Raw genomic sequence first — 57671 nt, forward strand, 5'->3', positions numbered from 1 at the left:
GCAGCTTGAACCGCTGGATCTTGCCCGTCGCCGTCTTCGGCAAGGACTCCACCACGTCGATCCAGCGCGGATATTTCCAGGGGCCGATCTTCTGCTTGACGTGCTCCTTGAGCATCTCCTGCAGCTCTGCCGTCGGCGCGCCGGGGCGCAGCACGACGAAGGCTTTCGGCTTCAACAGGCCTTCCGGATCGGCTTCCGGCACCACAGCCGCTTCCAGCACGGCGGGATGGGTGATCAGCGCGCTCTCGACCTCGAACGGCGAGACCCAGATGCCGGAGACCTTGAACATGTCGTCGGCACGGCCACAGAAGGTGTAGCGGCCGTCGGCGTCGCGGACATATTTGTCGCCGGTGCGGGTCCAGGGTCCCTCGAACGTGTGGCGGCTCTTGTGGCGCTGATTCCAGTAGCCCTCACCAGCGGAGGGCGCATCGACCAGGAGCTCGCCGACCTCGCCGTCGGCGACGTTCTGCCCGGCTTCATTGACCAGCCGCACCGCATAGCCCGGCACCGGCTTGCCGGAGGAGCCGTATTTGATGTCGCCGGGCGCGTTCGAGAGAAAGATGTGCAAGAGCTCGGTCGAGCCGACGCCGTCGAGAATATCGACGCCGAAGCGCTTCTTCCAGCTATGGCCGACCGATTCCGGCAGCGCCTCGCCGGCGGAAGTGCAGATGCGCAGCGCCTTGCCGCCGCGCTCGCTCTTCATGGTCTCGTCGTTGAGCATCGCCGCGAACAAGGTCGGCACGCCGTAGAAGATCGAGGGGTTGTAGCGGTTCATCAGATCGAACATGCGCGCCGGCGTCGGCCGCTCGCTGTTGAGGATCACGCTGGCGCCGACCGACATCGGGAAGGTCAGCGCATTGCCGAGCCCATAGGCGAAGAACAGCTTTGCCGCGGAGAGACACACGTCGCTCTCGCGGATGCCGAGCACCTGTTTTGCGTAGGTGTCGGCGGTCGCCTGCAGATTGGAATGGATGTGGCGCACGCCCTTGGGCATGCCGGTCGAGCCCGACGAGTAGAGCCAGAATGCCGGCTCGTCCGGATGCGTCGCGGCTGTGGTGAACTGATCGCTCTCGCCCGCGATCTCTTCCGCGAGCTGCTTATGGCCGTTCTGCTTGGCGCCGGAGACCACGACATGCTCGAGATCGGGCATGCGGCCGACCACGTCCTTGATGACGGGGTAGAGCGCCTCGGAGACGAACAGCACGCGGGCGCGGCAGTCGGCGAGGATGTAGGCGTATTGGTCCGCCGTCAGCAGCGTGTTCAGCGGCACCGGCACGATGCCGGCGCGGATCGCACCCAGGAACACGACCGGAAAGTCGACCGTATCCAGCATGATCATCGCCACGCGCTCCTCGCGGCGGACGCCGAGTCGGCGCAGCATGTTGGCGGCGCGGCAGGTCTGCTGCTGGAGCTCGCCATAGGTGAGCCGCGAGACGGTGTCGTCGAAGGCTAGCTTGTCGCCCCGGCCCTCGGCGACGTTACGGTCGAGCAGCCAGGTCACCGCGTTGTAGGATCCCTCGCTCACGGACTTCTCCCCCGAATTTAGAATTATAATTCATAGAAAGACACCGCAGCGGCTTGCTGTCAATGCTAGCAGGCATTATGTTTCATTAAATTGCGCCGCAGGACAACCTTCAAGAAGACACCTTTTAAAGAAGGCTCATGACCGACAGTCCCGACGCCGAATCCCGCTTCCTCGAACAACTCGGCCAGCGCGTGCGCACCATGCGCGCGTTGCGCGGCATGTCGCGCAAGGTGCTCGCCAAGGTATCAGGAATCTCGGAGCGCTACATCGCGCAGCTCGAAAGCGGCAAGGGCAATGTCTCGATCGTGCTGCTGCGCCGCGTCTCCGACGCGATGGGCGCGCATCTCGAAGACCTGCTACCCAGCGCCGATCCGACGCCGGACTGGCAGATGTTTCGCGATCTCCTGCGCAAGGCGACGCCGGCGCAGATCGCGCAGGCGAAAGATTTGCTCGCAGGCGGCAGCGCAACCGCGCCGCGCCGCGCGCCGTTCTGCGGCATCGCGCTGATCGGCCTGCGCGGCGCCGGCAAGTCGACGCTCGGACGGATGCTGGCGAAGAAGGTGGGCTGGAGCTTTGTGGAGCTCAACAAGGAGGTCGAGCAGCAGAACGGCCTCTCGGTCGCCGAGATCATCGCGCTGTACGGCCAGGAAGGCTTTCGCCGCATGGAGCAGGCGGCGCTGCAGCAGCTGCTGGCGCGCAACGAGTTGATGGTGCTGGCAACCGGTGGCGGCATCGTCTCCGAGCCGCTGACCTTCGACCAGATCCTGACCTCGTTCTACACGATCTGGCTAAAGGCCGAGCCCGAAGAGCACATGGCCCGCGTCCGCCGCCAGGGCGATCTGCGTCCGATGGCGGATGATCGCTCCGCCATGGCCGAGCTGCGCAACATCTTGCTCAGCCGCGAGCCGCTGTATTCGCGCGCGACGGCGGTGGTGGATACGGCGGGGCTTTCCGTCGATGCGGCCGCAGCACGGCTGATCGATGCGGTGCGGCCGGTGCTGCAAAACGAAGCCCGCAGCTTCGGCCTGCGGAGCGTGGCGCTGTAGAAATGACCTCCACCGACGTCACCACCTCCATGTTCGAGCGGATCGGCGGCAGCGCCACCATCGACCTTCTTGTCGACCGCTTCTACGAGCGCATGGACACGCTGCCGGAGGCGGCAATCATCCGCGCCATGCATGCGGACGATCTCGGCCTGATCAGGGACGTCTTGAAGCGTTATCTCACCGAATGGACCGGCGGGCCGCGCCTCTACACCCCCGAGAAGGGGCACCCGCGGTTGCGTCAGCGCCACATCGGCTTTGCCATCGGCGATGCCGAGCGCGATGCGTGGATGCTCTGCATGCGCGGCGCGATGGAGGAGACGGTGACCGACGCCGCCGCGCGGCAGGACCTCGACAAGGCGCTGTCCGGCCTCGCCGACTGGATGCGCAACCGGTAGTGAGACGGAAGGTCAGCGCCTCGACGCAAGTCGAGAACACGCAACGTCCTCGCGCAAAGTCCGTGTATCGCGTGATTTGAGTTCCGTGCAAATCGCCTGCTAAGCTGGCGCCATGACCGACATGCTCCCCGATACGATCCGCCGCCTCTACACCGATCCCGGCGAGTACATCGACAGCGATCATCCTGCCGTGCAGCGATTTGCCGAAGGCGCCGTGCGCGCGGATGCGAGCGCGCGCGACAAGGCGAGCGTGCTCTACAAGGCGGTGCGCGACGGCATCCGCTATAATCCTTACGTCAGCATGCGCGTCGCCGAGACCTTTCGCGCCTCAAGCGTGCTCGCCGCGGGCCAGGGCTATTGCGTTGGAAAGGCCGCGCTCTATGCCGCTGCCTGCCGCGTCCATGGCATTCCCGCACGGGTCGGCTTCGCGGACGTCAAGAACCATCTCACCACCGAGAAGCTGCGGGCGAGCATGGGCACGGACATCTTCACCTGGCATGGCTTTACGGAGGTGCATGTCGACGGCGCCTGGCGCAAGGCGACGCCCACGTTCAACGATACGCTCTGCGCCAAGGTCGGCGTGGCGCCGCTCGATTTCGACGGTCACACCGATGCGCTGCTGCATCCCTTCGACGGCGAGGGCCGCGCCTACATGCAATATGTCAACGATCGCGGCACCTACCACGACGTGCCGGCGAAATTCCTGATGCGCGAGATGGCGCGGGACTACGCCAACATGCAGGGCGAGGACCTCTCGGGCCGCGACATGGAGCGCGAGGCGGAAGGACGGTAGCACACGATGGACGCGCCTCCTGATGTCATCCGTCGACCGGCCACCCGACGCCTTGCGCACCTGGTCTCCAGCATCTCGTTCTACCGCGAGCGCGGCCTCGGCCTAACCGCCTTCCGGCACGCCGCGCCGCTTGCGCTGCCTCTGCTGGTGAATTTGGGAACACCCTTCCACATTGCGCTCGGACAGCAACCGGATCGTGCCGATGCCCGGCCGAGTTTCGCGGCGGGTCTCTTTCCCGGACCGGTCGTGATCGAATCCGACGGCCGCGCCGAATGCGTCCAGATCGATTTCACGCCGCTCGGGGCGTATCGCTTCTTTGGCGGAGCCGTGCCTGACCTGACCGCACGCGTGGTCGGCCTCGACGATATTCTCGGACGGGACGGCGAGGATCTCCGGGCCAGGGTGGCCGAGGCCGCCGGCTGGCAGCGACGATTCGCGATTGTGGAAGAATTCGTATTTCGCCGCGCCGTACATGAACCCTCGCCGGCTGTCGCTTTCGCCCTGGAGACGCTCTGGCGAGACGCAGGGGCGGTCAGGATCGCCGATATCGCCTCCGACATCGGCTGGAGCCGCAAGCATCTCACGCGCCGCTTCCACAATGAGATCGGCGTTCCGCCGAAGACGCTGGCCCAGATGCTGCGCTTTCATCGGGCCTGCGCGCTGGCCCGGACAGATGGCACAGGCGGCTGGGCCGCGATTGCAGCAGACGCCGGCTATGCGGACCAGGCGCATCTTGCACGCGATTTCCGGATATTCAGCGGCGAGACGCCGACCGGGTGGGCGGCGCGGCTCGATGTCGTCGATCCACGCCTGATGCGCGACGGCGGGGGCTAGCGCCGGGCGCGCGAGACGCGAACAAGTCCCATTTGTTCAAGCCGGCCGCCGTGATCCGAACTAGGGTCGGCTTCGCGGGTTGTCGGGACCTGCTCCGCTTCCCGCACCGAACGTCTTGCACCGAATTTGGAGAGTTTCATGAATCAGCCGAACGGCTACGAAGCGCCGCGTCTCTATCACACCATGCGCTGCAAGGATGCGGAGGCGATGATCGGATGGATGAAGGACGTTCTCGGCTTCGCCGAACGCGTGGTGTACCGCAAGGATGGCACGGTCGTTCACGCCGAACTGGCGTTCGGATCGTCGATCCTCATGCTGGGCGCCCATCGCGACGACGCCTATGCGAAACAGGTCGGTGACATCGGCGGCCGGCGGACGGACGCCGTCTATCTGGCCGTCGATGATCCCGACGCGCTTTATGCGAAGATGAAAGCCGCAGGCGCGCAGATCGAGATGGAGCCCTACACGACCGATTACGGCAGCCGCGATTTCGCGGCGCGCGATCCGGAGGGCGGCCTCTGGAGCTTTGGCACCTATTGGCCCAAGGTCGGCGAACAACCGCTGCCGGCATAGCGGAAACGCAGCTACAGCAGTCGCGACTGCACCGCCTCCGCGCCGTTCCGCAACAACGGCAGAAAACGATCGATCAATTCCTGCGCCGGCACGCGATCGACATGGGCGCCCATGTTGATGGCGGCGACGATCACGCCGTCATAGCGGCGGACGGGGACCGAGATCGAGCGGAAATGCGGCTCGGCCTCGCGGTCGACCAGGGAATAGCCTTGCGCGCGGTCGGCGGCGATGCGCGCGAGCAGCGCCTTCGCATCCGTCATCGTCTGCGGCGTCAGTGCCTCCCGCGTCATCGCCGTCAGGCGCGCGGCAAGCTCAGCATCGTCGAGCTGGCCGAGCATGGCGCGGCCGACCGAGGTGCAGAAGGACGGCAGGCGGTAGCCGATCTCCAGCCCGCCCGAGAACACCCGCGCCGGGCTGCCACGGGCAATGAAAACGACGTCATCGCCGTCGAGCACCGCTAGCGAAGAGATTTCGTTCGCTGCGGTCGCAACGCCATCGAGCACGGGCTGCAGCACCGCGACGAGCTGGTTGGAGCGCAGGTAAGACGCCGCCAGCGTCAGCACGTGCGGCGTCAGCGAGAACAACTTGCCGTCGCCGCTGACAAAACCGCCGCGCTGGAGCGTGAACAGCATGCGCCGCGCGGTGGCGCGCGGCAGATCGGCGGCGCGGGCGAGATCGCTCAGTGTCATCGGACCGGCGTTCGTGCCGAAACATTGCAGCAGGCGCAGGCCGCGATCGAGGGCTTCGACGAAATCCGTCACGCGCTCGTCCGTGTCACTTCGCTTCAGCTTGGGCATGGGTGAGGGATAATCCTGCAAAATAGTGCTTGCCGCTGATCCAAGGCATGTCATAATTCGCCCATTCGTTCAATAGGCGAACAATCGCCACTCCACAAGGATGCACACGCCATGATGAGCCAGGAGCAGAACGACCTGATCACCCGCACCGGGCCGAAGGATCCGTGCGGAAAGCTGATGCGGAGCTATTGGCAGCCGGCGGCGCTGGTGGATGAGCTCGAAGGCTCGCGGCCGATCCGTGCCGTCAGACTGCTCGGCGAGAACCTCGTTCTGTTTCGCGACGAGACGGGACGCTACGGCCTGATGGATCGCCACTGCGCCCATCGCGGCGCCGACCTCGCCTTCGGGCGGCTGGAACATGGCGGCCTGCGCTGCGCCTTCCATGGCTGGCTGTTCGACGCCACCGGCCAGTGCATCGAGACGCCTGCCGAGCCGAAGGATTCAAAGCTCTGCCAGAACATCCGGCAGCGTTCGTATCCGGTGGTGGAGAAGAGCGGCATCCTCTGGGCGTATCTTGGCGAAGGCGAACCGCCGGCCTTCCCCGAGCTCGACTGCTTCGTCGCACCTGATACCCACACGTTCGCGTTCAAGGGCCACATGGCCTGCAACTGGCTGCAGGCGCTCGAGGTCGGCATCGATCCCGCGCACGCTTCCTATCTGCACCGCTTCTTCGAAGACGAGGACACCTCCACCGCCTATGGCAAGCAATTCCGCGGCGCTTCAGCCGGCTCCGATCTGCCGATGACGAAGATCCTGCGCGAATACGACCGGCCGATCATCAATGTCGAGCACACCGAATACGGCCTGCGGCTGATCGCGCTGCGCGAGATCGACGAGGAGCGCACCCATGTGCGCGTTACCAACCAGCTGTTTCCGCATGGCTTCATCATCCCCATGAGCACGGAGATGACGATCACGCAGTGGCACGTCCCGGTCGACGACGAGAACTGCTACTGGTACGCGATCTTCACCAGCTATGCGAACCCGGTCGACAAGAAGAAGATGCGCGAACAGCGGCTCGAGCTCTACGAATTGCCCGACTACAAGTCGCGCAAGAACAGAGCCAACGATTACGGCTTCGATCCGCACGAGCAGCAGACCGCGACCTATACCGGCATGGGCACCGACATCAACGTCCACGACCAATGGGCGGTGGAATCGATGGGCGCGATCCAGGACCGCACCAAGGAGCATCTCGGCTCGAGCGACAAGGCGATTGTGCAGTACCGCCGCCTGCTGCGGCAGGAGATTGAGAAGGTCGGCGGCGGCGAGAAGCCGATGTTGTTTTTGGACGAGGCCAATGCGCGCAGCATCCAGGGACCGGCGACCATGGACGGCATCGGGCCGACGCGGGGCTGGGAGACCTACTGGATGGAAGTCGACGTCAAGCGCCGCCGCGGCGCGCCCTGGACCGCGCCCGTGCCGAAGGAGATCGCCGACAACGTGCACAAGCTGACGGCGGCGGAGTAGTCTGTAGCACCGTCATTCCGGGGCGATGCGCCAGCATCGAACTATCGTGCGCAATTGCGCACCTGAGAGTCTCGAGTTTCCGGTTCTCGCTTCGCGAGCCCCGGAAATGACAGGTAGCAAGGGAGCAACCAAAGTGACTTTCGTCGCGCGTCATGCGCTGTGGTCGGATGAGCAGAAGGACGCCGCGGCGCGCATGCGCCGTCTCGTCGAGGACAAGAACCTCGAAGTCATCCGCCTCGCCTTCCCCGACCAGCACGGCATCCTGCGCGGCAAGACCATCATCGCCTCGGAGGCGATCGCGTCGCTGGAAAGCGGCTGTTCGATCACCACCACCATGCTCGCCAAGGACACCTCGCACCGCACGGTGTTTCCGGTGTTCACCGCGGGCGGCGGCTTCGGCATGAGGGAGATGGAGGGCGCGGCCGACGTGCTGATGGTCGCAGATCCCACGACGTTTCGCATCCTGCCGTGGGCGCCGGCGACGGGCTGGGTGCTGTGCGATCTCTATTTTGGCGACGGCCGCCCGGTGCCGTTCGCGACGCGCTCGCTCTATCGCAAGGTGCTCGACGAGCTCGCCAGTCGCGGCCACGATTTCGTCGCGGGGCTCGAGGTCGAATTCCACATCTTCAAGCTCGACGACGCGCATATGCGGCCCGAGGACGCCGGCCAGCCCGGCACGCCGCCGCCGGTCAGCCTGCTCAGCCACGGCTATCAATATCTGACCGAGCAACGCTTCGATCAGATGGAGCCGGTGCTGGAGATTCTGCGCCGCGACATCGTCGCGCTCGGGCTGCCGCTGCGTTCGGTCGAGGTCGAGTTCGGGCCGAGCCAGTGCGAATTCACCTTCGCGCCGCGGAAGGGGCTGGAGCCCGCCGACAACATGGTGCTGTTCCGGAGCGCCGTGAAGCAGATCGCGCGCCGCCATGGCTATCACGCCACCTTCATGTGCCGCCCGAAGCTGCCGAACGTGTTCGCGAGCGGCTGGCACCTGCATCAGTCGATCGTGTCGCGCGCTACGGCTGAGAACCAGTTCATGGTCAAGGACGGCACCGAGCCGCTCAGCGCGTTCGGCAGGGCCTGGCTCGCCGGCCTGCTCGACCATGCCCGCGCCTCGACATTGTTCACCACGCCGACCATCAACGGCTACAAACGCTACCGCTCCTATTCGCTGGCGCCGGACCGCGCGATCTGGGGCCGCGACAATCGCGGCGTGATGATCCGCGTGCTCGGCGGCGCCAACGATGCCGCCACGCGCCTGGAGAACCGCATCGGCGAGCCCGCCGCCAATCCCTATCTCTACATGGCCTCGCAGATTCTCTCCGGGCTCGACGGCGTCGATCGCAAGCTCGATCCCGGCCCGTCCGCCGACACGCCCTACGAAACCAAGGCGCCGCTGCTGCCGAAATCGCTGAGGGATGCGGTCAGTGCGCTCAAGGACGATCCCTTCTTCCGCGAGAAGCTCGGGGCCGAATTCGTCGATTATTACACCCACATCAAGAACGCCGAGATCGACCGCTTCCTGTCTGAAGTGACCGACTGGGAGCACCGCGAATATTTCGAGGTGTTTTGATACCCGACGCTTCCCGAGGGCATAGAGAGCGCTGCCCCCTCACGCCCCTGTGAAGCGACTTCGTCGCCCCCTGTTCCGACGACATCCTGGCACATCCGACGAAGCCGTTTTCCGGCGCCTCGAAAAACGCCCGAAAGACGCAGGGTCTACGATCATGGCCGTGATCAACAGTGGAGTTCGATCATGTTTGCTCAATTGTTCAGCCTGATTTATCGCTTGTCTTGCCGGGCGACGCTGATCGAAATCGGCACACACCGGCTCGCGCGCTAGCGCTCCCCGGCGGGAATTTAGGGTGAGCTGGATTGGCCAGTTAGCGGTGATGACGATGCCCCTCTGTCGCGACCCGCGTGGTCCGCGAGTTGCAGCGCCACCGGTTTATTGGGCCACGGACCTTGGTTCAGGCAACCCACCCCTCGCGAAGAGACTCACCAGCGGTAGCCGAGCGTAGCGATGACGGTCAGCGGGGCTCCGCGGTAGCAATATCCGACCTGGCACGTCGTGTAGTGCAGATTGAACAGGTTCTTGGCGTTGACCTGGAATGTGAGCCCCTTCAGCTCCCTTGCCGCCTGGCCGAAATCATATTTCAGCGCCGCGTCGACCAGGGTCACCGAGCTGTTCTTGAACGTGTTGAGATCGTCGCCATAGTTCGAGGACATGTAACGCGCGCCGGCGCCGAGGCTCAGTCCTGCGAACGGGCCTGCCAGCGGCATGGCATAGTTCGCCCACAGCGTCGCGGTGTGCGGCGGATTGCCCGACGGAAACTTGCCGATCAACGCGCTGTCTCCGGCCTGCTTGGTGACCATGTCGAGATAGGTATAGGACGCGGTGATGTCGAAACCGCCGCCGAGGCTCGCGAGCCCCTGCAATTCGAAGCCGCGGCTTTGGATTTCGCCGCGCTGGACCGTGATGCCCGTTCCCGTCGTCACGAGGCCGCCGGTCTGGATCAGGTCGAACAATGCAGCGGTGATGAAGCTCCGCGTCCCCGGCGGCTGATACTTGATGCCGATCTCGGTCTGCTCGCCGGTGGTCGGCTTGAAAAAGGCACCTGAGGGATCGACGCCGAGATTGGGAAAGAACGAGGTCGAATAGGCGACGTAGGGCGCAACGCCGGAATCGAACACATAGGTCAGTCCGGCGCGCCCGCTATAGGCCTGGTCGGACTGCGTCTGCCTTGTCACCGCGAACAGATCCTCGCCGGTGGTGCTGACCCAGTCGCTGCGGCCGCTCAGCGTCAGGATCCAATGGTCGAGCCTGGCCTGATCCTGGATGTACACGCCGGACTGGGTCTGCCGCTGCCGCGTCGAGGTCGAGATCGCGGGATCGGGAATCGATTCCGGCACATAGGCCGGCGCGGCCAGATTGAGGTCGGAGACGCCGAAGCCGAAGCCCTGCTTGTCGTTGAATTTCGACGCGGTGTAGTCGGTGCCGACCAACAGCGTGTGCTGCACGGGACCGGTCGAGAGTTTTGCTTCGACCTGGTTGTCCATGATGGCCGATTGCAGGGTGTCGTGGACATAGCCGGTATAGCGCGAGACGACGTTGTTCACGGGAGCGCCGAGAAAGCCGACATAGCGAGTGACCGCGTCGACGTCGACATAGCGGAATTTCTGACGGACGGTCACGGCATTGTTGAACGCATGCTCGAACAAATAGCCGACGCGTCCCTGCTCCTGATCGAGCGAGTTGTAGGAGGGGCTGCCCGTGAAGATGTCCGTCGCGGTCCCTGTGCCCGAAGAATAGGTGAACATGGACCCCGGCGTCTTCGATTTCTGGTAAGCGCCGAGAATCGTCAGGGTCGTCGACTGATCCGGTTTCCAGGTGACGGCCGGAGCGACATAGGTGCGATTGTCCTTGCCGCCGGGCACGAACACGTCGGCGTCGCGCACCACGCCGGTCAGCCGATACGAGAACTGGCCGTTGGGATCGATCGGCCCCGAAAAATCGAAATTGCCCTGCGCACGCTCGCGGTCGCCGAACAGCGTCTGCACCTCGTGGAACGGCTGGCTGGTCGGCAGCTTGCTCTGCAGGTCGATCAGTCCGCCGGGCGAGCCGAGGCCGTAGAGGGCCGAGCTCGGCCCGCGCACCACGGTGATGCTGTCGGCGCCATAGGGTTCGGTCTTGAACACGCTGAGACCGGCGCCGACGAGACGCAAGCCGTCGAGATAAATGCCGTTGTACGTGATGTCGAAGCCGCGGATCGAGATGGCGTCGAAGCGCGGATCGTAGCCGGACGCATCGATGCGGACGCCCGGTTGATAGCCGACCGCCTCCGTCAGCGTCTGCACGGCGCGGTCGTTGAGCTCCTTGCGGGTCACGACGGAAATCGACTGCGGCGTCTCCAGCAACGGGGTGTTCGTCTTCGTGCCGGCCGAGCTGCCGCTTGCGACATAGCTGCGCTCGCTCGACGCGTTGCCGCTGCTGTCACCAGCCTCGCGCGTGTTTCCGGCTTGCGCGCCCTCGGAACTGCGCCGCGACGCGACGCGGCCACGCTGCGATTGTGAGGCGCGCTGGGCAGACTGGGCGCGCGGACGCGCCTGGTTCGGTGCCTCCACCGTGACGGGAGGCAATGTCGCCGCCGTCGACGTCGAATTGGTCCCGGAGGTCTGTGCCGCCGAGGGCGTCGCGTGAAGGACTATTCCCAAACCGGCCGCGCCGAGACCAGTTCTCACCATTCGTTCCCAGCCGGGCGTTTGCCCGTCATTCCGCGTCATCATCGTCCCCGAGTTCCGTGTTCGAACCCGGGTGTAACCAGATCGGGACGTGCGCCGCCTTTGCGCGCGCGCAAATCACCTTTGATCGCGCTTGGAGGCTTTCAAGTTCGGTGCAGTTCAGTGCAAAATTACTGGCAGCCACTCGGCGAGTGGCCGAAGCGCCTGCGGAACGCGGTGGCGAAATTCGCGGGATGCGCGTAGCCGACGCGATAGGCCGCCTCGGTGACCGACAACCGCTGATGAATCAGCAGCTCGCGTGCGGCATCAAGCCGCTGGCGCCGCAAATAGTCGATCGCGCTCTCGCCATACGCCATCTGGAATTTCTGGTTGAAGGAGCGGCGGCTCAGCCCCGCGTTCCGCGCCAGCTCGTCGATGCTCCAGGGATGGGCGAGATCGGCATCCATCCGCTGCTTGACCGATTGCAGGCGTGTGCGCTGGAGATCGGCGGCGGGATCAACCGCGATCCGGCCGCGCTCGCCGAACAAGGCGTGGACCACGATCTCGGCGGCGTGCGCCGACAGCAACAACTGCGCGGCGCTTCCGCCGACCGGCGGCGAGAACATTTCCGCCGCAACGGCCTGCACGCGCGCCGACACCGTCAGCGATACCGTGGCCGCGCCCGCGGCGTCATCCCTGAACAGCGCGCGAAACGCGTCGCCAAGTCCGAGCTCGTCGATGGAGGCCTGCGGGAGCGCCAGGCCGATCGCAGGACGCTCGTCACACCGAACCGAATGTCCCGCAGCGACGGCTTCGCGCACGGCAATGGCCGTCATCTGCCTTTCCCCGGCTGCGCGCGTCAGAATGCCGCGGCTTGCGCTCTCGTCGAACGCGACGGAAATGAACAGGCCCGGCGCGACAATCGCGGGCCCGTCGAGACCGGCGCGAAACTCACCTCTGACGAACACGCAGCCCGGGAAATCCAGCCATTGAGCGGAAGACCCTCGCTGTGCGGCACCGATGACGTCGTCTTGAGGCCGTCCGACAATGTGATCGTAAAAGTCCCGCATCGCATCCGCTTACGCGGCGACATTGACGGCCCGCGGCGGCGTACTCAAGACCTCTGCGCTCAGTTTGGAGAGCTTCGAAACTGGCGCGCTCAGATGCCCAGATATTTGTGCTGGAGATCCGGCTCGGCCATCAGCTCGTCGGATGTGCCGCTCCACACCGTCTTGCCGCGCTCGATGATGAAGTGACGATCGCAGATGCGAGCGAGATGGTCGACGTTCTTGTCGACGACCAGGATCGACTGTCCGCGGCTCTTGAGCAGCGACAGGCAGTGCCAGATTTCCTCGCGGATCAGCGGCGCGAGGCCCTCGGTCGCTTCGTCCAGAATCAGAAGCTTCGGATTGGTCATCAGCGCGCGGCCGATCGCGAGCATCTGCTGCTCGCCGCCGGAGAGTTGGTTGCCCATGTTGGCGGCACGCTCGGCGAGGCGCGGGAACAGCACGTAGATCGCCGCCAGCGTCCAGGGATTGGAGCTGCCGAAGCGATCGGCCGCGGCCGCCACGAGATTTTCGCGCACGGTGAGGTTCGGGAAGATCTGGCGTCCCTCGGGAACGAGACCGACGCCGAGTTTTGCAATCCTGTAGGACGGCAGCTGCCGTACTTCAGTGCCCGCAAACCGGATCGCGCCGGCGCGCGCCGGCGTCAGGCCCATGATGGAACGGATCGTGGTGGTCTTGCCCATGCCGTTGCGGCCCATCAGCGAGACCATCTCGCCCGGCTTGATCGACAGCGACAGGCCGAACAGCACCTGGGAGAGGCCGTAGCAGGTCTCGATGCCGTCGACGTCGAGCAGCGTGTCAGCCATGATGCGTCACCACATGCTGGTCGCCGAGATAGGCGCGCTTGACGTCTTCATTGGCCCGGATCGCGGCGGGATCGCCGGAGGCGATGACGCGGCCATAGACCAGCACCGAGATGCGGTCGGCCAGCGCGAACACCGCCGGCATGTCGTGCTCGACCAGCACGATCGAGACCTCTTTCCGCAGCTCCTGCAGCAGCTTCACCATGCCCTGGGATTCCGTGACGCCGAGGCCGGCCATCGGCTCGTCGAGCAGCAGCAGTTTCGGCTTGCTGGCGAGCGCGACCGCAAGCTCGATCTGGCGTCGCTCGCCATGGCTGAGCTTGGAGACCAGGACATCGGCGCGATGAGCGAGACCGACGCGATCGAGCGCGGCATGGGCGGCATCGCGCAGACCCTTCTCCTTGCGCGCATCGGCGAAAAAGCGGAACGAGGTGCCGGCATGCGCCTGCGCCGCCAGCGCGACATTGTCGGCAGCGGTGAAATCGAGCAGCAGCGAGGTGATCTGGAATGAACGGGCAAGGCCCAGCGCACAGCGGCGATAGGCCGGCAAGTAGGTGATGTCGCGCCCCGCCAGCGAGACGCTGCCGGAATGCGGCTCCAGATGCCCGGTGAGCTGGCTGATCAGCGTGGTCTTGCCGGCACCGTTCGGGCCGATGATGGCGTGCAGCTCGCCCGCCGCGACATCGAGCGAGACGTTGTCGGTGGCGATGATGCCGCCGAAGCGGCGCACAAGCTTCTCGACGCGGAGCAGGGGTTCAGCCACGGCCAGCCCTCCCGAGCAGGCCCATGATGCCGCCGCGGCCGAACAGCACGATCAGCAGTAGCAGCGGGCCCATGATCAGCGCCCAATATTCGGTGATCTGCGACAGGAACTCTTCGAGCAGCAGGAACACCACCGCGCCCATGATCGGGCCGAACAGCGTGCCCATGCCGCCCAGGATCACCATCACCATGAGGTCACCGGAGCGGGTCCAGTACATCACGGCCGGGCTGACGAAATCGGTGTTGTTGGCGAGCAGCGCGCCGGCGAGCCCGCACATGGTCCCTGAGATGACGAAGCAGACGAGCTTGTAGCGCTTGGCGGGAAAGCCGATCGCCTGCATGCGCTGCTCGTTGGAGCGCAGGCCCTGGACGACGAGGCCGAAGCGCGAATTGACGATGCGCCAGATCAGGAAGACGACGCCGAGCAGGCAGGCGAGGCAGAGATAGTAGAACTGCGTGCGGTTCGAGAGGTTGATCAACCCGGAGAAGTCGCTGCGCTTGTAGACGGTGAGGCCGTCATCGCCGCCGTAACGCGCAAGGCCTGAGGCGACGTAATAGGCCATTTGCGCGAAGGCCAGCGTGATCATGATGAAATAGACGCCGCGGGTGCGCAAAGAGAGCGCGCCGATCACCAGCGCATAGATGGCGGAGGCCGCCAGCGCGACCGGAAACTGGATGAAGCCGGACCCTACGCCTTCCTGCGCGAGCATGCCGACCGCGTAGCCGCCGATGCCGAGATAGGCGGCGTGGCCGAAGCTCATCATGCCGCCAAAACCCATGATGAGGTTGAGGCTCGCGGCCGCCAGCGCCAGGATGATGATGCGGGTGAACAGCGTCAGGATGAAGATGTTGCCGCTAAGCTGCGAATACAGCGGCAGCAGCACGAGGCCCGCCAGCATCAGGGCCGTGACGGCCTTGCTCGCAGTCAAACTCTTCATCGGCGATTGGCCGGAAACAGCCCCTCCGGCCGCACCACCAGCACGATCGCCATCAGGAGATAGATCAGCATGGAGGACAGCGCGGGCGCGGCGGTGGAGGCGGCGGCGCCGCTCAAGATCTGCCGGAGCAGATTGGGCAGGAAGGCGCGGCCGAGCGTGTCGATCATGCCGACGAAGATCGCGGCGAGGAACGCGCCGCGGATCGAGCCGATGCCGCCGATCACGATGATGACGAAGGCGAGGATCAGGATGTTCTCGCCCATGCCGATCTGCACGGTGAGGATCGGCGCCTGCATCAGCCCGGCCAATCCGGCGAGCGCCGCACCAAGGCCGAACACCAGGGTGTAGAGCAGCTTGATGTTGATGCCGAGCGCACCGATCATCTCGCGGTTGGAGGCCCCTGCCCGGATCAGCATGCCGATGCGGGTGCGCATCACGCCGAGATAGAGCAAGAGCGCCACCAGCAGTGCCACGACGATGATGGCGAGGCGATAGGCGGGATAGTGAATGCCGGGCAGGATCGGCACCGGCACCGTGAGCCAGGCCGGCAGCGGCAGCGCGAGGCCCGCCGGGCCCCAGATCAGCCGCACGGCTTCGTTGAAGAACAGGATCAGGCCGAAGGTTGCGAGCACATGGTCGAGATGGTCGCGGCCATAGAGATGCCGCAGCGCGCTCATCTCGAGCACGATGCCGAGCACCAGCGTCGCGCCCAGCGCCAGCAGCGCGCCGAGCAGGAAGCTGCCGGTCCACGCCGCGAAGGTCGCGGCGAAATAGGCGCCCATCATGTAGAGCGAGCCGTGCGCGAGGTTGACGAGATCCATGATCCCGAACACCAGCGTCAGGCCGGCGGCGAGCAGGAACAGCAGCAGGCCGAACTGCAATCCGTTCAGGAACTGTTCGACGACGAGCAGCATCAGGACTCTTTCAGGCGCATACGGACGCGCGCCGATGTTCGAACACAGTCGCCATCAGTGAAAGAGCTCCCCCCGCCTCATCAAGGCGGAAAAATGGGTAATGGCAGTATCGTTCCGAGGCAAGAGCGATTCGACACCAAACATGCACTTTGTTGCATGCCGATGCATGCGATCAGAATGACCTTGCAAAATGACCTTGCAAGAAGGCTGCCGCGCCGGGCTGGGGCAACCTGCCGCACGTCGTCATGCCCAGGCTTGTCCCGGCCATGACGACCTCTGTCGCATGAATGCGATCACCCTCCCCCGTTGCCGGAGGAGGGTGCCGCAATCTGTCGGATCCCTGGATGCGTCTAGTGCGACGTCATCTGCTGGGGGAGGTCATCCGGTTCGGCGAGCACGCTGTTGGCCGTCGAGGCCTCCAGCGCCGCCATCCGGAACAGATAGGCGAGCGTCGCCAATCCGGTGTCTTCCGCCATTTGCGCCAGTTCCAGCGCAATGTCGGACATGTAGCCGAGAGTCTCGTCCCTGGTCTGCGCCATGATCTGGCTGTCCCGCATCATGTTCGACATCTCAGGCACTCTTTCGTTGCGCGGCTGCAGCGCCGCAAAGGTTGGCACGGGCGACGGCGTCCAGATGCGGGCCGTCCTGGCGCACGACCGAAGCCATGCCGATACGATCGTGCAGGGCGTCGACCGTCTCGCGACGAATATCGATGGTGGCCGCCATGGTCCATGCGTTCTCCACCAGCGCCGGCAGGCCAAGCGGGGTCACCACGAAGCCGGCCTCGTGGAAGCGCGGCAGCCACCAGGTTTCCATGATCGCGCTGACCTGCGCGATTCCTTGCGCGAGGCAGAACTCCTGCACCGCGGCCATCAGTTGCAGATTGAGCGCGCCATCGCGGCGATCGCGCACGACGAAATAACGCGACCATTCCCAGATCAGCGGATCCGCAGGGCAGCCGCGAACCGACGCCAGATGCGGGAACACTTCGCTCATCATCGAGGGCTTGGTGGTGGGATAGAGCCGGTGACCACCGATGACCCGCCGTCCCTCCAGCGCGAGCAGATAGACGGTATCCTCGTCGTCGTAGGAATCGATCTCGCGGCAATCCGGCCTGCGCAGCGTCTCCCAGCGCCGCTCCTCGACGAAGACCTCATGACGCAGCCGGAAATGCTGCTCAATCACGTCTTCATAGAGGTGGCGATTTACCGCAGAAATTGCGTGAATCATAAAAACCCCCATTCAGCCTCAATGGGAGCAGAGTCTGCGAAAACAGCCGGGTTCGGTATTGGGAAATTTCCCAGTACGGCGCTCAGGGAGCGATGATCTTGCTCCGAATCGCAAGCGCGACCGCATGCGTGCGATTGACGGCACCAAGCTTGCGCGCGGCGGTTGCAAGATGCTCTTCGGCAGTGCGTTGCGTGATGTGCAGGATCTCGCCGATTTCCCAGGCCGACTTGCCCTGCGAGGCCCAGGAGATCACCTCGCGTTCGCGCGGGGTGAGGCGCGTCGACGGATAAGGCGCCGGCTCGAGCAGTCGGCGAATGTGGTCGAAGCCGTACATCGCCATCAGGTGCAGTGCCGGCTTGCTGCGCGGATTGAGGTCGAGATGAACGCCGCCAAGCGACACCGCGGCTTCATAGCCGGTGAGGCCGTGGATCGGCACGATGAAGCCCCGCGACATCCGAAAGTCGGTGGCGCGGTTCATCACCTCGGCCGCATTCGGCTCGAGGTCGGCATCGTAGGGCGCTTCCGACCATTCGAACGGATTGACCGACCGCCGGCACAGCCGCACCACGGGATCGAAGCGGTCGTAATTGTTCTGTGTGTAGAGGCTGAACCAGCCCGCCGGCCAGCGCTTGGCGAGCACCATCTGTGCAAACCGCTGGTCGGGATTCGGCAATCCCGTCACGATGATGGTTTCGAAACCGAAGCGGCCGAAAGCCGTCTCAAGCGCATTCATCGCGTCCGGAACCTTGGTATAGGCTCCGAGCCCTTCGATGAAGTCGAGCGCCTCGCGGCCATAATCAACGGCATCAACGGCGGACATCGGTACGTTTCCTGACCTTGGCCCTCGCCATATAGCACGTATTTGGGCGCGGCCTCAAATCTGCTGCGACCGTAGTTTCCCGGAGCGCATCCGGCCTGAAGATTTAAACTACTTGTGGCAGAATTGACCTCACGATACACCTCAACGCGTCCGAAGCGGGAAAACCACGATGGAAGACGAGGACATCGCCCTCAACAGCGTGCTCGGCCTGGAATTGAATCGCGTGTTTTTCGCCGTCCGCGAAACGGCAAACAAGCAGAAGATCATCGAGTTCGCGCGCAAGGTGCTGCAAAGCGAGTGTGCGGAGTTGGCCGACAGCGTCTCGCCCGAGGGCCCGGCGAGCTAGAGCGCAGTTGCGGTAAGCGACCCTGCGACAGATCGCGCGCCGCCGCCCTTCCATTTGAGCGCGCTGTCGAAACAATCTGGCCGCGAAGTTACTCTCCTCCCATTTGAGAAGGCGACGAGCCCACGTGCCCCCGGACGCAGCGCCGCGTCTCTTCGACGACGCGCTGCAGAGCCGGGGCCCACCCGTCCGCAACCTCCTCTCTGGCCTTTTGGGTCCTGACTCCGCGCCGGGAACGCGAGAGCGGCTCGCTCTCCACAGCGACGCACTTGCCGCTGGATGACACCGATGCTCTCGTGAGATGATCGCCGCCACGATCCTCTTTCGGATGCCAAGAGCATGATGACGCTGCGCCAGGTTGAAGTGATCCGTGCCGTGATGGTGACGGGTACGATCGGCGGCGCGGCAAAGCTGCTCAACGTCTCCGCGCCGGGGATCAGCCGCCTCGTCAAATACACCGAGCGCTCGCTCGGCATCCGCTTCTTCCAGCGCCAGAACGGACGCTACTTCCCGACGCCGGAAGCCGAGAACATCTTCGAGCAGATCAACGGCGTCTACAAGAAGGTCGACGACCTCTCCGAGATCATCTCCAAGATCGGTCGTGGCGGCCTCTCCGAATTGCGGATCGGCTCGGTGCCCAGCATCTCGCAGGTGATGGTGCCCCGAGCGATCGAGCGCGTCCGGCGCCGCTATCCCGACCTCGGCATCGACATCAACATCCTCAAGCTCGAGGAGGCCATCGACTATCTCATGCTCGGCCGCGGCGAGTGCGTCGCGATGAGCTACCGGCTCGAGCATTCCGCGCTCGACTTCATGCCGCTCGCCTCGGGCGAGCTGTATTGTATCGTGCCGCCGGGCCATGAGCTCGCCGGCCGCAAGCAGGTCTCGGCCGCCGAGATCACCCGCTATCCGCTGATCGGCATCGATCCCAACGACCCTTACGGCCGGATCATGGCCGAGATCTTCGCGCGCCACCGGCTCGACTACAACATCACCATCCGCGCACGCTTCGGCACCACGGTCTGCGCGCTGGTGAAGGCGGGGCTCGGCATCGCCATCATCGACCAGTTCACCGTAGCTCATGGCGGCTATCCCGGGATCGAGCTCCTGAAGATCACCGAGCCGACGCGCTTCGACACCTACATCGCGGTCAAGCGCGGCGCGCCGCTGTCGCTCCATGCCGAGTCTTTCATCGAGGCGCTGCGCGCCGAGATGCGTGCGGTCGAGCCGTCGCGCGGCAACGGCAAGGCCGTGCCGGGCGGTCCCGGCAAGGCCGCACCGGCGCGCGGGCGGAAGAAATAACATGATGTTAGGTTTATCGGATAAAAGGGTAATTGTGTTAGGCAGGGGAAAGGCTATCGTCAGACCGGAAGCCCCTTTGACGCCCCTTGGAATTGCGCGGGGTTCTCCGCTAATGACCGGGACCGAAAGCTCTCAACGAGACGATAGCGAACCATGTCGACGCGCGGATCCGCCGCCAGCAAGAAGCTCCTCACCGGCCTGATCGGCGCGCCGATCGCGTCTTCCGCGTCGCCCGCCATGCATGAACGTGCCGCCGAGGCGCTCGGCCTGCGCGGGCACTATCAGCTCATCGAGGTCGCCGGCGCCGATGCGGCCGGCCTTCGCATGATGCTGGAAGGCGTGCGGCGGCTCGGCTTTGCCGGGGTCAACGTCACCTTTCCCTACAAGGAAGCGGTGGCCCCGCTGCTCGACGAGCTGGCGCCAACTGCGGCGACCATGGCCGCGGTCAACACCGTCGTCGTCAGGGATAACAGGCTGATCGGCCACAACACTGACACGACCGGCTTTGCGCGTGCCGTCGCACCGCTGCTGGCGCGCACTGGAAACGCGGTGGCCGTGATCGGCACCGGCGGCGTCGGCAAGGCGATCGCCTTTGCGCTGGCGAACCTGAAAGTGGCTGACCTCCGCATCTTCGACAGCGAGCCGGCGCGAGCGGAAAAACTTGCGACGCTGCTGGCCCCGCACGGTGGTGCGCGGGTGGCCCGAAGCGTGGAGGACGCACTTGCCGGCGCAACCGGCCTCGTCAACGGCACGCCGGTCGGCATGCTGCCGAACCGGGACACCCCGGTGCCGGCTTCGCTCCTGCGCGAAAACCTGTGGGTCGCCGACGCCGTCTATTCGCCGCTGATCACACCGCTGCTTGCCGCAGCGAGAGAGAAAGGCGCTCGGATCATGACCGGTCGCGAGCTCGCGATCTACCAGGCCGCCGACGCCTTCGAACTGTTCACCGGCCTTGCCCCATCGACCGAAGTCATGGGAGAGGCTTTCGACGCCGTGATGGCTGCGCGCAACGCCGCCTATCAGGCAGCTTGAGGCAAAGCGGCCGGCACAAGGCCGCTTGCAAGATTTGAAACGGGAGGAGAGGACGATGAAATCAACGCTACTGGTGGGCGCGCTGCTGACAGCCCTGACTGCAACGAGCGCCCTTGCCCAGGCGATCAAGCTCGCCGACGTCGCCGAGCTCTCGGGTGGCGGCGCCACCGTCGGCACCAATTGGAAGAACGGCATCGACCTTGCGATCGAGGAGATCAACGCCAAGGGCGGCGTGCTCGGCCGCAAGCTGGAGGTGACCCACGCCGACTCGCAGTCTAACCCGGGCGTGGCGCGCGCCCAGGTGCAGAAGGCCCTCGATGCCGAGCCCTATGTGCTGCTCGGGCCCGGCTATTCCGGCTCGGTGAAGGTGACGGCGCCGCTGGCGGCCGAAGCCGGCATCGCGCAGATCATGGGCGGCGAGGCCGCCGAGCTGACGCAGGCAGGCAACAAGTTTCTGTTCCGCACTTCCTTCGGCCAGCAATCCTCGATGCCGAAGGTCGCAAAATACATCCACGACGACATGAAGGCGAAGACCGTCGCGGTGGTCTGGGTCAACAACGATTTCGGCCGCGGCGGCCGCGACGTCGTCATCAAGGAGCTCGAGCGGCTCGGCTCCAAGGTGGTCGCCGACCTCTCCACTGAAGCCGGGCAGGCCGATTTCGCCGCCGACGTCGGCAAGATCAAGGCCGCCAATCCCGATGCCGTGTTCGTCTATCTCAACGAAGAAGAGAGCGCGCGCATCCTGAAGGAGCTGAAGCGCCAGGGCGTCACCGCGCCGCTGATGGGCGAGACCACGCTGATCGGCCAGAAGGTGATCGAACTCGCGGGCGATGCCGCCAACGGCGCCCGCGGCCATGTCGGCCTCACCACCGATGCGCCAGTCGACCTCGTCAAGCAATTCCGCGAGAAGTTCTCCAAGAAGTACAATTACGTCCCCGATCACAACGGCCTGAAGGGCTATCTCGCCGTCTACATGGTGAAGGCCACCACCGAGAAGATGGGCAAGGTCGACCCGAAGAAGTTCGCCGATACGCTGCACGGTCTCACCATCAAGGCCGCGGACGAGCCGGGCATCCTGATGGACGTCACCTTCAGCGACACCGGCGACATCGATCGCCAGAGCTTTCTGGTCGAGGTGGTCGAAGGCAAGCAGGTCGTGAAGCAGGTGCTGCCGAAGGTGAAGTGATCTTTGCCTCTCCCCGCGAGCGGGGAGATCTTTCTTCTCCCTCTCCCCGTTCTTACGGGGAGAGGGAGCGATAGACCAGAATTCGCGTCGAGTTCACTCGGGCTCAAAGAGAACCCATGTCCAACCTATTCGATCTTCTAGTCGCAGGGCTCGCCACCGGCGCGATCTATGCGCTGGTCGCGGTCGGCTTCACGCTGCTGTGGCAGACCTCGCAGACCATCAACTTCGCGCAAGGCGAGTTCGTGATGCTGCCGGCGTTCCTGATGCTGGCGGCGATGCACGCCGGCGCCCCGTTCTGGCTCGCGATCATCCTCGGCATCCTGCTCTCGATGATCCTGCTCGGGCTCGCCTTCAAGATGCTGCTGGTCGACCCGATGATGCGCCACGGCGTGCTGCCGCTGGCGATTGCGACCATGGCGCTCGCCATCGGCCTCAAGGAAGCCGTCAAGCAGTTCTTCAGCGCGGAGGCCTCGCCCTTCCCCTCGATCGTGCCGACCGGTGACGTCTCCATCTTCGGCCACGCGGTGTCGCTGCAGAGCATCGGCGTGCTCGTCGTCGCCATCCTCACCGTCCTCGGATTGACCACGCTGCTCAACCGCACCTCGCTCGGTCACCAGATGCAGGCGGCAGCACAGAATCCGACCGTGGCGCGCATCATCGGCGTGCCCGTCGAGCGCATGATCCTGCTGACGTTCCTGATCAATGCCTTCCTGGTGGCGCTGGCCTCGCTGCTGATCACGCCGATCTACCTCGCAAAATTCTCCTCCGGCGAGGTGCTGGGCCAGGCTGCCTTCATCGCCGCCATCGTCGGCGGCTTCAACCAGGTGCGCGGCGCGATCGCCGGCGGCCTCCTGATCGGCGTGCTCGACAATCTCGCGGCCGCCTATGTCTCGACGCAGTACCGCGCCGCCGTGCCGATGATCTTCCTGATCGCGGTCATCCTGTTCCGGCCGCAGGGCCTGCTCGGCCGCGCCGAGGAGCGCACGGTATGACCGGCTTCGCCAAGCCCTTGAAGATCGCGCTCGGCCTTGCCGTCATCGCCGGCCTGATCATCATCCCCATGAACTTCAACCGCTACGGCCTGTTCATCCTCAGCCAATGGGCGGTGATGAGCATCGCCGCGATGGGGCTGAACCTCACGCTCGGCTATGCCGGCCAGGTCTCGCTGGCGCAGGGCGCCTTCGTCGGCATCGGCGCTTATGCCGCGGCGATCATGACGACGCATGGCTGGCCGCTGCCCGCCGCGATCCTGGTCGCGATCGTCTTGAGCTTCGCGGTCGGCTGGGTGCTCGGCTATCCCGCGCTGCGCGTGCAGCACCACTATCTCGCCTTCGTCACGCTGGCCTTCTCCACCCTCGCCTTCCTGGTGTTCCGCAACGAGAGCTGGCTCACCGGCGGCATCTACGGCATCTCCAACATCCCGCGTCCCCATATTTTCGGCTTCGCGACCAACAAGCCCCTCCCCTTCTACTATGTCTGCCTCGGCGCGCTCGCGATCGTGTCACTCGCGGTGTGGTGGCTGATCCGCTCGCCCTGGGGCCGCGCCTTCATGGCGCTGCGCGAAAATCCGCTGCGCGCGCAATCGCTCGGCATCGACACGCGGCGCTACACGCTGATGGCATTCGCGATCGGCTCGGCGCTCGGCGGCATCGCCGGCGCGCTCTATGCGCCGCTGACGCAATATATCGACCCCGTTCCCTTCAACCTGTCGCTGTCGCTCGACTTGCTGATGATGGTGATCGTCGGCGGCGCGGGCTTCTATTTCGGCCCGTTCCTCGGCGCGATGATCGCGGTGCTGCTGCCGGAATGGCTGCGCTTCACCGAAGGCTACTATCTGATGCTCTATGCGGTGGCGGTGATGCTGCTGCTGATCTGGTCGCCCACCGGCATCCTGGGCATCCTCGATCGCTATCTCGCCGAACGCCGCACCAAGGCGGCGTCCGCATTGCGCGCCGTCGCAAAATCCCGCCTGGAGACGGCGCAATGAGTGCGGTCCTCGAAGTCACCGACATCAAGAAGAACTTTGGCGGCATCAGCGCCGTCGACGGCGTTTCCTTCGAGGTGCGGGAAGGTGAGATCCTCGGCCTGATCGGGCCGAATGGCTGCGGCAAGTCGACCCTGTTCAACTGCATCCTCGGCCAGCTCACGCCGTCGGGCGGTGAGGTCAAGCTCGACGGCAAGCTCGTCACCGGCCTGCGTCCTGCCGAGCTCAACAAGCTCGGCGTCAGCCGCACCTTCCAGCTGTTGCAGGTGTTTCCGAAGCTCTCGGTGCGCGAGAACCTGATCCTCGCGGGCCAGGAGCACCAGGGCAGCATGGCCTCGCGCCTGGTCGGCCGCTCCGACGCCGGATTGACCGACGCCGCCAACCAGATGATCGGCTTCTTCAAGCTCGACCATCTCGCCGACGAGCCGGCGGGCGGACTCTCCTACGGCCAGCAGAAACTGCTCGATGCCGCCATGGCCTTCATGGGCGGCCCGCGCCTGGTGCTGCTCGACGAGCCCGCCGGCGGCGTCAACCCGTCGATGCTGGCGGACCTCAAGGAAAGACTGGTTGCGATCAACCGCGAGAAGAACGCGACCTTCGTCGTGATCGAGCACAACATGGAGTTCGTGATGTCGCTGTGCTCGCGCGTGATGGTGATGGCGGAAGGCAAGGTGCTGGCGATGGGACGCCCCGGCGAGGTGCGCAAGAACCCCGCCGTGATCGAAGCCTATTTGGGACATTGACCATGAGCGACCCGATCCTCTCGGTTCACAATCTCGTCGGCGGCTACGGCAAGATGACCATCCTGAACGGCACCACATTCGGCGTGCCGCGGGCGACCATCACCACCATCATCGGCCCGAACGGCGCCGGAAAATCCACCGTGTTCAAGGCGATCTTCGGCCTGCTCAAGCTGCGCGAGGGCAAGATCAGCTTCGCCGGCCGCGACGTCACCAATCTGAACCAACGTGCGCTGCTCAATGCCGGCATCTGCTACGTGCCGCAGGGCCGCAACATCTTCCCCGAGCTGTCGGTGCGCCACAACATCGAGCTCGGCGGCGTCGCCGCCGGCAAGGGCCTCGACCTGCCGAAGCGGATCGAGGCAGCGCTCGATCTGTTTCCGGCGCTGCGGCGGAAGTCGACACAGCAGGCCTCGACGCTGTCGGGCGGCGAGCAGAAGCAGCTCGAGATCGCCCGCTCGCTGCTGCTCGAACCCAAGCTGGTCCTGATCGACGAACCCTCGATCGGCCTGTCGCCGCTGATGGTGCAGCAGACCTTCGACATCCTCAAAAGCCTGCGCGACCGCGGCGTCACCATCCTGATGATCGAGCAGAACGCACGCTCGGCGCTGGAGATCTCCGACATCGGCATCGTGCTCGAGCTCGGCCAGACCCGCATGGTCGACGACGCCAGGCGCATCCTGAACGATCCGCGCATCGGCCAGCTCTTCCTGGGCGGCGCCATGGAGGAGAGCGCGGCATGAGCGCGCGAATGCGCATTGCGGTCGCGGGCGCCGGCCTGATCGGCCGCCGCCACATCGAGTTGATCGAGGCGTCGCCGGATTGCGCGCTGGCCGGCATCGCCGATCCCTCGCCCGCCGCGAAGGACTTTGCCTTGGCGCACAATTTGCCCTGCTATCCCGACCATCGCGCGTTGCTGGCACAGGAGAAGCCGGACGGCCTCGTCATCGCCTCGCCCAACAATCTGCATTTGCCGATGGCGCTCGACTGCGCGCAAGCCGGCGTGCCGGCCTTGATCGAGAAGCCGGTGACCGAGACGGTCGCCTCCGCGCAGCGCCTCTGCGCCGCGGTGAGGCGCACCGGCGTTCCGATGCTGGTCGGCCACCACCGGCGGCACAATGCGATCATCAAGTCGGCCCGCGAAACGGTGGCCAGCGGCAGGCTCGGCCAGCTCACCGCCGTGGTCGGGCTGTGGCTGCTGAAGAAGCCCGACGACTATTTCGAAATGGCCTGGCGGCGTGAGGCGGGCGGCGGGCCTCTGCTGATCAACCTTATCCACGATATCGACAATCTCCGCTTCATCTGCGGCGAGATCGTCGAGGTGCAGGCGCTGACGTCGAACAAGGCGCGCGGCTTCGCGGTCGAGGACACCGCCGCCCTGCTCTTGCGCTTTGCCAATGGTGCACTCGGAACCGTGACGGTGTCGGACGCGACGCCGGCGCCGTGGAGCTGGGAGCTGACCGCGGGCGAGAATGCGGCCTATCCCAAGCAGGACCAGCCCTGTTACGTCTTCGCCGGCACCAACGGTTCGCTGTCGGTGCCGACCATGGAGCTGTGGTCGTATCGACAAGATCCCGGCTGGCACGCGCCGCTGGTTCGCGAGCCCGTCGCACTCTCGGCTTACGATCCGCTCGTCGAGCAGCTCCGGCATTTCCAGGCCGTGATCGCCGGCCGCGAGCAGCCGCTGATCTCGGTCGAGGACGCCATGGGCACGCTCGCCGTCGTCGAGGCCGTCAGCGAAGCGGCGCGCACCGGACAAAAGATCTCGCCAAGCCGGATCATGGAGCAGGCAGCATGAACAAACGCTCGATCGCCACCGTCTCCCTCTCCGGCGCTCTCGACGAGAAGCTCCGCGCCATCGCGGCCGCGGGCTTCGACGCGGTCGAGATTTTCGAGAACGACCTGCTGTCGTTCGGCGCCGGCCCGCGCGACATCGCAAAACTCTGCAAGGATCTCAATCTCGAGATCTGCGCGTTCCAGCCGTTCCGCGATTTCGAGGGCATGCCCGAACCGCAGCGGGCGCGCAATTTTGCCCGTGCGGAGCGCAAGTTCGATCTGATGCAGGAGCTCGGCACGGATCTGCTGCTGATCTGCTCCAACGTCTCGCCCGCCTCGCTTGGCGGCATCGACCGCGCCGCCGACGATTTTCGCGAGCTCGGCGAGCGCGCGGCCAAGCGGTCCTTGCGCGTCGGCTACGAGGCCTTGGCCTGGGGCCGCCACGTCAACGACTACCGCGATGCCTGGGAGATCGTGCGGCGCGCCGATCACCCCGCGATCGGGATCATCCTCGACAGCTTCCACGCGCTCGCGCCGGGCTTTCCGGTCCGTGCGATGGCTTCGATTCCCGGCGACAAGATCTTCCTGGTGCAGCTCGCGGACGCGCCGAAGCTCGAACTCGACATTTTGTCCTGGAGTCGGCACTTCCGCTCCTTCCCCGGCCAGGGCGATCTGCCGGTCGGTGAATTCATGGCGGCGGTCGCGGCAACCGGTTATGCCGGACCGCTGTCGCTGGAGATCTTCAACGACCAATTCCGCGCCGGCTCGGCTGCGCAGACCGCGCTCGACGGCCTGCGCTCGCTGATCCTGCTGGAGGACCAGCTTGCGCCGGATTGGCCGAAATTCGCCGCCGAGCCGCTGGCGCCAAAGGCTAGGAGCCGCGGCACCGGCTTCGTGGAGTTTGCCGTCAACGAGACCAAGGCCGGCGAGCTCGCCCGGCTGTTCTCGCAACTCGGCTTCCGCAAGACCGGTCAGCATCGCAGCAAGGCGGTGGAACGCTGGTCGCAGGGCAAGGTCGAGCTCGTCATCAACAGCGAGACCGACGGCTTTGCGCATTCCCACTACGTCACCCACGGCCCCGGGGTCTGCGCCATCGCACTCGACGTCGACAATGCGGGCCTTGCCATGCAGCGCGCCGAGATGCTGAAGACGCGCACCTTCTACCAGCCCGTCGGACCGGGCGAGCTGGAGATTCCCGCGATCCACGGCGTCGGCGGCAGCCTGCTGTATTTCCTGGATCAGGCCGGCAAGAACTGGGACACCGATTTCGAGCCGGTGCCGAGCGAGGCGAGTGCGGACGCCCTGCTCGCGGTCGATCACATCGCGCAGTCGATGCCCTATGACGAGATGCTGTCGTGGTTGTTGTTCTACACGGGCATCCTCGACCTGAAGCGGCTGCCGCAGATGGAGATCGCCGATCCCAGGGGCCTCGTGCAGAGCCAGGCCATCGTCAACGCCGACCAGAGCCTGCGCTTCGTGCTCAACGGCTCCTCCGCCAACCGCACGCTGCCGGCGCGCTTCATCTCGGAGTTCTTCGGATCAGGCGTGCAGCACGTCGCGTTCTCGTGCCGGGACATCTTTGCGACGGTCGCGGAGATGCGGGCGCGGGGAGCGGATTTTCTCGACATCCCCGCCAATTACTACGACGACATCGAAGCCAAATACGATCTCGCCCCGGAGCTGATGGCGCAGCTGCGCGCCAACCACATTCTCTACGACCGCGAGGGCGACGGCGAGTTCTTCCAGGTTTACACCCACATTTTCGACGAGCGGTTCTTTTTCGAGATCGTCGAGCGCAGGAATTATCAGGGATTTGGCGCGGCGAACGCCGGCATCAGGCTCGCAGCGCAGGCCCGCGAAGTGCGACCCGCGAGCATGCCGAGGGTGTAGGCTCTTGTTTCCCTCGCCCCTTGTGGGAGAGGGCGGCTCGCGGCGCTAGCGGCGAGACGGGCGAGGGGTTCTCTCCTCACTCGCAATTGCAAGAGTGGAGAGAACCCCTCCGGCGCTTCGCGCCACTTCACTTGGAGCTACGACCTCACTTCATCTTGCACTTGTCGTGGAAACGGTCCTGGTCGTTCTCCACGATGGTCGCCACCGTCTTCAGCGCGAGCTGGCCTTCGGCGTCCTTGACCACGTCCTGCAGATAGAAGCTCTGCACCGGGATGTGATTGTTGCCGTATTTGAACGCGCCGCGCAGCGACTTGAAGTTGGCCTTCTCCATCTCGGCCTTCATCGCGTCCTTCTTGCTGGTGTCGCCCTTCACAGCGACCACCGCGCTGTTGATGAGCTGGGCGGCGTCATAGGATTGTGCGCCGTAATAGGTCGGGCGCAGGCCGGGATATTTCTTGCGGTAGTCGGCGACGAAACGCTTGTTCTGCTCGTTGGGCAGGTCGTTGACCCATTCCTGCGCGCCGGGCACGCCGAGCGCGTTCTCCTTCTGCAGCGGCAGCGAGAGCTCGTCGACGGTGAACGCCGTGTAGAGCGGCATCGTGCTCTTCAGGCCAGCCTGCGCATATTGATTGAGGAACTGCACGCCGGCCGCGCCGGGATAGAACACGAAGATCGACTCGGCGCCCGAGGCGCGCGCCTTGGAGAGTTCGGCGGAGAAATCGAGCTGGCTCGGCCAGACCGTGTATTCCTCGCCCTTGATCTCGCCCTTGAAGGTGTTCTTCAGGCCCGCGAGCATGTCCTTGCCGGCGGCATAGTTCGGGCCGATCAGGAACACGCTCTTGACGCCCTTCTGGTTCATGTAGAGGCCCATCGCCTGCGGCGTCTGGTCGTTCTGCCAGGAGGTCGAGAACACGTAAGGCGAGCAGAGCTCGCCGGCGAGCTGCGACGGACCGGCATTGGCCGAGATCAGGAAGGTCTGCGAATCCACGGCCGTCTTCAGCGAGGCCAGGAGCACGTTCGACCAGATATAGCCGACGATGAAATCGACCTTGTCCGACTGCACCAGCTTCTCGGTCTTCTGCTTGCCGACATCGGGCTTCTGGCCGTCATCCTCGTAGATGACCTCGACCGGCTTGCCGTCCATCTTGCGGCCCATGTGATCCAGCGCGAGTTCGAAGGAGTTGCGCATGTCGTTGCCGATCACGGCGGTCGGGCCGCTGAAGGTCGAGACGAAACCGATCTTGATGGTGTCGCCGGCGAAAGCCGGGCTCGCCAGCACCAGCGCCGCTGCGCCCGCCAGCCAGAATGCCGTCCTCATAATCACTCCCCTCCTTATGATTGAGCCCGCAAGCGGGGTGATCGCCGCCCCGGGCCTTCTCTATTGAACGCAAAATCCGTCGCGCCGCCAATGGCTCAGCGCCCACTCCTGCACCATATTTCGCCCCCAACGCGGATGGCAAGAAATATAATTCTACTCACTTCGACCGAGGCCGGCCTGAGGCCGGTCCGGAGCCGCGGCGTTTTCCCGCGCCGGAACGATACACCCCGCCTATGTCGCGATTGATGACCTCTATTGGACCGCGGCCCCCGATCCGCACTTAAATGAGGAAGAGGCAGCAGCGAGATTCGAGGACGTATCATGGCCGCACATCCCCATCGCGTCGTCATTGTCGGCGCCGGCTTCGGCGGGCTGGAGGCGACCTACCGGCTTGCAGGCGCGGGCGTCGAGATCACGCTGATCGACCGCCGCAACCATCATCTGTTCCAGCCGCTGCTCTACCAGGTCGCTACCGCCTCGCTCGCGACCAGCGAGATCGCCTGGCCGATCCGCCATCTCATGCGCGACCGGCCCGACGTGACGACGCTGTTCGCGACGGTCAGCGGCGTCGATGCGGCACGGCGCTGCGTGCTGATCGACGACGGCAGCGAGGTACCCTACGACACGCTGGTGCTGGCGACCGGCGCGCGTCACGCCTATTTCGGCCACGACGAATGGGAGCAATGGGCGCCGGGCCTGAAGACGCTCGAGGACGGCACCACCTTGCGCCGTCACATCCTGGTGGCGTTCGAGCGCGCCGAGCGCGAGACCGATCCGCAGAAGCGCGCCGCGCGGTTGACCTTCGTCATCGTCGGCGCCGGCCCCACCGGCGTCGAGCTCGCCGGCACCATCGCCGAAATGGCGCGCCACACCTTGCCCGGCGATTTCCGCAACATCGACACGACCAAAGCGCGCGTCGTGTTGATCGAAGCGGGGCCGCGCGTGCTCGCGGGCTTCGCCGACGACCTCTCGGTCTATGCGCAGGCGTCGTTGGAGAAGATCGGCGTCGAGGTCGTGCTGGGACAGGCCGTCACCGAGATCAACCGCGAGGGCGTCGTGTTCGGCGGCAAGCTGCTCGAAGCCAAGACCAGGATCTGGGCCGCCGGCGTCCGCGCCTCGCCCGCCGCCGAATGGCTGGGCGCACCCGCCGACCGCGCCGGACGCGTGCAGGTCGAGGCAGATTTGACGATTCCCGGCCATCCCGAGATCTTTGCGATCGGCGACACCGTCAGCATCAACGCCTGGGAGGGCAAGCCGGTGCCGGGCATCGCGCCGGCCGCGAAGCAGCAGGGCCGTCACGTCGCAGAGACCATCAAGGCCCGCCTGCGTGGAGCCGCGACCGGCCCGTTCCGCTACAAGCACGCCGGCAGTCTCGCCCAGATCGGCAAGCGGCTCGCCGTCATCGATTTCGGCCGTTTCAAGCTGCGCGGCGCGATCGCATGGTGGATCTGGGGCATCGCCCACATCTACTTCCTGATCGGCCTGCGCCACCGCCTCAGCGTCGCGTTGAGCTGGCTCTGGATCTACGCGCGAGATCAGCGCGCGGCGCGGTTGATCACGCAGGGGAGTAGCAAGGTGGTGTAACCTTCTTCCTTCTCCCCTTGTGGGAGAAGGTGGCGCGAAGCGTCGGATGAGGGGTTCTCTCAACTCGCGAGATCCTCCGTGAGGAGAGAACCCCTCACCCGGCTTCGCTTTGCGAAGCCACCCTCTCCCACAAGGGGAGAGGGTGCAGCAGCGCTCGCTGCTGCAGCTACTTCACCAGCTCACACCCGCCCTCCGCCAGCTGACGAAACGCCTGCTCCGCCGGAATCGTCGAAACCAGCTTGTAATAATCGTACGGATATTTCGACTCCTCCGGCTTCTTCACCTCGAACAAATACATCGGATGCACCACGCGGCCGTCCTGGCGGATGATGGTGTCGCCGAACAGCCTGTCCTTGCCTCGAAACTTCTTCATCTCGGGGACGGCGTCCCTGGCGTTGTCGCTGCCGATGGCGGCAACCGCGTTGAGATAGGCGAGCGTCGAGGCATAGACGCCGGCCTGGTTGCCGCTCGGCATCTTGCCGTTCATGCCGGGGCGCGCGGCGAAGCGTTTTGCGAAGGCGCGGGTGTCGTCGTTCATGTCCCAGTAGAAGGCTTCCATCAGTTGCAGGCCCTGCGCGACCTTGATGCCCATGCCGTGGACGTCGTTGATGAAGAGCAGGAAGGCGACGAGCTTTTGTCCGTTCTGCTGGATGCCGAACTCGGCGGCCTGCTTCACGGCGTTGATGGTGTCGCCGCCGGCATTGGCAAGGCCGATCACCTGCGCTTTCGAGCTTTGCGCCTGCAGCAGGAATGAGGCGAAGTCCGAGGTGCCGAGCGGATGCTTGGAGGAGCCCAACACCTTGCCGCCATGGCCGTCGATGTATTTTTGCGCCTCGGCCTCGATGCCCTTGCCCAGCGCGTAATCCACCGTGAGGAAATACCAGTCCTTGCCGCCGCGCGACATCATGGCAGCCGCGGTGGTGTTGCCCGTGGCCCAGGTGTCGTTGACCCATTGAATGGTGTTGGGCGAGCAGGCCTTGCCGGTGAGATCCGAGCTTGCGGTCGAGGAGGCCAGGAACGTCATGCGGCTGTCGCGCAGCAGCGTGTTGATGGACAGGCCTACGGCTGAATTCGGCACGTCGACGATGGCATCGACGCCTTCGACATCGAGCCATTTGCGCGCGATGGCGTTGCCGACATCGGCCTTGTTCTGGTGGTCGGCGTAGACGATCTCGACCTTGATGTTCTTGCCGCCGCCGTTGAAATCCTCCGCCGCCATGCGCGCGGCTTCCACCGAGCCCATGCCGTTGGTGTCCTGGAAGATGCCGGAGATGTCGTTGAGCACACCGACACGCACGACATTGTCCGAGATCTCGGCGCTCGCCGCGCCGGCGACTAGGCTCGCGGCCAGCGCCAGCGTCCACTTCAAATGCTTCATGGTTCCCTCCCCTGTTGATGCGTTGACGCGCCGGTGCTGCCGGCGCGGACATTCAGACCTGCCGCTCCGGCAGCTTCACGACGATCCCGTCGAGCTCCGGCGTCATCTTGATCTGGCAGGACAGCCGGCTGTTCGGCCGCCGCTCGCTCGCGGTGCCGTCGAGCAATGCGTCCTCGTCGTCGGCCATGGCAGGCAGGCGCGCGAGCCAGCTTTCATCGACATAGACGTGGCAGGTCGCGCACATGGCGTTGCCGCCGCATTCCGCCAGAATGCCGTCGAGGCCGTGACGGGTCGCGGCCTGCATGGCGCTCTCGCCGCCCGAGGTCTCGACGCGATCGGACTTGCCGTCGGGATGGATGAAAATGATGGCGGGCATCAAGGCTCCTCGTCAGGCCGGGGTGATGGTGACAGGCAGGCTGTCGAGCCCGCGCAGCGTGTTGTTGAAGCGGCGTTTCGGCTCGCCGGTGATCTCGATCTTCGCGATGCGCCGAGCCAGCGCCGTCAGCATCACCTCGCCTTCGAGGCGGGCGACGAGCTGGCCGACGCACATGTGGATGCCCGAGCCGAAGCCGACATGGCCGTAAGTGCGGCGCGTGATGTCGTAGCTGTCGGGCTGGTCCCAGCGCCTGGGATCGCGGTTGGCGGCGGCGAGGAACATCAGCACCTTCTCGCCCTCGCCGATCCGAACGCCCGAGAGCTCGACATCGCGCGTGGTGGTGCGGAAGAAAGTCTGCACCGGGCTCTCGAACCGCACGGCCTCCTCGAAAGCGTTGCGCGCCAGCGTCGGATCATCGCGCAGGCGCTGCCACTGCTCGGGGAAGCGCGCGAGGCAATAGACGGCGGCACCGATGCCGTTGACGGTGGTGTCGAGGCCGGCCGACAGCAGCGAGCGCACCAATAGCGGCGCCTCGGTGGCCGTGATGGCACCCACGTCGGCCTGCGCATGAATGCAGGCCCCGAAGCCGCCGGGTGCGAGATTGTCGCGCTGACACTGCTCGGCGACATAGGTCTGATGCGGCGCCGAGCGCGCGATCGCCTGCTGGCGCAACTCGTTCGGCGGGCCGAACGCGTTGAACACGACGCTGGCATAGGGGATCAGATGCTCGCGCCCCTCCGGCTTCAGGCCCAGCGCATCCGGAAAGATCGAGAGCGGATAGGCCTCGGCGAGATCGGCGATCGCATCGAAGCTGCGCTTGTCCAGCAGCGCGTCCACCCGGTCCTCGGCCGCGGCGGCAAAACGGTCGCGCACCTGCTTCATCGCGGTCGGCGACAGCACTTTCGACAGCACGGCACGGGTACGGGTGTGTGCAGGTGGATCGGCTTCGAGGATCAGGCTCGGCGGCCGCCACGGCGTCTCTTTCTTGAAGTCGGACAGGCCGACGCCGCGGCTGGAGCAGAAGGTCGCGGGATCGTTCAGCACCGCATGGACCTCGGCATAGCGCGCCACGCCGTAGACGTTCCACTTGTCGAGATAGACCACCGGTCCCGCCTCCCGCAGCAATTGATGCGTGGGATAAGGGTCGGCGAAAAAATTCATGTCGAAGGGATCGACGTCGAGATGCGGAACGCCTGACACAGCCGAGCCGGGTGCGCTCATTGAAGTCCTCCCTCATTTTGATCTTGTGAAAGGCGGGCGCATGCCCTTAGGTCGTTTGACCCGCCGCGAGTCCGAATCCCGCCATGCCGCCGTCCTTGACCCGATCCCGCCAAAAGCCAGCGCCCACCGACGCGGGACCGACGCTCGATCTCGACCGTTACGTTCCGGCGTTCGTCACCTTCATCGCCAACAAGCTCTCGAACAGCGCGACCGCGCTTTATCAGCGGGAGTTCGGCGTCAACGTCACGGAATGGCGGATCATGTCGCTGCTGGCGATCGAGCCCGGCATTCCAGCCTCGCGCATCTGCCACGTCATCGGCTTCGACAAGGGACCAGTGAGCCGGACGCTGGCGGGCCTGGAGAAGCGCGGGCTGGTCTCGATCCGCACCGACCCGAATGACGGTCGCACCCATTCGATCGCGCTGACGACAAAGGGCCGCTCCACGCATGACAAGGTGATCGTCGCCGCGCTCGAGCGCGAACGGCGGCTGCTGTCCTGCCTCAACAAGGACGAGCGCGAGGTGCTGATCGATCTGCTGCGCCGGCTGCACGAAAATCTCGGTGCGGTCACCGGCAGCATTGAGGCCTGACGGGCCGCGCACCAGGCGCCACCTTGCGTCACATCCAGGCATGCGCCGTCGTTTGCCGACGGCACCGTGCGGGCCGAGCATCGTTTCCTCCAGGACCGGACGCGGCAGTTTTCCCCGCCGTCATCGCTCCCCGGAACGGTTCGCATAAATTAGTTGCTTAGGCAACAAAAGAATCGGAGATATATTGCGGCAGGGTGCCTGACTTAGTGGGAAGTGTGGCTCCTTGTGTCTCGGCCGCGCTGCAGCGTGAAACGCTGCTGCGCAGAGCGGGACCCATGCGGCGGCGTATGCTAGGGGCGATGGGCCCCGGCTCTGCAGCGCATCACACCGGACGATGCTTCGCATCGCCGGCGTGCTGCGCTGCGTCCGGGGCACGAGAGTGATTGAGCGACGAGATAGCTATTCACGCGGCAACCCAATCCACGCGCCCGGCGCATCATCATTCAACCGCGCCACCGCCTCCGCACGCCGCGTCAGCACGGCGCGCTGGTTGATGTAGCCCTTGTCGGTGATCTCGCCGCCGTCGACCGACGGCGGTTCGGCCAGCAGCAGCGCGCGAGTGGCGTGGCCGGAGGAGTTGGGACCCTGCTGCTTCAGCTTTGCGAGGCCCTGCGCAATCGCGGTCCTCACCTTGTCGTGGGCGAGCACCTCGTTCACCTCGGCCGTCTCGCCTAGGCCGGCATGCGTGCGGCAGGCCCCGATGTTCGGAAACACCAGGAAGCGCACCTCGTCGCCGCCATGGCCCGCGACGACGATGTCCTGCGCCAGCGGCGAAAGCGCCGCGATGCCGGCGACGCGCAGCGTGCCGACATTGACCCAGGTGCCGGAGTTGAGCTTGAAATCCTCGGCGACGCGGCCGTCGAAGAACAGGCCGCGCTCCGGCCGTTCGGCATCCGCGAGTTTCACCGCGTCGCCGATCAGATAGAAGCCCTCGTCGTCAAACGCCTGCTTCGTCTGCTCCGGTTCCTTCCAATAGCCCGGCGTGACATTGGGGCCGCGCACGCGCACTTCCAGCTTGTCGCCTGATGTGACGAGCTTCAGCTCAGTGCCGGGGATGGGCACGCCGATATTGCCGGAGCGTTCGGCGAGGAAATGACAGTCGGTGGCCAGCGGCGAGGTTTCGGTCGAGCCCCAGGCCGAGACCATCGGCAGCGCGCGGCCGACGGTCTTGATGGAGAGTTCCTCGATGGCATCCCAGAGATTCTGCGGCAGCGCGGCGCCGGCATAGAAGGCGAATTTCACCTCGCTGAAGAAGAGGCGGCGCAGCTCCTCGTCGCCGCGTAGCGCCGCGACCAGCATGTCGAAGCCGCGCGGCACGTTGAAATAGACCGTCGGCATCACGCTTTTCAGATTGGCGAGCGAGGTCGCGAATAGCCCGGGCGCGGGCTTGCCGCCGTCGATATAGAGCGAGCCGCCATTGCGCAGCACGAGATTGAAATTGTGGTTGGCACCGAAGGTGTGGCTCCAGGGCAGCCAGTCGAGAATGACGAGATCGCCGCTGCCCGGTTCGAGAAAGGTCCAGGTCTGCGCCTTGGCCTGCTGGCTCGAGGTCAGCATGCGCTGGGTGTTGATGACGGCCTTCGGCGTGCCGGTCGAGCCTGACGTGAACAGGAATTTTGCGATCGTGTCCGGAGTCACCGCGGCGAACGCCTTTGCGACGTCAGGCGTCTCGGGCGTTGCCGCGATGACGTTGAAGGCAAGCGTATCGGCATCGTCGGCCTTGCCGCTGATGATCTGCGCATTGTGCAGCGGCGCGATGGCGGCCAGCGCGGCCGCGAAGGGTTTCGTCGCGGAGACGTAGATCGCACCCGGCTCGAGCAGCATGATCATGCTCTTGAGCTTCTCGAAATCCCTCGACATCAGCGAATAGGCCGGCGAGATCGCAGCCGAGGGCACGCCGACATGCTGGGCGGCAAGCGCAAGCAGCGCGTGGTCGACGCTGTTGTCGGAGAGGATCGCGAGCGGGCGCTCGGCGCTGAGGCCCTGTGCCAGGATCCAGGACGCCGCCGCACGCACCTGGCGCAGCGCCTGGGCATAGGTGACCGTGGTCCAGGGCGCATCGACCTGGCCGCGCTCGGCGAGGAAGATCGCATCCGGCGCGTGCCGCGCAAAATGCTCCAGCCAGTCGCCGACGCAGCGGGCGCTGTCGCCCAAGGGTTCGGGCGAGCGCAACACGATGCTGCCATCGGGACGATGCTCTGCGAGCGTCCTCGGCGTTGCGAACAGGCCTGCAACGTCACCGCGTGGGGCGGCTGTCATGGGTTTCCTCCTCCGTCCGGATACGGATCGGCGGCAGCCTCGTTCGGGCTGCTTTGACCATAATGTTGGGCATGACAATTGTTGTCGTCAACAACAATCTTTCGCTTACGCCGTTGAAGCGCTAAGCTCCACCTGGCGGGAGATACGATGTGACAGCCAGCGCAACCCAGACTGCCCCACGCAAGCGCAACGGCGCGGCGCCTCGCGATGCCGCCGACGAGATTGGCCTCGACGCGCTGGTCGGGCACGCCGGCTACGCGGTGCGGCGCTTCCAGATCTGGATTTTCCAGGACTTCATCAAGACGCTCGGCGAGGTCGACATCCGGCCGACGCAATATTCGGTGCTGACGCTGATCGGCGCCAATCCGGGCCTGTCGCAAATGGCGGTGGCAAAGCGCCTCGGCATCGAGCGCGCCCGGCTGGTGCACCTGCTCGACAGCCTCGAGCAGCGCAAATACGTCAAGCGGGCCAAGTCGAAGGCGGACCGCCGTTCCCATGCGCTGCACCTCACCGCACAGGGCGAGACGGCACTGGCGAAATTCAAGCGGCTCGCGGCCGAGCACGAGCGGCATGTCGAGGATAAGATCGGCAAGGACAACCGGGTGCAGCTGCTCCGGATCCTCGCTGGCTTCACCTGATCTGGGTTGCCTACGATTTGGGCAGATGCCCGTCGCGGGGCGCCGCCGCGAACCCGTCGAGTAAATCTCAAGCTATTGATTACTCGATAATATCCTGAGCATTCGTCCGGCCCACGGCATTGTACACAATGGCACATCGCTTGCTTCGCTCCGAGCTAGGACAGATTGCCGGAGTTTTATCGCCATGAGGGCTGAGGTGGGGGCTGAGCAGCCTGAAACGATCGCCGCGATTGTGGCCGCGCATCGCGCGGGCACGCTGACGCCGGCACAGACCATCGCGCGGACCTATCAGCGCATCCGTGACCGCAACGATCCCGCCATCTTCATCAGCCTGCGCGACGAGGCGGATGCGGTCGCGGAGGCCGAGCAGCTTCCCGCGCGCGCGGATGCCGCTGGCCTGCCGCTCTACGGCGTGCCGGTCGCGGTGAAGGACAATATCGACGCGCTCGGCTTTCCGACTACCGCGGCCTGCCCGGCCTTCTCCACCACGCCGACGCACGACTCGACCGCGGTGGCGCGGCTGCGTGCCGCCGGGGCCATCATCATCGGCAAGACCAATCTCGACCAGTTCGCGACCGGCCTCGTCGGCGTGCGCTCGCCCTACGGCATCCCCAAAAATTCGGTCCGTGAGGATCTCGTTCCCGGCGGATCGAGCTCGGGCTCCGCGGTCGCCGTCGGCGCCGGTCTCGTGCCGCTGTCGCTCGGCACCGATACCGCAGGCAGCGGACGGGTGCCGGCAATGCTCAACAACATCGTCGGGCTGAAACCGAGCCTCGGCATGATCTCGAACGCCGGTCTCGTGCCGGCCTGCCGAACGCTCGACTGCATCTCGGTCTTCGCTCTGACGGTGGATGATGCTGCGCTCGCCTTGTCGGTGATGGCGGGACCGGACCCGGCCGATCCGTTCTCGCGCGACCGGCCGCTTCAGCCGATCACGCCGTTTCCCGCAAACCTGCGCCTCGGGGTGCCGCGCAACGGGCAGCTGATCTTCTTCGGCGACAAGACATCGGAGGCCGCCTACGCCGATGCCTTGAAGCGCTGGACCGCACTCGGCGCCACGCTGGTCGAGTTCGACCTCGAGCCGTTCTACGAGACGGCGCGGCTGCTCTATGAGGGCCCGTGGGTCGCCGAGCGCTATCTCGTGATCAAGGACCTGCTGGCGTCCGCGCCGGATGCGATTCATCCAGTGACGCGCGAGATCACCGCGGCCGGCGCACGGCTGACAGCGGCGGAGACATTTTCGGCGCTGTATCGCCTGCAAGGCCTGCGCAAGATCGCCGAGCGGACGTTTGCCAATATCGACGCACTGGTGCTGCCCACTGCGCCGACGGCCTACACGACCGCGCAGGTGCTCGCCAACCCGATCGAGCTCAACAGCCGGCTCGGCACCTACACCAATTTCGTCAACCTGCTCGACCTCTGCGGCCTGGCGTTGCCGGCATCGATGCGCGCCGACGGCATTCCGTTCGGTATCACGCTGCTGGCGCCGGCGGGACATGACGCGCTGCTCGCGAGCATCGGGCGTATGTTCCATGCGGATACGAAATTGACCGTCGGAGCGAAGGGCGTGGCCCAGGCACCGCTCGCGCCGCTGCTGGCAAGTAGCGGCGACGAGATCCCGATCGCGGTCGTCGGTGCACATCTGTCCGGCATGGCGCTCAACGGTGAACTGACGGCGCTGAATGCCACGCTGATCGAGGCGACCAAAACCGCACCCGACTACAAGCTCTTCGCGCTTCAGACCACGCCGCCGAAGCCGGGCATGCTGCGGGTTGCAGCCGGTAACGGCGCAGCGATCGAAGTTGAGATCTGGTCCCTGTCGCCGTCCGCTTTCGGCAAGTTCGTCAACGCAATTCCATCTCCGATGGCGATCGGCACGGTGCGCCTCGCCGATGGCCGCAGCGTGAAGGGATTTCTCGTCGAGCCGGAAGTGCTGGGCGAGGCGCGCGACATCACGGCGTATGGCGGCTGGCGGAAGTTTATGGCGGAAGCTGCGAAGGCCTAGGTAGTCTCGTGTCCCGGGCGCAGCGCATCACGCAGTGGTGCGCTGCTGAACCGGGACCCATAGGGCAGCTTGCAAGACGGTTAGATGGGTCCCGGCTCTGCGGAGCCGCGCCATAGCGTGTCGAAGACGCGCGTCAACGCGTTTATGGCGCTGCACCGCGTCCGGGACACGTGCACACATCACACCGACACCGCGTAGATCTCGTACTCGCCGCGCACCAGCTCGATATGCGCGCGCATCGCGGCGGCGGCGCCCTGCTTGTCGCCGCGCATGATGGCGACGACGACGCGGTCGTGCTCGGCTTGGGATTTGGCGAGGCGTCCGAGATTGCGGAACTGGGCGCGGCGGAACGGCTGCACGCGGACGCGGGTGGCGAGCGTGATCTCGGCGATGTAGCCGTTCTGCGATCCCGCATAGATCGCGTTGTGGAAGCGCTCGTTGACCTCGTGAAAGCGATCGGGATTGCCGGTGTAGCTGAGCACGCGCAGCTCTTCGTGGATCGCCTCGAGGCCATGGCGCTCGCTCGCTGCCATGCGCTCGGCGGCGAGGCCGGCGCACAGCGCTTCCAGCTCCGCCATCGCCTCGAACATGCTTTTCAGCCGCTCGATCGACGGCTGCGCCACCACCGCGCCGCGATGGGCGCGCGCTTCGACGAGGCCGCTTGCCACGAGCTGGCGCAGCGCCTCGCGCACCGGCGTCCGCGAGACGTTGAAGCGGCGCGCGATGTCGGTCTCGTCCAGCGGCGCGCCGGGGGCGAGAGCGCCGCGCACGATCTCGTCCGCGAGCTGCAGGCGCAGCTCCTCGGCGCGCGTGATCTTGTGCACGCTGGGCTGCGCCCGGTCGACGCGCGGCACCACCGGTTCGGCCGGCACGGCGCTTGGCGGAAGATCGTCGAGCGTCATGCGGTCACGCCTCTTTCGGCTCGTCGATGATGCTGACATGGGCGGCGACGACGCGCCAGCCCTCGGGAAAACGAACCCAGGTCTGCATCTGCCGGCCGACCTTGCCGGGCGCCGTGTCGCGATAGAACAGAGTGGAGGCCACGGCGGTGTCGCGGCCATAGCTGGTGATGACCGTCCTGGCAGTGCGGCGATTGAGGCCGACGGGTGAGCGCGCGGCGCGGAAGCCCGAGATCGCCTCATAGCCGTAGAGGTTCTCGCCGATGCCATAGCGCAGCGTGCGGGGATCGTTGCGGAACAGCTCGCCGAGCACGGCGACGTCATTGCTGACCAGGGCCTGCTCATAACGGTCGAACGCGGCTCTGACTTCCGCGATCACGTCGGGGAGATCGATCTCCATCTCAAATTCCTCTCAAAGTCCCCTTGGCGCGGGCGCGGCGGCGACGCCCATCTTTTCCAGCGCGTAGGCGACACGGAGTGCGATGTCCTCGCGCCAGGGCGCGGCGATGATCTGCACGCCGATCGGCAGCGGCTCGAGCGGCACCGGAACTGCCACCACCGGCAGGCCGATGAAGGAGATCGGCTGGGTGTGAACGCCGATATTGGCACGTATCGGCAGCTCGACGCCGTCGAGGTTGAAGTTCACCTGGCCGAGCTTTGGCGCGGTGCAGGGCGTTGCCGGCGCCAGCAGCACATCGACCGATTTGAAGATCCCGGCGAGCTGCGCGCGGTACCAGCGGCGGAATTTCTGCGCGCGGTCGACCAGCGGCGCCGGCACCATGGCGCCGGCGATCAGCCGGTCGCGCACCGCCGGATCGAAATCGTTCGGGCGCTGGCGCAAGCGATCGAGATGCAGCGAGGCGCCTTCGGTGGTGGTGATGACATAGGCCGCGGCGCGAGCGCGCGCCGCCTCGGGCACGTCGACGACTTGCGTTGCGCCGAGCGCCTTGGCAACGCGGCTGACCGCTTCGACGGCTTCCGGGAACACGTTCTTCTGGAAATATCCGCCGGCGATCGCGATGCGCAGGTCCGAGACCGGATTGGCGATCAGCGGCAGCGTCGGCTCGAGCCCGCGCGTCGTGCAGGCGCTATCCTCCGTGTCCGGGCCCTGCATGACGTCATAGGCGAGCGCGAGATCGGCGGCGGAGCGTGCGAACGGACCGAGATGATCGAGACTCGCAACGAAGGGGAACGAGCGCGCGCGCGACAGCCTTCCATAGGTCGGCTTCAGGCCGAAGATGCCGCAGAACGAGGACGGCACGCGGATCGAGCCATTGGTGTCCGAGCCGAGGGCAAGCGGCACCAGCGCGCCGCCGACGGCGCTGCCCGAGCCGCCGGAGGAGCCGCCGGTCATGCGCGTCGTATCATGCGGATTGCGCGAGGGACCGTCATGGACGTTCTCGCCGGTGAAGTCGTAGGCGTATTCGCCCATGTTGAGCGCGCCGACGAGCACGGCGCCGGCGGCTTCCATGCGCTCGATCAGCGTCGCATCGCGCTTGGCGGGTGCGCGGTCGCGGTTGATCTTCGAGCCTGCGCGTGTCGGCAGGCCAGCAACATCGAACAGGTTCTTCACCGCGAAGGGCACGCCGGCGAGCGGGCCGACGTCCTTGCCGGCGGCGATGTCGGCATCGACCGCGCGTGCCTTCGTGCGGGCGCGATCGGCGGTGATATCGGTGAAGGAATTGAGGATGCCGTCGTGCTGCTTGATGCGCGACAGCGCGGCTTCCGTGGCATCGAGCGCGGACATTTTGCGGGTCGCAACCGCGCTGGCGATCTCGGCGGCCGTCATCTCTGGCTTGCTGGTCATGGCAGCATCAGGCCGTGAAGATCGGCGCCGGCTCGGTCTCGTCCGGCAGCGCGAATTCGTCGACCATGCGGCCAAGCCGCAGCGAGACTTCGAGATTGGCGCGCACCGCGGGCCGCCAGGTTTCCTCGACCGGCAGTGCCAGCGCTTTCGATAAGGCGTCGATATAATCGTCCAACGGTTCGGCCATCACGCGTCCCAGCAATCAATGTGTCGGCAACGGCGGATGCGGGATCGCCGTCAGCAGTTCCTTGGTGTAGTCGTCTTGGGGATCGCCGAGCACCTGCTCGGAAGAGCCCTCCTCGACGATCCGTCCCGTCCGCATCACAATGACACGATCGCACAGCAAGCGCACCACATTCAAATCATGCGAGACGAACAGATAGCTCATACCTAAGCGCGCCTTGAGATCCTGAAGCAGGTTCAGCACGACCGCCTGCACCGAAACGTCCAGCGCCGCCGTCGGCTCGTCCAGGATGACCAGCTTCGGGTGCAGCGCGATGGCGCGGGCGATGCCGACGCGGGCCTTCTGGCCGCCGGACAATTGGTGCGGGAAGCGGTCCAGAAGATTGTGCGGCAGGCCGACCATGGTCGCCAGTTCCTCACAGCGCGCGCGCAGCGCATCGCGTCCCCTGATGTCGCCAAGCTGCAGGATCGGGTCGGCGATGGCGCGGGCGGCGGTGAAGCGCGGGTTGAGGCTGTCGGTCGGATCCTGGAACACCATCTGGATGCGGCTTCGCTGCGGCATCCGGGCAAAAGCTGATGGCGCGATGCCGGAGATGTCCTCGCCGTCGAACTGGATCAGGCCGGAGGTCTGGTCCAACAGGCGCATCACCATCATCGACGTCGTCGATTTGCCGCAGCCGGATTCGCCGACGAGGCCGACGCTCTCACCATGGCTGATCGAAAAGCTGATGCCGTCGACGGCGCGGAAGACGTCCGGCTCCACGGGCGGCTTGCGGCCGAACAGTTTGCCGAGCACGGCGGTAGCGCCCTGGCGGGGATATTCCTTGACGAGCTTGTCGACGAGGAGGAGGGGCTTCTGGCTCTCTGCACTCGCTGCGGCGGCCGGGGCCGACTCGGCGGGCACCGCGGGCGCGGCACCCTCTTCCTCCGGCAACAAATCCCGCAAGCTCACCCCGAGCCGCGGCGTCGCGCGCATCAGCTTTTTTGTGTAGGGATGCTGCGGGTTGGCGAAGATGTCTGCGGCCTCAGCGGTCTCGACCACGCGGCCCTTCTCCATCACCACGACGCGGTCGCAATAGGCGGCGGCGAGGCCCAGATCGTGGGTGATCAGGATGGTCGACATCGCGCGGCGTTTCGTCAGCTCGACGATCAGATCCATCACCGCCTTCTGCGTGGTGACGTCGAGACCGGTCGTCGGCTCGTCCGCGATCAGCAGCTGCGGATTGCAGGCAAGCGCGAGCGCGATGACGACGCGCTGGCACATGCCGCCCGACAGCTCGAACGGATAGGCGTGGTAGCGCTCGCGCGGGCGGGCGATCTTGACCTGCTCCAGCGCCTCGATCGCCTTCTCGCCGCGGTCAGCGACCTGGGCCTGCTGCACATGGGTGCGCAACACGTCCTCGATCTGGTCGCCGACTTTGCGGATCGGGTTCAGCGCCGCACGCGGGTTCTGGAAGATCATCGAGACTTCGCGGCCGCGCAAATCGCGCATCTGGTCTTCGCTCGCGGCCTTGACGTCGATGCCGGAGAACATCACCGAGCCCTCGGCGATGCGGCCCGCACGGTCGAGGATGCGCATCACCGCATAGGAGGTCACCGACTTGCCTGAGCCGGACTCGCCGACAATGGCCAGCGTCTCGCCCTTGGCGACGGAAATGTTGACGTGCTGCACGGCTTTGACGATGCCGCGGCGAGTGGTGAATTCGACGGTGAGGTCCTGGACGTCGAGCAGGGGCTGGGCGCTCATGCGGGCCTGCCGATCAAGAAACCCGAAAACAACCCCATGCACAGTAGAATGGCGTTGGAATCGTTACGGAATTTTGGACAGAAATTGTCCATTACGTCCTCCGCTGGGGATCGACGATGTCGCGCAGGCCGTCGCCGAGGAGGTTGAAGCAGAACACGGCGATCATCAGCGCGAGGCCGGGGAAGAGCGCGATCCACCATTCGCCTGACACCATGAAGCCCGCGCCTTCGGCGACCATGATGCCCCATTCCGCCGTCGGCGGGCGGACGCCGAGGCCGATGAAGGAAAGGCCGGCGGCGTTGAGGATGGCATAGCCCATGGTCAGCGACATCTGCACGATCATGATCGGCATGATGTTCGGCAGGATGTGCACCAGCAGGATACGGAATTCGCCGTTGCCGGAGAGGCGCGCGGCCTGCACGAAGCCGGCGTTGCGCCGGACATTGGCCTCGGCGCGCGCTACGCGGGCATAGAGCGGGAAGTTCACGATGGCGGTGGCGAGGATGATGTTCTGCACGGTATTGCCGAGCGCGGCGACGATGCCCATGGCGAGCACAAACAGCGGAAAGGCCATGATGGTGTCGGCGATGCGGCCGACGATGCGATCGGTCCAGCCGCCAAAGTAACCGGCCGCGATGCCGGCGAGGCCGCCCATCAAGAACACCAACGCGACGGAGGCGATTGCGATGAACGTGTCGAGCCGCGTCGCCACGACGACGCGACTGAAGATGTCGCGCCCGAGCTGATCGGTGCCGAACCAGTGCGCGGCGGAGGGCGGTTTTAGCGCAGCAGCGGTGTCCGACGCGAGCGGATCATACGGCACGACATAGGGGCCGAAGATCGCGGCCGCGAGGATCAGGATCAATAGCGCGAAGGCAAAGCCCGTGACCTTGTTCTCGCTCAGAACGTAGCGGGTCTGTTCGAGGATTGCGGTAAGCCCTGACGTGCGGGCGGGACCGACGGGTTCAACAGCAGGCGCAACGGAGCTCATGGAGTCCCCCTACCCTTCCAGCCGCACGCGCGGATCGATCACGCCGTAAAGGATGTCGATGACGAGATTGAGCAGCACGTACATCACCGCCATGGTCAGGACAAAACCCTGCACCGGCGCGAAGTCCGACGAGATCAGCGCTTCGACCGCATAGGAGCCGATGCCGGGCCAGGCGAACACTTTCTCGACCAGCACATTGGCGCCCAGCAGGAACGAGAACACCATGCTGAGCGTGGTGATGACGGGCAGCATGGCGTTGCGGAAGGCGTAGGTGACGATCACGGTCGCGGGCGACAGGCCGCTGGCGCGCGCGGTGCGGACGAATTCGGATGCCAGCACCGCCAGCATCGAGGCGCGCGTCATGCGCGCGATCGGAGCCAGCGAGAAGATCGCAAGCGTCGTTGCCGGCAGGATGAGCTGGCTCAGCGCGGAACGGAACGCCTCGAGGTCGCGGGCGAGCAAGGTGTCGATCAGATAGAAGCCCGTCACCGTCGGTGGCGCGCTGTAAAACACGTCAAGGCGCCCGAGCGGCGCGGGCGACCAGCCGAGCCGGAAATAAAAGACGTAGACCAGCACGAGGCCGGTGAAGAACACCGGCAGCGAGACGCCCGCTGTCGTCGTGATGCGACAGAGATGATCGACCCACGATCCCGGCCGTGTTGCCGCAAGCACGCCAAGCGGGATGGCGATGACGATGGAGACGATGAGGCCGAGCAATGTCAGCTCGGCCGAGGCCGGCAAGCGGTTGCGGATTTCGGCCGCGACCGGCTGGCCGGTCGTCAACGAGTTGCCGAAATCGCCATGGGCGAGATCGTTGGTGTAGCGGAAGAACTGCTCGATCAGCGGCTTGTCGAGGCCGAGTTTCTTGCGGATCTGCTCGACCGCTTCCTTGGTTGCGGCGGGACCGGCGAAATAGGCCGCGGGATCGCCCGGCAGCGCGCGCGTCAGCAGGAAGGTGACGATGACCACGCCGATCAGCGAGGGGATCGCGAACATCAGGCGCTTGCCGATCATGGTCAGCATGGGATGCTCCTGATGAGAGGAGATGACGCAACAGGTCGAACTGCGCCCCCTCTCCCGCTTGCGGGGGAGGGTTGGGGTGGGGGTGCTTCAGCATAGGGATTCTTCGTGTGGAGAGAGCCCCCACCCGCCGCGCTCTCCGAGCACGTCGGCCTCCCCCGCAAGCGGGAGAGGCGAACGGAGCAAGCCGATAAGCTTCTGAACGCCATATGCGGTGCCTAGCTCTACTTGTTACTCACCCCTTCACGAGCGCGCGATAGTCCAGCCTCCGGTGGAACCAGTATTGATAGCCGCTGATGTTCTTCTGCATCGCGACGTTGACAAAGGGCTGGTAGAGCGGGATGCGCGGGATGTCGGTGAAGGCGAGATCGACGAAGCCCTTCACGTCGGCATCGTAGGCGGCCTTGTCGCCGGCAGCGGCCGCGGTGCGAGCGCCGTCGATGAGCTTGTCCATCTCCGCCGACTTGTAGCTCATGGTGTTGAAGACGGAATTGTTGCCGTGATAGCACCAGTAGAAGAAGTATTCGGGGTAATCGAGCCAGCCCGAGAACACGTTGGTGAAGAGCGGCATCTCCTTCTTGTTCAACTCGGTGCGCCAGTTGGCGCCGGGCACCTTGTTGATGGTGGTCTTGATGCCGATCTGTGCGAGAGATTCCTGCACCAGCACGCAGAGCGGTTCGTTGACGCCTGCGAAATTCAGGTCGAACGAGATCGTGGTCTCGAAGCCGTTGGCATAACCCGCCTCAGCCAGCAGCGCCTTCGCCTTGTCCATGTCGGTGTTGAACTTGTGCGGCTGCGGCCAGGCGACTTCGGTCGGCTTGTCCTTGGGCGCCCCGAACATCGGGTTGGCGAGGCCGAACATCACGGCGTCCATGATCTTCTGGTAGGGCAGCGCGTAGGCGACGGCCTGGCGCACCTTCGGATTGTCGAAGGGGGGCTTGGTGACGTTCATGCCGATATACTGGATGCCGTTGGAGAACGGCAGCGACACCACGTTGAGCTTGCCGTTCGCCTTCATCTCCTGGAAGTCCTTGTTGGGCAGCTCGTAGGAGATGTCGGCGTCGCCGCGCTCCAGCAGTGCGCGGCGGTTGCCGGCCTGCGGCACCATGCGCCAGATCACGCGCTTGATCTTCGGCAGCGGACCACACGCCCAATCGTCGTTGCGCTCCATGATGACTTCGGTGCCGGCGGTCCACTTCGTCACCTTGTAGGCGCCGGAGCCCGCGGTTTGCTGTTTTGTAAACTCGAGGCCCCAGGGATCCTTCTCGCTCGCATTCTTCTTCACGAGCTCCGAGTTGACGATGCAGGGCACGATCACGGCGAGATCGGGGATCGTGAGCCTGTCCTTCTTCAGGAAGTCGACGCGCACGGTATAATCGTCGATCACGACGAACTGCTCGGGCTTGGTCAGCGAACCCGCGCTCATCTGGAAGGTCGGGAAGCCGCCGACGCTGACGGCGCGGTCGAGCGACCATTTCACGTCCTTGGCGGTGACGGGCGTGCCGTCGTGGAATTTGGCGTTCTTACGCAGCTTGAAGGTGACCGACATGTCGTCGATCTTGAAGTCCTCGGCGAGCTCGCCCTTGAACTTGTCGCGGTCGTAATAGGGCACGCCGCCGGGGCCGACCTTCATCTCGTGGCTGATCAGGCGGTCGTAGCAATTCCAGGACACTTCGTAGCCGGGCACGTTGGTGCCGATGCCGTGGATGTCGAGATTGTTCGGTCCGCCCTCCGAGACGATCAGCAGCGTCTCCGAGCGGGCGTCGGCATAGGCGGTGGAGATCACGGACGGCATCGCCGGAAGCGCCGCTCCGGCGGCCAATCCGGACACGGACTTGAGGAAATCGCGGCGCTTCATGAAATGGCTCCAACGCAAAAGGTTTTGGTTGGAACTGGATTCGCAAGGTTCGTGCCAAGGGTTAAAAAGCGCTTACGATCGATCTAAGTAACTGAATTAAAACAAAAATTTAGATTTTGACCTATGTGCGACCTTCGCCTCGGCTCTTCACGTTGCATACAAAGATGCGGATTTGCTCACTTTATAGGCGATGACCAACAGTCGCCCGCCTTCTAATCAGGGCCGTTGGCGCGATCAGGTGGCCCAGATCAGCTCCTGCAATTCGATGAGATCATCGGCCCTCTCCTGCCAGCCCTCGATGCAGATGTGGCTGTTGAGGTCGCTGGCGCGGTGCAGCAGCATCAGGGCCATCAGGCGGCGCTTGAGCGCGAAATCCGGCTTCGGATAGCCAAAGCCTTCGAGCAGGTTCTTCACCCTCCCCGGCCGGCCCGCCGCCATGAAGGCGCCGGGGCCGAGCAGGTCGTAGTCGCGCCATCCCGCCAGCACGTCGCCGAAGTCGAACAGGCCGGCGAGCGACCATTGGTCATCATCGCAGGCGAGCAGAAAATTCTCGGGAATGTATTCGCCGATCAGGATCACCGGCGGCGCGTCCATGGGGATCAGCTTTTCCGCATCGCGCAGGAGATCGTCGAGGCCGGCGAGGAATTTTGGCGCGAGGCCGAGACGGGTATGACGCGCGCGGCAGCCCCGCATCTGTCCGCGCATGAAATCGTCCCAGCGCGGCTCGATCTGCGCGAGCGGGCCGAGCGGCGCGCGCTGCACGGCGGCGATGGTCTCGCCGATCTGGCGCAGCACACGCTCCTTCTGCGCTTCCGGCAATGAGGGCCAGACCTCCGAGCCGAGCGCGCCTGATAGCCGCGTGATGACGAGATAGGGCCAGCCGTTATGCTCACCTTCCGCGACGATCTCCGGGATCGGCAGATCGAGACGGCCTTTGAGCTGCGCAAGCGAACCGCGCTCGGAGACGAACTGGGCGCGGAGCAGCGGCGGGAAGATCTTCAGGATCAGTTGTTCGCCAAGCCCGACCACGAGATTGGTGCCGGTTACAAACACATGCGGCGTGCTGGTATCGAGACCATGGCTGCGCGCGATGTCGAGCGCGATCGGCAGCCATTGTGAGGGAGCGGCGCGAAAGCCGCGAAAGCTTTCGGCGTCGGGGAGGTCCGGCAACCCCTGCAATGGAGCGGAGATCATTTGGGATAGCTCAACGATATGAGCGTCATTGATTCAGTGCGAACCGAGCAGGCGGTGCACCTCTCCCGCTTGCGGGGGAGGTCGGCGCGAAGCGCCGGGTGGGGGCTTTCTCCTCCAGGGGATTGTCCCATTGTGGAGAGAGCCCTCTCCCCAACCCCCCCCCCCGCAGGCGGGGGAGGGAGCGCACCGCCCGCGCGGCTGCAGCGGTGTTCAATCGCTCCACGCTACCGGTCCGGGCTGGCGCGCTCGAACTGGCGGAGCAGCTTGTTGCCGCGCTCGACGGCGGAATCGAGGGCTGATTGCGCGCTCTTGTGGCCGGCAAAAGCCTGCTCCAGTTCGTCCTCGATCGCGCCGCGGATCAGCACGAAGGAGCCGAGGCGGATGCCCTTCGAATTCTCCGTCGGCCGATGCAGCGTGATCTCCTCGAACGAGATCGCCGAGCCCGGATTGCGCTCGTAGAAGCCTTGCGCGCGCGTCAGCTCGGAGGCGGCGCGGGTGATCGGCAGATAGCCGGTGTTCTGGTGCCAGGCCGCCTGCACGCCGGGCTGCGACAGATAGGCGAAGAACCGCGCCACGCCCTTGTACTCCTCGCGCGGCCGGTCGCGCAGCACCCACAGCGTGGCGCCGCCGATGATCGAGTTCTGCGGCGCGTCCTTCACGTCGGGCCAGTACGGCATCATGCCGTAGCCGATCTCGAATTTCGAATTCGCCCTGATGTCGGCGCGCGTGGCCGAGGAACCGATGAAGATGCCGCATTCGCCGTTCTGGAAGCGCGGCTCGGCGGCCTGTCCGCGTCCGCCATAGTCGAACACCTTGGTCTTCTGCCATTCGGCGAGCTGGGCGACGTGGCGCACCAGGGTGGGATTGTTGATGGTCAATTCCGCATCCAGCCCGGCAAAGCCGTTCGCCCGGCTCGCCACCGGCAGATTGTGGAAGGCGGAGAAATTCTCGACATGGATCCATGAGGGCCAGGACGTGGTGAAGCCGCACGCAGCGCCGCGGTCGCGCAGGCGCTGTGCCGCGAGCCCCAGGGCCGGCCAGGTCTTCGGCGGCGCCTCCGGATCGAGGCCGGCGTCGCGGAACATGGTCTTGTTGTAGTAGAGGATCGGCGTCGAGGAATTGAACGGGAACGACAACAGATTGCCGGCCGCGTCGGTGTAATAGCCGGAGACCGCCGGCAAATAGTCGGCGAGCGAGAACGGCTCGCCCTGATCGCGCATCAAAGTGAACACCGGATAGATCGCGCCCTTGGCCGCGGTCATGGTGGCCGTGGCGACCTCGTTGACCTGGACGATGGCGGGCTGGCTGCGCGAACGGAACGCGAAGATCGCGGCGGTCACCGTCTCGGTGTAGTTGCCCTTGTAAGCGGGCACGATGCGGTAATCGGACTGCGAGGCGTTGAAATCGGAGGCGAGCTTTTCGAGCTGCCGGCCGAGCTCGCCGGACATCGCGTGCCACAGCGCGATGTCGGTCGCGGCGCCCGCAGGGACAGCCCATGAGAAAGCCGATGAGAAGGCCGCGAGGGCGGCGACGATTCGTAGAACGCGCAAGGCTGGCATTGCGATGGCTCTTCCCACGCCGCGGTCGACAAGGCGGCCGCCCTGCTTAAGGCGCGGCATAGCCGGTTTCAACCGTGAATGAACGACGGCCGCGCCGCACAATCGATCCCAGCCCCCGCGGCGGGATGGTCTTCCCCCGACCATCTGCTAGATTGCATTGAACCTTTTGCCCCCGCCATAGACTCCACCACTGAGGGGTTGAGTGTGCCAGTGCTAAACCGTGCCGAACTCTCGCGGACCGGGGTAATCTTCGTCGCGCTTTTGCTCGCCGCAGTCTCGATGGGCATGCGGGCGACGGGCGCCGTTGCGCGCGAATTTCGCGCAGCCGATACCCAGACCGAGGATTACCCGACCGTCCAGGCGCTGCGCTACATGGGCGCCCTGATCGCCGAGCGCACCCAGGGCCGTCACGAGATCAAGGTGTTCCACTCCCGTCAGCTCGGCGAGGAAAAGGAGACCATCGAGCAGACCCGGGTCGGCGCGATCGACCTCAACCGGACCAATGTGGCGCTGATCGGCAACTTCGTTCCCGCGATGAACGTGCTCGCCATGCCGTTCCTGTTCCGGTCCATCGAGCACATGCAGAAGGTGCTGGACGGGCCTGTCGGCAGCGAGATCCTTGATAGTTTCGAGCCCTACGGCTTCGTCGGGCTCGCCTTTTACGATTCCGGCGCGCGCTCGATCTACAACGGTGTCCGCCCGGTGAAGAGCATCGCGGATCTCAAGGGATTGCGGATCCGGGTGCAGCAGTCGGAGTTGATGAGCCAGATGATCCGCGCGCTCGGAGCCGAGCCGGTCGAGATGCCCTATGGGCAGGTGCTGACCGGGCTCGCCAATCATCTGGTCGACGGCGCCGAGAACAATTGGCCATCCTTCGTGACGACGGACCATTACAAGCATGCCGGCCACTACACGCTGACCGAGCACACGATGAGCCCCGAGGTGCTGGTGATCTCGCTGAAGGCCTGGCAGAGCCTGTCGCCGGACGACCAGAAGATCTTCCGCGAGGCCGCGCAGCGCTCCAGCCGGTTCATGCGCGAGAAATGGCGCGACCTCGAGGAGCAGTCGCAACGCAAGGCAGAGGAGGCCGGCGTCACCATCATCAGGGACATCGACCGCAAGCCGTTCGAGGACGCGATGGCGGCGATCTATGCCAAGGCCGGGCGCGATCCCGCGGCGGCCGCGCTGATCGAACGCATTCGCAAGGTGGAGTGAGCCGCGTTGGCTGCACTTGGACATCACGAGCACGCGGAGCGGCCGGCCGGCCCGATCGGTCGGCTGCGCGCGCGTCTCGTCGGCGTGTTGCGGGCGGTGCCGATCCGCTGGCGCATCCTGTCGATCGCCGCGCTGAACTCCGCCGTGGTCGTGGTGCTGGTCGCCATGATCTGGAACGGCGCGCAGGTGCTGGGCTCGGCCTGGGACGACGTCCGCCAGGTGCGCGAATCCGACCGCATCCTGGCGCTGCTCGAAAGCGAGACCGGACGCCTGCACAATCTGATCCACCGCTACATCAACCAGCCGAGCCCGGACCTGTTCGCCGAGATCCTGCTGCTGCGCGAGGCGGTGCTGGGCACGCTGAGTAACCGCGCCGCCAAGGACCCGATGCTGTCAGGGTCGGTCGAGGAGCTGGAGCGCACCACCGACCGCTTCCTCAACGGCTTCGGCGAGCTGCGCAGTGTGCAGGCCACCATCGCCAAGACCTATGAGGAGCAGGTGCAGGGTCCGGCCCGGGACATGGCTGGCCTCTATTCCATCATCGAAGGCGCCACCGGCCATCGCGACGCGCTGATCTGGCCCTCGCTCGGCAAATCCCGCGAGGCCTTCACCGCGATGCTGGTGGCCGCCAATTCCTATTATCTGTCGCTGTCGACGGGCGCGGCCGATGACGCCCGCCGCAACACCGAGACGATCGAGAAGACCATCCCCGTGATGATCGATCTCGCCGACAACGATCTCCAGCGCATGGCGCTGCAGCGGCTCGGGGCCCGCACCGCCGCGCTGCGCGAGGGCTTTGCAAAACTCTCCGAGCAGCTCGCGAGCCGCACCGAGCTGCTGCGCAACACCATCGACGCCAGCCAGGCCGAGGCGATCGGCGCCATCGACGACCTCTCGACCATGATGCGCCAGCGCGAGCAGAAGGCGCAGGAGACGTTCGACCGCACGCTGGCGGATATCTCACGGCGGGTGCTGTCGATCGCGGTGATCTTCCTCGGCATCATCCTCACCGCCGGCGTGATGATCGCGCTGTCGATCCGGCTGCCGCTGCAGCAGATCATGACCGCGATGCGCGCGATCACGCTCGGCGATCTCGACCGCGAGGTGCAGGGCACCAAGGCGCGCGACGAGGTCGGGGCGATGGCGCGCGCGGTGGAGGTGTTCCGCGAGAACGCGATCGCCAAGCGCCAGACCGAGGACGAGCTGCGCGCCTCCAAGGAGAAGGCCGAAAGCGCGCTGCTCGAGCTCAATACCGCGCAGCAGAATCTGATCGACGCCGAACGGCTGGCGGCGCTCGGCGGCCTCGTCGCCGGCGTCGCCCACGAGGTCAACAACCCGATCGGCATCAGCCTGACCGTTGCCTCCAGCTTCGCCCGCCGCACCGAGATCTTCGAGGCCCAGCTCAAGGGCGAGGGCGGCTTGCGCCGCTCGCAGTTGGAGGAGTTCGTGCAGTCCTCGCGCGATGCCTCGCAGCAGCTGGTCGCCAACCTGCAGCGCGCCGGCGAGCTGATCCAGTCGTTCAAGCAGGTCGCGGTCGACCGCTCCCATGCCGAGCGGCGGCAATTCTCGCTCAGCGAGGCCACCGACCAGATCATTGCAAGCCTCAGGCCGGTCCTGAAGCGCTCGCCGATCACGCTCGCGGTCGACGTGCCCGAGGGCCTGCTGCTCGACGGCTATCCGGGCTCCTATGGCCAGATCCTGACCAACCTCTTCCTCAACGCCGCCAACCACGCCTTCGCCGACGGGCGCGCCGGCACGATCACGATCTCGGCGCGGCCGCGCGGGGCGGATGACATCGAGCTCAGCTTCACCGACGACGGGGCCGGCATGACCCCGGACGTGCAGCGCCAGGCCTTTGACCCTTTCTTTACCACCCGGCGCAATGAAGGCGGCACGGGACTTGGCCTGCATATCGTCTATAACCTCGTCACCCAGCAGCTCGGCGGCCGCATGATGCTGGAATCCAAGCTGGGACAAGGCACTACTTTTCGCATTATCATGCCCCGCATCGCCAAGGGCGGCGCGCAAAGCACAGAAAGCGACGGGACTTCTCAATGGCCGAACAGGACGATGTCCTCCACCTGATCGACGACACCGGTACCGCGTCGGAGGATAGCAACGCCCGGAAATGGAAGATCGCCGTCATAGACGACGATCCGGCGGTGCATGACGGCACCCGTTTTGCCCTCTCGGATTACAGCCTGAACGGCCAGAGCCTTGAGATCCTGTCGGCTTATTCCGCGGCGGAAGGCCGCAAGCTGATGGCCGAGCACGGCGACATCGCCGCGGTGCTGCTCGACGTCATCATGGAGACCGACGTCGCCGGCCTCGAGCTGGTCGAGTTCATCCGCAACGAGATCAAGAACGAGACCGTGCGCATCATCCTGCGCACCGGCCAGCCCGGCCAAGCGCCCGAGCGGCGCGTGATCGTGCAGTACGACATCAACGACTACAAGGCCAAGACCGAGCTCACCGCCGACAAGCTGTTCACCTCGCTGACGGCGGCGCTGCGCTCCTATCAGCAGCTCGAGCGCATGGTGCAGACAAGGCGCGGGCTCGAGATCATCATCGATGCGGCGTCGACGCTGTACGACTTCAAGTCGATGCAGCGGCTCGCCGAGGGCGTGCTGACCCAGCTCGCTTCGCTGCTCAACGTCGACTGCGCCGGCATCCTGGTCCTGCGCGACAATGGCGGCATCGACCCCGAGCTCTCGGTGCTCGCCGGCAGCGGCTGCTACAGCCGCTTCATCGGCACCACGACGTCGAAGGCGCTCGACCCCGATCTGCGCGAGATGGTGGAGGCGGCGTTCCAGCGCCGCAAGAACGAGTTCGCCGACCATCGCAGCGTGATCTATCTGCGCACCGGATCCGGCCGCGAGGTCGTGGTGCTCTTGCAGGCCGAGCGCGAATTGTCCGAGACCGACCGCTCGCTGGTCGAGATCTTCTCCTCCCGGCTCTCGATCGCCTTCGACAACGTCATCCTCTACCAGCAGCTGCAGGACGCCAACACCCAGCTTGAGGACCGCGTCGCCCAGCGCACCCGCGCATTGATGCAGGCCAATCGCCGCCTCTCCGCGCAATGGCTGCGGCTGCAGCGCGCCAATGGTTTCAAGAACGAGATTTTGGGCACCGTCGCCCACGATCTGAAGAACCCGCTCGGCGTCATCCTCGGCCGCACCGAGATGCTGAAGGAGCTGATCTCGACCGGCGCCTCGGAAAGCGGCGTGGTCGCCCAGGTCGATCACATCCGCGATGCGACGAAGCGGCTGACCACGATGGTCGACCACCTGATCTCGGACGCGATGGCCGACGCCTTCGACATCACCATCCGCCGCGAGCCGGTCGACGTCGCCGCTTTGGTCAAGGAGGTCGCCGAGGCCAACCAGCCGCTGGCCGTCAACAAGCAGCAGGCGATCAGCGTCATCGCACCGGCCAACATCGTCACCATGTGCGACACCGACCGCATCCGCGAAGCCATCGACAATCTCATCAGCAACGCCATCAAATATTCGCCGATCGGCGGCAAGATCGACGTCGCCGTCAGCCATGAGGGCGGCGACACCATCGTCCGCGTCAGCGACGAGGGCGCCGGCCTGTCGCCGGAGGATCTCGGCCGCCTGTTCGGCCGGTTCCAGCGGCTGTCGGCCAAGCCGACCGCCGGCGAGAGCTCGACGGGGCTTGGCCTCTCCATCGTCAAGCGCATCATCGACATGCACGGCGGCGAGGTGACCGCCGACAGCGACGGGCCCGGCAAGGGCTCGACCTTCACCATCACCCTCCCCGCGACCGAAATGCCGTGATCAAGAGACCATGACCCAAAGCCAGCACATCATGATCGTCGACGACGAAGCCCCGGCCCGGGAGATGGTCGGCGATTATCTCAAGATGCACGGCTTCACCGTGACGCTGTGCGACGGCGGCAAGAGCTTGCGCGCCGCGATCCAGGGCAGCATGCCCGATCTCGTCGTACTCGACCTCAACATGCCCGAGGAGGACGGCCTCTCGATCATCCGCGACCTCAAGAGCCGCATCAACGTGCCGGTCATCATGCTCACGGCGACCGCGAGCCCGATCGACCGCGTCGTCGGCCTCGAGCTCGGCGCCGACGATTACGTGGCAAAGCCGTGCGAGCTGCGCGAGCTGATGGCGCGCATCCGCTCGGTGCTGCGCCGGAGCGCGCCGGCCAAGGCCGCCGCGCCCGAGGCGGCGGCGAAGTCCGACAAGGAGCAGCTGGTACGCTTCGGGACCAAGTGGCTCGATCTCGAAGCCCAGGCCTTGCGCGACGACGAGGGCAACGAGCATCCGCTGACCGCATCCGAATTCGGGCTGTTGAAAGTGTTCGCGGCCAATCCCAAGCGCGTGCTGTCGCGCGAGCGCCTGTTGGAATTGGCCAATGCGCGCGACGCCGAAGCCTTCGACCGCGCCGTCGACCTGCGCATCATGCGCATCCGCCGCAAGATCGAGCCCGACCCGGCCAAGCCGGCCGTGATCCGCACCATCCGCGGCGGCGGCTATCTGTTCTCGCCGCAGGGCGAGAAGGCGTAGAGGGCGGGCGGCGGAGCGCGGTGCCGTAGCCCGGATGGAGCGTCGCGGAGCGCCCATCTGGAACGACATCGGTGGGTGCAGCGCGACTGAACGCAAGACCCGGAAATACGTTCCCGACTGCTCAGGGCCGCCAAATCCCACCCCCCGTATTTTCCGTACATTGAAATTCCACGACTTTTTGCCCCGAATGTTTCGTCGCGCCCCCTTCGACGAAACAATTTGGCGGCGCACGAAACCATTTTCCGCTTTTCGTGCAGACGTCCCGAAACGTTGGCTCATTAACACTTTGGTCCAAGGAAACGCCGTTCGGTTGCGGCGCTACGGGGAGCCAAGTCCATGCGGAACGTCATCGCCATCAACGCCCAAGCCAGCCAGAGCATCATTGCCGCTCAGGCGACCTCGGACGACATGCTCCTCGAAAGCATTGCCGACGGTAACCGGACGGCCATGCACATTCTTTACTGCCGGCACAATGTGCGGGTGTATCGCTTCATCCTGCGCATCGTGCGCGACGCCACCGCGGCGGAAGACCTGGTCAGCCAGGTGTTTCTGGACGTGTGGCGGACCGCCGGCCAGTTCCAGGGCCGCTCGCAGGTCTCGACCTGGCTGCTCTCGATCGCCCGCTTCAAGGCCCTGACCGCGATGCGCCAGCGCCGCTTCGAGGACATCGACCAGGAGGACGTGCGCCAGATTCCTGATGGCAACGACACGCCCGAGACCTCGCTCGACCGCAGCGACACCAGCGCCATCCTGCGCGCCTGTGTGCAGAAGCTGTCGCCCGCGCATCGCGAGATCATCAACCTTGTCTACTACCACGAGAAGTCGGTGGAGGAGGTCGGGCAGATC

The 57671-nt window shown here is 65.3% G+C and carries 52 protein-coding genes (2 of these 52 only partly in view); 26 read left to right on the forward strand and 26 right to left on the reverse strand.

The features are described from left to right. Positions 1–1525: the 5' portion of a benzoate-CoA ligase family protein gene (locus ML401_RS33750; RefSeq protein WP_285808496.1), read on the reverse strand. 17 nt of this gene lie to the left of the window's left edge; the window shows 1525 of its 1542 coding nt (coding positions 1–1525); it begins with the start codon at positions 1523–1525; the stop codon falls past the left edge of the window. Between the two features lie 137 nt (positions 1526–1662). Here ML401_RS33750 and ML401_RS33755 point away from each other — a divergent pair, with 137 nt between their 5' ends. The 5 genes from ML401_RS33755 (at position 1663) to ML401_RS33775 (ending at position 5166) form a co-directional block, all read left to right on the forward strand. Beyond that, complete coding sequence (locus ML401_RS33755; protein ID WP_211415534.1) at positions 1663–2571, forward strand: helix-turn-helix transcriptional regulator; 909 nt, start codon at positions 1663–1665, stop codon at positions 2569–2571. A 2-nt stretch (positions 2572–2573) separates the two neighbouring features. After that, the gene (locus ML401_RS33760; RefSeq protein ID WP_285808499.1) at positions 2574–2966 is read left to right on the forward strand and encodes a group II truncated hemoglobin; all 393 of its coding nucleotides are present in this window, start codon (positions 2574–2576) and stop codon (positions 2964–2966) included. A 112-nt stretch (positions 2967–3078) separates the two neighbouring features. Continuing rightward, the gene (locus ML401_RS33765; RefSeq protein WP_285808501.1) at positions 3079–3759 is read left to right on the forward strand and encodes a transglutaminase family protein; all 681 of its coding nucleotides are present in this window, start codon (positions 3079–3081) and stop codon (positions 3757–3759) included. A 6-nt stretch (positions 3760–3765) separates the two neighbouring features. Beyond that, positions 3766–4593 (forward strand): AraC family transcriptional regulator, encoded by an 828-nt coding sequence (locus ML401_RS33770; RefSeq protein ID WP_285808502.1) that lies wholly within the window; start codon positions 3766–3768, stop codon positions 4591–4593. Between the two features lie 138 nt (positions 4594–4731). Then, positions 4732–5166, forward strand: coding sequence for a VOC family protein (locus ML401_RS33775; RefSeq protein ID WP_285808503.1), 435 nt, complete (start codon positions 4732–4734; stop codon positions 5164–5166). Between the two features lie 11 nt (positions 5167–5177). On the opposite strand, the gene ML401_RS33780 is transcribed toward ML401_RS33775, so the two are convergent. Then, on the reverse strand, positions 5178–5963 hold the full coding sequence (locus ML401_RS33780; protein ID WP_285808504.1) for an IclR family transcriptional regulator C-terminal domain-containing protein: 786 nt from the start codon (positions 5961–5963) through the stop codon (positions 5178–5180). A 111-nt stretch (positions 5964–6074) separates the two neighbouring features. On the opposite strand from ML401_RS33780, the gene ML401_RS33785 reads away from it, so the two are divergent. After that, the gene (locus tag ML401_RS33785) at positions 6075–7433 is read left to right on the forward strand and encodes an aromatic ring-hydroxylating dioxygenase subunit alpha (protein WP_285808506.1); all 1359 of its coding nucleotides are present in this window, start codon (positions 6075–6077) and stop codon (positions 7431–7433) included. Positions 7434–7566: 133 nt separating this feature from the next. Further along, entirely contained in the window at positions 7567–9003 is a 1437-nt protein-coding gene (locus tag ML401_RS33790) for a glutamine synthetase family protein (protein ID WP_285808507.1), read from the forward strand. Positions 9004–9428: 425 nt separating this feature from the next. Here the strand turns inward: ML401_RS33790 and ML401_RS33795 are convergent, their stop codons facing one another. The 9 genes from ML401_RS33795 to ML401_RS33835 form a co-directional block, all read right to left on the reverse strand. After that, entirely contained in the window at positions 9429–11675 is a 2247-nt protein-coding gene (locus tag ML401_RS33795) for a TonB-dependent siderophore receptor (protein ID WP_249156559.1), read from the reverse strand. Positions 11676–11842: 167 nt separating this feature from the next. Continuing rightward, positions 11843–12619, reverse strand: coding sequence for a helix-turn-helix transcriptional regulator (locus ML401_RS33800; RefSeq protein WP_285808510.1), 777 nt, complete (start codon positions 12617–12619; stop codon positions 11843–11845). Between the two features lie 191 nt (positions 12620–12810). Next, positions 12811–13524 (reverse strand): ABC transporter ATP-binding protein, encoded by a 714-nt coding sequence (locus tag ML401_RS33805; protein ID WP_285808511.1) that lies wholly within the window; start codon positions 13522–13524, stop codon positions 12811–12813. Continuing rightward, complete coding sequence (locus tag ML401_RS33810; RefSeq protein WP_194404898.1) at positions 13517–14284, reverse strand: ABC transporter ATP-binding protein; 768 nt, start codon at positions 14282–14284, stop codon at positions 13517–13519. The genes ML401_RS33805 and ML401_RS33810 overlap by 8 nt, the downstream gene beginning before the upstream one ends. After that, positions 14277–15221 carry a branched-chain amino acid ABC transporter permease gene (locus ML401_RS33815; protein WP_285808512.1) on the reverse strand — a complete coding sequence of 315 codons (945 nt, stop codon included), beginning with the start codon at positions 15219–15221 and terminating at the stop codon, positions 14277–14279. The genes ML401_RS33810 and ML401_RS33815 overlap by 8 nt, the downstream gene beginning before the upstream one ends. Further along, complete coding sequence (locus ML401_RS33820) at positions 15218–16135, reverse strand: branched-chain amino acid ABC transporter permease (protein WP_194404900.1); 918 nt, start codon at positions 16133–16135, stop codon at positions 15218–15220. Before ML401_RS33820 ends, ML401_RS33815 begins: the two co-directional genes overlap by 4 nt. A 350-nt stretch (positions 16136–16485) precedes the next feature. Then, positions 16486–16704, reverse strand: coding sequence for a hypothetical protein (locus ML401_RS33825; RefSeq protein ID WP_285808514.1), 219 nt, complete (start codon positions 16702–16704; stop codon positions 16486–16488). A gap of 1 nt (position 16705) precedes the next feature. Next, the gene (locus ML401_RS33830) at positions 16706–17365 is read right to left on the reverse strand and encodes an acyl-homoserine-lactone synthase (RefSeq protein ID WP_194404901.1); all 660 of its coding nucleotides are present in this window, start codon (positions 17363–17365) and stop codon (positions 16706–16708) included. Positions 17366–17447: 82 nt separating this feature from the next. Then, positions 17448–18185: a LuxR family transcriptional regulator gene (locus ML401_RS33835; protein WP_194404902.1), complete on the reverse strand. Its 738-nt coding sequence runs from the start codon at positions 18183–18185 to the stop codon at positions 17448–17450. Positions 18186–18354: 169 nt separating this feature from the next. Between ML401_RS33835 and ML401_RS33840 the strand changes: the two genes are divergently transcribed. From ML401_RS33840 to ML401_RS33885, 10 genes are all read left to right on the forward strand, one after another. Continuing rightward, positions 18355–18531, forward strand: a complete 177-nt coding sequence (locus ML401_RS33840) for a hypothetical protein (RefSeq protein ID WP_194404903.1) — start codon at positions 18355–18357, stop codon at positions 18529–18531. Positions 18532–18867: 336 nt separating this feature from the next. Beyond that, positions 18868–19830: a LysR family transcriptional regulator gene (locus tag ML401_RS33845; RefSeq protein ID WP_285808516.1), complete on the forward strand. Its 963-nt coding sequence runs from the start codon at positions 18868–18870 to the stop codon at positions 19828–19830. A 153-nt stretch (positions 19831–19983) separates the two neighbouring features. Continuing rightward, positions 19984–20862, forward strand: a complete 879-nt coding sequence (locus ML401_RS33850; protein WP_285808518.1) for a shikimate dehydrogenase — start codon at positions 19984–19986, stop codon at positions 20860–20862. A 55-nt stretch (positions 20863–20917) separates the two neighbouring features. Beyond that, positions 20918–22048, forward strand: a complete 1131-nt coding sequence (locus ML401_RS33855; protein ID WP_212065056.1) for an ABC transporter substrate-binding protein — start codon at positions 20918–20920, stop codon at positions 22046–22048. 116 nt (positions 22049–22164) lie between these two features. Next, positions 22165–23040: a branched-chain amino acid ABC transporter permease gene (locus ML401_RS33860; RefSeq protein WP_285808521.1), complete on the forward strand. Its 876-nt coding sequence runs from the start codon at positions 22165–22167 to the stop codon at positions 23038–23040. Further along, on the forward strand, positions 23037–24035 hold the full coding sequence (locus tag ML401_RS33865) for a branched-chain amino acid ABC transporter permease (RefSeq protein WP_285808523.1): 999 nt from the start codon (positions 23037–23039) through the stop codon (positions 24033–24035). The genes ML401_RS33860 and ML401_RS33865 overlap by 4 nt, the downstream gene beginning before the upstream one ends. Then, positions 24032–24775, forward strand: a complete 744-nt coding sequence (locus ML401_RS33870; protein ID WP_285808524.1) for an ABC transporter ATP-binding protein — start codon at positions 24032–24034, stop codon at positions 24773–24775. Before ML401_RS33865 ends, ML401_RS33870 begins: the two co-directional genes overlap by 4 nt. Before the next feature lie 2 nt (positions 24776–24777). Continuing rightward, a complete protein-coding gene (locus ML401_RS33875) occupies positions 24778–25515 on the forward strand; it encodes an ABC transporter ATP-binding protein (protein WP_285808526.1) in 738 nt (245 codons plus the stop codon). Beyond that, positions 25512–26570: a Gfo/Idh/MocA family protein gene (locus ML401_RS33880; RefSeq protein ID WP_285808528.1), complete on the forward strand. Its 1059-nt coding sequence runs from the start codon at positions 25512–25514 to the stop codon at positions 26568–26570. Before ML401_RS33875 ends, ML401_RS33880 begins: the two co-directional genes overlap by 4 nt. After that, on the forward strand, positions 26567–28438 hold the full coding sequence (locus ML401_RS33885; RefSeq protein WP_194404911.1) for a bifunctional sugar phosphate isomerase/epimerase/4-hydroxyphenylpyruvate dioxygenase family protein: 1872 nt from the start codon (positions 26567–26569) through the stop codon (positions 28436–28438). The genes ML401_RS33880 and ML401_RS33885 overlap by 4 nt, the downstream gene beginning before the upstream one ends. A gap of 145 nt (positions 28439–28583) precedes the next feature. Here the strand turns inward: ML401_RS33885 and ML401_RS33890 are convergent, their stop codons facing one another. Then, on the reverse strand, positions 28584–29756 hold the full coding sequence (locus tag ML401_RS33890; RefSeq protein ID WP_194404912.1) for an ABC transporter substrate-binding protein: 1173 nt from the start codon (positions 29754–29756) through the stop codon (positions 28584–28586). A 321-nt stretch (positions 29757–30077) separates the two neighbouring features. Between ML401_RS33890 and ML401_RS33895 the strand changes: the two genes are divergently transcribed. Further along, entirely contained in the window at positions 30078–31340 is a 1263-nt protein-coding gene (locus ML401_RS33895) for an NAD(P)/FAD-dependent oxidoreductase (protein WP_285808531.1), read from the forward strand. Positions 31341–31506: 166 nt separating this feature from the next. On the opposite strand, the gene ML401_RS33900 is transcribed toward ML401_RS33895, so the two are convergent. Genes ML401_RS33900 through ML401_RS33910 form a run of 3 tightly spaced genes read right to left on the reverse strand, consistent with a single transcriptional unit; the run spans position 31507 to position 34315 of the window. Further along, a complete protein-coding gene (locus ML401_RS33900; protein WP_285808533.1) occupies positions 31507–32718 on the reverse strand; it encodes an ABC transporter substrate-binding protein in 1212 nt (403 codons plus the stop codon). Between the two features lie 52 nt (positions 32719–32770). Then, a complete protein-coding gene (locus ML401_RS33905; protein WP_285808535.1) occupies positions 32771–33094 on the reverse strand; it encodes a 2Fe-2S iron-sulfur cluster-binding protein in 324 nt (107 codons plus the stop codon). 12 nt (positions 33095–33106) lie between these two features. Next, entirely contained in the window at positions 33107–34315 is a 1209-nt protein-coding gene (locus ML401_RS33910; RefSeq protein ID WP_285808536.1) for a cytochrome P450, read from the reverse strand. 83 nt (positions 34316–34398) lie between these two features. Between ML401_RS33910 and ML401_RS33915 the strand changes: the two genes are divergently transcribed. After that, on the forward strand, positions 34399–34905 hold the full coding sequence (locus ML401_RS33915; RefSeq protein WP_285808537.1) for a MarR family winged helix-turn-helix transcriptional regulator: 507 nt from the start codon (positions 34399–34401) through the stop codon (positions 34903–34905). Between the two features lie 399 nt (positions 34906–35304). Here ML401_RS33915 and ML401_RS33920 read toward each other — a convergent pair whose 3' ends face one another. After that, entirely contained in the window at positions 35305–37164 is a 1860-nt protein-coding gene (locus ML401_RS33920) for a feruloyl-CoA synthase (protein ID WP_285808539.1), read from the reverse strand. 149 nt (positions 37165–37313) lie between these two features. Between ML401_RS33920 and ML401_RS33925 the strand changes: the two genes are divergently transcribed. Continuing rightward, positions 37314–37802 carry a MarR family winged helix-turn-helix transcriptional regulator gene (locus tag ML401_RS33925; protein ID WP_285808541.1) on the forward strand — a complete coding sequence of 163 codons (489 nt, stop codon included), beginning with the start codon at positions 37314–37316 and terminating at the stop codon, positions 37800–37802. Positions 37803–37986: 184 nt separating this feature from the next. Further along, positions 37987–39807 carry an allophanate hydrolase gene (gene atzF / locus ML401_RS33930; RefSeq protein ID WP_285808543.1) on the forward strand — a complete coding sequence of 607 codons (1821 nt, stop codon included), beginning with the start codon at positions 37987–37989 and terminating at the stop codon, positions 39805–39807. A gap of 179 nt (positions 39808–39986) precedes the next feature. On the opposite strand, the gene ML401_RS33935 is transcribed toward atzF, so the two are convergent. The 10 genes from ML401_RS33935 to ugpB form a co-directional block, all read right to left on the reverse strand. Continuing rightward, positions 39987–40709, reverse strand: a complete 723-nt coding sequence (locus ML401_RS33935) for a GntR family transcriptional regulator (RefSeq protein WP_285808544.1) — start codon at positions 40707–40709, stop codon at positions 39987–39989. Positions 40710–40713: 4 nt separating this feature from the next. Beyond that, positions 40714–41106, reverse strand: a complete 393-nt coding sequence (gene hpxZ / locus ML401_RS33940; RefSeq protein ID WP_211415508.1) for an oxalurate catabolism protein HpxZ — start codon at positions 41104–41106, stop codon at positions 40714–40716. Between the two features lie 12 nt (positions 41107–41118). Beyond that, positions 41119–42513: an AtzE family amidohydrolase gene (locus ML401_RS33945; RefSeq protein ID WP_285808545.1), complete on the reverse strand. Its 1395-nt coding sequence runs from the start codon at positions 42511–42513 to the stop codon at positions 41119–41121. Positions 42514–42520: 7 nt separating this feature from the next. Further along, positions 42521–42700 carry a DUF4089 domain-containing protein gene (locus ML401_RS33950; protein ID WP_259218001.1) on the reverse strand — a complete coding sequence of 60 codons (180 nt, stop codon included), beginning with the start codon at positions 42698–42700 and terminating at the stop codon, positions 42521–42523. A gap of 15 nt (positions 42701–42715) precedes the next feature. Then, on the reverse strand, positions 42716–44443 hold the full coding sequence (locus ML401_RS33955; protein ID WP_285808546.1) for an ABC transporter ATP-binding protein: 1728 nt from the start codon (positions 44441–44443) through the stop codon (positions 42716–42718). 91 nt (positions 44444–44534) lie between these two features. Then, positions 44535–45434, reverse strand: a complete 900-nt coding sequence (locus tag ML401_RS33960) for an ABC transporter permease (RefSeq protein ID WP_194404925.1) — start codon at positions 45432–45434, stop codon at positions 44535–44537. Positions 45435–45443: 9 nt separating this feature from the next. Further along, positions 45444–46457 carry an ABC transporter permease gene (locus tag ML401_RS33965; protein WP_285808547.1) on the reverse strand — a complete coding sequence of 338 codons (1014 nt, stop codon included), beginning with the start codon at positions 46455–46457 and terminating at the stop codon, positions 45444–45446. A gap of 232 nt (positions 46458–46689) precedes the next feature. Continuing rightward, positions 46690–48312 carry an ABC transporter substrate-binding protein gene (locus ML401_RS33970; protein ID WP_285808548.1) on the reverse strand — a complete coding sequence of 541 codons (1623 nt, stop codon included), beginning with the start codon at positions 48310–48312 and terminating at the stop codon, positions 46690–46692. Between the two features lie 234 nt (positions 48313–48546). Continuing rightward, positions 48547–49506, reverse strand: a complete 960-nt coding sequence (locus ML401_RS33975; protein ID WP_285808550.1) for a phosphotransferase — start codon at positions 49504–49506, stop codon at positions 48547–48549. 224 nt (positions 49507–49730) lie between these two features. Next, the gene (ugpB, locus tag ML401_RS33980; RefSeq protein WP_212065039.1) at positions 49731–51065 is read right to left on the reverse strand and encodes a sn-glycerol-3-phosphate ABC transporter substrate-binding protein UgpB; all 1335 of its coding nucleotides are present in this window, start codon (positions 51063–51065) and stop codon (positions 49731–49733) included. Between the two features lie 204 nt (positions 51066–51269). On the opposite strand from ugpB, the gene ML401_RS33985 reads away from it, so the two are divergent. The 5 genes from ML401_RS33985 to ML401_RS34005 form a co-directional block, all read left to right on the forward strand. After that, positions 51270–52280, forward strand: coding sequence for a TRAP transporter substrate-binding protein (locus ML401_RS33985; protein WP_211415502.1), 1011 nt, complete (start codon positions 51270–51272; stop codon positions 52278–52280). 6 nt (positions 52281–52286) lie between these two features. After that, positions 52287–54365 (forward strand): ATP-binding protein, encoded by a 2079-nt coding sequence (locus ML401_RS33990; RefSeq protein WP_249156556.1) that lies wholly within the window; start codon positions 52287–52289, stop codon positions 54363–54365. Then, positions 54335–56080 (forward strand): DUF3369 domain-containing protein, encoded by a 1746-nt coding sequence (locus tag ML401_RS33995; RefSeq protein ID WP_194404931.1) that lies wholly within the window; start codon positions 54335–54337, stop codon positions 56078–56080. Before ML401_RS33990 ends, ML401_RS33995 begins: the two co-directional genes overlap by 31 nt. A gap of 10 nt (positions 56081–56090) precedes the next feature. Continuing rightward, a complete protein-coding gene (locus ML401_RS34000; protein WP_285808556.1) occupies positions 56091–56825 on the forward strand; it encodes a response regulator in 735 nt (244 codons plus the stop codon). 336 nt (positions 56826–57161) lie between these two features. Beyond that, on the forward strand, positions 57162–57671 hold the 5' portion of the coding sequence (locus ML401_RS34005) for a sigma-70 family RNA polymerase sigma factor (protein ID WP_194404933.1). The gene runs 102 nt beyond the window's last position; 510 of the gene's 612 nt are visible here — the first part of the coding sequence; the start codon lies at positions 57162–57164; the stop codon falls past the right edge of the window.

It is taken from the genome of Bradyrhizobium sp. 62B (assembly GCF_030272265.2).
Lineage (GTDB): Bacteria > Pseudomonadota > Alphaproteobacteria > Rhizobiales > Xanthobacteraceae > Bradyrhizobium.

Coding starts and splice junctions, on each gene's coding strand:
- ML401_RS33755 (WP_211415534.1), top strand. CDS start 1,663: ATGACCGACAGTCCCGACGCCGAATCCCGCTTCCTCGAACAACTCGGC.
- ML401_RS33760 (WP_285808499.1), top strand. CDS start 2,574: ATGACCTCCACCGACGTCACCACCTCCATGTTCGAGCGGATCGGCGGC.
- ML401_RS33765 (WP_285808501.1), top strand. CDS start 3,079: ATGACCGACATGCTCCCCGATACGATCCGCCGCCTCTACACCGATCCC.
- ML401_RS33770 (WP_285808502.1), top strand. CDS start 3,766: ATGGACGCGCCTCCTGATGTCATCCGTCGACCGGCCACCCGACGCCTT.
- ML401_RS33775 (WP_285808503.1), top strand. CDS start 4,732: ATGAATCAGCCGAACGGCTACGAAGCGCCGCGTCTCTATCACACCATG.
- ML401_RS33780 (WP_285808504.1), bottom strand. CDS start 5,963: ATGCCCAAGCTGAAGCGAAGTGACACGGACGAGCGCGTGACGGATTTC.
- ML401_RS33785 (WP_285808506.1), top strand. CDS start 6,075: ATGATGAGCCAGGAGCAGAACGACCTGATCACCCGCACCGGGCCGAAG.
- ML401_RS33795 (WP_249156559.1), bottom strand. CDS start 11,675: ATGGTGAGAACTGGTCTCGGCGCGGCCGGTTTGGGAATAGTCCTTCAC.
- ML401_RS33805 (WP_285808511.1), bottom strand. CDS start 13,524: ATGGCTGACACGCTGCTCGACGTCGACGGCATCGAGACCTGCTACGGC.
- ML401_RS33815 (WP_285808512.1), bottom strand. CDS start 15,221: ATGAAGAGTTTGACTGCGAGCAAGGCCGTCACGGCCCTGATGCTGGCG.
- ML401_RS33820 (WP_194404900.1), bottom strand. CDS start 16,135: ATGCTGCTCGTCGTCGAACAGTTCCTGAACGGATTGCAGTTCGGCCTG.
- ML401_RS33825 (WP_285808514.1), bottom strand. CDS start 16,704: ATGTCGAACATGATGCGGGACAGCCAGATCATGGCGCAGACCAGGGAC.
- ML401_RS33830 (WP_194404901.1), bottom strand. CDS start 17,365: ATGATTCACGCAATTTCTGCGGTAAATCGCCACCTCTATGAAGACGTG.
- ML401_RS33835 (WP_194404902.1), bottom strand. CDS start 18,185: ATGTCCGCCGTTGATGCCGTTGATTATGGCCGCGAGGCGCTCGACTTC.
- ML401_RS33840 (WP_194404903.1), top strand. CDS start 18,355: ATGGAAGACGAGGACATCGCCCTCAACAGCGTGCTCGGCCTGGAATTG.
- ML401_RS33845 (WP_285808516.1), top strand. CDS start 18,868: ATGATGACGCTGCGCCAGGTTGAAGTGATCCGTGCCGTGATGGTGACG.
- ML401_RS33850 (WP_285808518.1), top strand. CDS start 19,984: ATGTCGACGCGCGGATCCGCCGCCAGCAAGAAGCTCCTCACCGGCCTG.
- ML401_RS33855 (WP_212065056.1), top strand. CDS start 20,918: ATGAAATCAACGCTACTGGTGGGCGCGCTGCTGACAGCCCTGACTGCA.
- ML401_RS33860 (WP_285808521.1), top strand. CDS start 22,165: ATGTCCAACCTATTCGATCTTCTAGTCGCAGGGCTCGCCACCGGCGCG.
- ML401_RS33865 (WP_285808523.1), top strand. CDS start 23,037: ATGACCGGCTTCGCCAAGCCCTTGAAGATCGCGCTCGGCCTTGCCGTC.
- ML401_RS33870 (WP_285808524.1), top strand. CDS start 24,032: ATGAGTGCGGTCCTCGAAGTCACCGACATCAAGAAGAACTTTGGCGGC.
- ML401_RS33875 (WP_285808526.1), top strand. CDS start 24,778: ATGAGCGACCCGATCCTCTCGGTTCACAATCTCGTCGGCGGCTACGGC.
- ML401_RS33880 (WP_285808528.1), top strand. CDS start 25,512: ATGAGCGCGCGAATGCGCATTGCGGTCGCGGGCGCCGGCCTGATCGGC.
- ML401_RS33885 (WP_194404911.1), top strand. CDS start 26,567: ATGAACAAACGCTCGATCGCCACCGTCTCCCTCTCCGGCGCTCTCGAC.
- ML401_RS33890 (WP_194404912.1), bottom strand. CDS start 29,756: ATGAGGACGGCATTCTGGCTGGCGGGCGCAGCGGCGCTGGTGCTGGCG.
- ML401_RS33895 (WP_285808531.1), top strand. CDS start 30,078: ATGGCCGCACATCCCCATCGCGTCGTCATTGTCGGCGCCGGCTTCGGC.
- ML401_RS33900 (WP_285808533.1), bottom strand. CDS start 32,718: ATGAAGCATTTGAAGTGGACGCTGGCGCTGGCCGCGAGCCTAGTCGCC.
- ML401_RS33905 (WP_285808535.1), bottom strand. CDS start 33,094: ATGCCCGCCATCATTTTCATCCATCCCGACGGCAAGTCCGATCGCGTC.
- ML401_RS33910 (WP_285808536.1), bottom strand. CDS start 34,315: ATGAGCGCACCCGGCTCGGCTGTGTCAGGCGTTCCGCATCTCGACGTC.
- ML401_RS33915 (WP_285808537.1), top strand. CDS start 34,399: ATGCCGCCGTCCTTGACCCGATCCCGCCAAAAGCCAGCGCCCACCGAC.
- ML401_RS33920 (WP_285808539.1), bottom strand. CDS start 37,164: ATGACAGCCGCCCCACGCGGTGACGTTGCAGGCCTGTTCGCAACGCCG.
- atzF (WP_285808543.1), top strand. CDS start 37,987: ATGAGGGCTGAGGTGGGGGCTGAGCAGCCTGAAACGATCGCCGCGATT.
- ML401_RS33935 (WP_285808544.1), bottom strand. CDS start 40,709: ATGACGCTCGACGATCTTCCGCCAAGCGCCGTGCCGGCCGAACCGGTG.
- hpxZ (WP_211415508.1), bottom strand. CDS start 41,106: ATGGAGATCGATCTCCCCGACGTGATCGCGGAAGTCAGAGCCGCGTTC.
- ML401_RS33945 (WP_285808545.1), bottom strand. CDS start 42,513: ATGACCAGCAAGCCAGAGATGACGGCCGCCGAGATCGCCAGCGCGGTT.
- ML401_RS33950 (WP_259218001.1), bottom strand. CDS start 42,700: ATGGCCGAACCGTTGGACGATTATATCGACGCCTTATCGAAAGCGCTG.
- ML401_RS33955 (WP_285808546.1), bottom strand. CDS start 44,443: ATGAGCGCCCAGCCCCTGCTCGACGTCCAGGACCTCACCGTCGAATTC.
- ML401_RS33960 (WP_194404925.1), bottom strand. CDS start 45,434: ATGAGCTCCGTTGCGCCTGCTGTTGAACCCGTCGGTCCCGCCCGCACG.
- ML401_RS33965 (WP_285808547.1), bottom strand. CDS start 46,457: ATGCTGACCATGATCGGCAAGCGCCTGATGTTCGCGATCCCCTCGCTG.
- ML401_RS33970 (WP_285808548.1), bottom strand. CDS start 48,312: ATGAAGCGCCGCGATTTCCTCAAGTCCGTGTCCGGATTGGCCGCCGGA.
- ML401_RS33975 (WP_285808550.1), bottom strand. CDS start 49,506: ATGATCTCCGCTCCATTGCAGGGGTTGCCGGACCTCCCCGACGCCGAA.
- ugpB (WP_212065039.1), bottom strand. CDS start 51,065: ATGCCAGCCTTGCGCGTTCTACGAATCGTCGCCGCCCTCGCGGCCTTC.
- ML401_RS33995 (WP_194404931.1), top strand. CDS start 54,335: ATGGCCGAACAGGACGATGTCCTCCACCTGATCGACGACACCGGTACC.
- ML401_RS34000 (WP_285808556.1), top strand. CDS start 56,091: ATGACCCAAAGCCAGCACATCATGATCGTCGACGACGAAGCCCCGGCC.